Genomic DNA, 57,671 nt, shown 5'->3' with positions numbered 1-57,671 from the left:
ACCAGGCCAAGCTCGACGAGATGGCCAAAGTCACCAACGGCCTGGCCATGCTGGAAGGATCGATCGGCGTGATGCCGCTGGCCAACGACGCCCGCCCGGCGGCGCAGACCTACAACAGCAAATACAAGAAACTGCACGACGGCCGCGACGCCACTACCGAGATGTCGCTCAACTACACCATGGTGTACGCGCTGGCGGGCGCCATGAAGCTGGCGGGCACCACCTCCGACGCAGCCGCGATCCGGGCCAGGATGCCGGAGGCGGTGAAGACGCTGGCCAAGGATGCCAACCCCAACGAGATCGAAAGCCTCGACGCCAAGGGCGGCACCGTCGCCGACACCGTGGTGGGCTGGGTGCAGGGCGGCAAGATTGCCCCGGTGCGCCTGTCGGAACTGGCGAAGTAAGCGCGCGAAGCAAAGGAGAGAACCGGCGCTCGGGCCAGGCGCCGGCAGCGAGCCCGCCGCGGCGTACCGTGGCGGGCTTGTCTTTTTGCGCTACCGGATGCGGGCCTCAGGCCCGGTACTGCGGCAGGTTGCCGGCTCCCCCTTGTGCATCAGGCTGCTGCATCGCCACTTGCCGCACTGGCTGCGGCTGCGCCGCCGCATGCTGCTGCTGACGCTGTAGCTCCTGCTGCCGCCGCTGCTGTTCCTGCTGCTGGCGCTGATGCTCCTGCTGCTGGCGCTGCATCTCCTGCTGCTGGCGCTGCTGGTCTTGCTGCTGCCGCTGCATGACTTGCTGTTGTTGCTGCTGTTGTTGCTGTTGTATTGCCTGCTGCTGGCGTTGTTGTTCCTGTTGCTGCCGCTGCTGCTCCTGCATCTGCCGCTCCTGCTGCTGGCGCTGCATGGCCTGCTGCTGCATTGCCTGCTGCTGGCGCTGCTGTTCCTGCACCTGCCGTTGCTGCTGCTGTTGCATCGCCTGCTGGGCACGCTGCTGGTCGGCCAATTGCCGTTCCTGCTGCTGGCGCTGCATTTCCTGCTGCTGCATCGCTTGCTGGGCGCGCTGCTGCTCGCCGACCTGCCGTTGCTGCTGCTGGCGCTGCATCTCCTGCTGCTGTTGCATTGCCTGCTGGGCGCGCTGCTGCTCACCGATCTGCCGTTGCTGCTGCTGGCGCTGCATCTCCTGCTGCTGTTGCATCGCCTGCTGGGCACGCTGCTGCTCACCCATCTGCCGCTCTTGCTGCTGGCGCTGCATCTCCTGCTGCTGTTGCATCGCCTGCTGCGCCCGCTGCTGGTCTCCCATCTGCCGTTCCTGCTGCTGGCGCTGCCTCTCCTGTTGCTGTTGCACCGCTTGCTGCCCTCGCTGCTGGTCCCCTATCTGCCGTTGCTGCTGCTGGCGCTGCATCTCCTGCTGCTGTTGCATCGCCTGCTGCGCCCGCTGCTGGTCTCCCATCTGCCGCTCTTGCTGCTGGCGCTGCATTTCCTGTTGCTGTTGCACCGCTTGCTGCCCTCGCTGCTGGTCCCCTATCTGCCGTTGCTGCTGCTGGCGCTGCATCTCCTGCTGCTGTTGCATCGCCTGCTGCGCCCGTTGCTGGTCTCCCATCTGCCGCTCTTGCTGCTGGCGGCCCAGCCCCTGCGGATCGGTCTGCAGGGTACGGCCATTCTGCTGCGCGGCGGCCCGTTGCTCGGCCTGGCGTTGCTGGAACTGCTGGGCCTGCTGAAGTTGCGAACCTGGCTGGCCCCCTTGCGGCGGCAAGCCGCGCGCCTGGTCCGGACGCGTGGTCCAGCCGCGCACGCGCGGATCGCCGCCCTGCACGGGTGGCTGGCCGCCATGCTCGGTCCCGATCAGGCCCTGCGGCGCGGGCGGGCGGGCGCCACCGTCGGCGCGTTGTGGGCCGAAGGCCGGCATGCCAGGATTCCCGCCGCCGGGAGCGCCCGGCGTTCCGGGCATCTGGCCTGCCCCGTTGCGGCCATGGTAGCCAGGCGCAGCCTGGCTCAACCTGACGGGCGCGGAAGCCGCCGGGTTCCCGCCTGGCGCATTGCCGGCGCCACGCCATGCCGGCCCGGCGCCGGGCACGGTGCCGCCGGCGCGGGCAAAGCGCTGGGCCAGCTCATCGCTGGCCGGGCGGCCCGGCACGCGGGCCGCGATGGCCGGGCGCCCGAAGCTTTGCGCGGCTTCCGGCGGCGCCGGGCGCGCGGGGGCCGCGCCATGCAGGCTGCCCTTGACGGGCGCCAGCGGCGGCGTGCCGTTGGCCTCGCCCTGGGGCAGGTTGCGCCATGCCACGCCGCGCGCGCCGGGCGGCACGCGCTGGCCCTGTACAAAAGCGCGCGACGGCATGTCTGTAATCGCCCCCGGCACATTCCGGTTGATGAAGGCATTCCCGCCATGGCGATTGAACGCCTCGTTGTTGCCAGCGAAGCGGTTGATGCGGCTGAGATACGCCGGGCTGGCGCCATAGACCGGGCGATAAGCCTCGTGCGGTCCCAGCGGGTACCACGCTACGCCCGGGCCACGTCCGTGCCCGTGGCCCTCGCCGATAAAGCCCACCACCGCTGGGGCGTAGACCGGCCGTACCGACCGCGGGCCCGGCATCCAGCCCCAACGGTTGCCGATGCGGGCCCAGCGGCCGTAGTGGGACGGGGCGAAGCCCCAAGGCGCATCGTCGCACCAGCTCCACCCCCACGGTGCCACCCAGGCCCAGTAGCCCGTGCTGTAAGGTGCCCAGCCCGCCGCCACCACGCGGGGGAACCAGACCGCGCCATAGCCGGGGTCTTCCTGCCAGTCGCCATAGTCGTCCAGCGCGGCATAGCCAGTCATTTCAGGCGCGACGTAACGAGCCGACGGCGAACTGTCCTCGCGCGCATCGCGCGCCATGGTCCAGCGGTCGAAGCCGTCCAGGGGAGGATTGGTGGCGCTGCCAGCCTCGGCCAGGTCGGTGCCGGCAAAGCGGATCTGCTCGCCGCGCCGCATTTGCCGCGAGCGGTTGTCGCCGTACACCACGGCGGAGCCGTGGTGCATGGTGACCACCGTGTTGCTGCCGTCAGGCGCCACGTCGAGGCGGTAATCGCCGGGCTCGGCCGGCACGAAAGCCACGTTGGGCGTGTCGATCTCGACCGGCTGGTCGGGCGGCAGCGCGCGTACGCGCAATTGCAGCGTGCCCTGGGTCAGCTTGACCTGCGTGGCGCTGTCGTCGAGGTTGAGCACGGTCACGGCGGTGCCGCTGCCCAGCCGGATCGCCGTGGAACCGGCGTGCAATTCGGCCTGGCCGCCGTTATCGACCCAAAGGCGGTCGCCGGTGGTAATGGGCCGGTTCAGGCCTGCCTGCGCCCAGTCGTCGGAACCCGCCGGGGCAAAGCTCAGGTTGCCAGCGGCATCAGTGATGGTGGCGATGCGCTCGGAAGGATCGGCGGACTGCGCCAGCGCCGGCAGTTGCCAAGTGATGAAAACGAGACTGGCGGCCAGGAGCAGGGCGCGCGTGCGGGCGCCAGGCCTGCGGTCGGAAAACATGGGATACCTCTTGGTAAGAATGGGCGCGCGGGCCAACACCTGCCACCCTGCTATCACCATACTTCGCTTAACGCCAGGCTGCCGGACTAGCCGACTTGACTTTGTAAGCACATATTTCCCTGTCCTGGACAGGCGGGAGAGGCATAGCTTGCCTGCGCGCCGCCCGCCACGGGCCCCGCCACGTCGGGCTGCCAGGGCTGGCGGGACGAAACGGGACGAAACGGGACAAAGCCGGAAACAAATTTCCAGGCGGGAAGCGCGGCCGTGCAGGGCAGCCGGCACATGGTATCAACGGGGAAAAGGCGGAGCAGCGATGCTGGCGCGGGCCCGGCCCGCCCGGCTCAGCGAGCCGACTGCCGCAGGAATTCGGTAAATTTGTCGGGGGACATAGGCCGGCCGTACAGGTAGCCCTGCACCTCATGGCAACCGTTCGCGGCAAGGAAATCCCGCTGCTCGACGGTTTCCACGCCTTCGGCCACCACCCCGATGCCCAGGCTGCCGCCCACGTTCACCATGGCGCGCACGATGGCGGCGTCGACTGGGCTCTCGGTGACATTGCGGATAAACGACTGGTCGATCTTGATGCGGTCGACCGGAAATGACTTGAGGAAACTGAGCGAGGCGTAGCCGGTGCCGAAATCGTCGCAGGTCAGGGTCACGCCATCCCGGCGCAAGGTCTGCAACTGCCCGGAGAACTCGTCGCCCTGCTGCAGGGCGATGGTCTCGGTGATTTCCAGCTCGAGCCGCTCGGGCGCCAGGGCCAGCTCGCGCAGCACGTGGCGGACTTCGGTCAGCAGGCGGCTCTCGCTGAGTTGCGCCGCAAACAGGTTGATGGCGACGCGCGGCGCATCGGGAAACCCCAGCGACCACATGCGCGCCTGGGCGCAGGCGGTGTGCAGCAGCCAGACGCCAACGTCCGCCGCCACGCTGCTGGCCGCCAGCGCATCGATGAAGCTGGCCGGCGTCAGCAGGCCCTGGGTGGGATGGCGCCAGCGCATCAGCGCCTCGGCGCCCACCACGCGGCCATCGCGCAGGTCGATCTGCGGCTGGTACAGGAGTTCGAACTGGCGTTGCGCGTAGGCATCGCGCAAGGCTTGCACCAGCGACAGGCGGGTGGTCACGTCGGTGCGCATCTGCGGCTTGAAGAAGCGGATGGTGCGGCCGCCGTCGCGCTTGGCCCGGCCCAGCGCCAGGCTGGCCGATGCCAGCGCATCCGAGGCGTTGTCCCCGCCGGCCGGCATCACGCACGCGCCCAGGCTGGCCAGCACATGGTGGCGCCGGTTGCCGTATTCGTGGGGCTCCGACTGGAGCGAAAGGATGGCCGCGCTGACATGGCGCACCAGGGTGGGATCCGCGATGGAGGGGAGCAATACGGCGAACTCGTCGCCGCCGATCCGCCCCAGGATGGCGTCGCGCGGCGAGGCGTCGCGCAGGCGGCGTGCCACGCGGCGCAGGATTTCATCGCCCTCGGCATGGCCGTGCATATCGTTGAAAGCACGGAAATCGTCGATGCCGAGCAGCAATAGCGAACAGCGCGGGGTGGCCTCCGAGCGCAGGCGGCCTTCCAGCGTGTTCAAGAATGCCTGGCGCGACGCTACGCCGGTCAACGGATCGAGGTCCGCGTTCGACGGCGCGCCGGCCCTCGCCTCTGACCTGGCCACCATGCCTGCCCTGTTTGTGATTATCGACATCGGTCCGATCTGACTATTTGGCAAGTGTGACGAAAACCAGGAAAAAATCAAGCCGCGTCAAACCATAATATGGCGATATGTTGCGACCGGACAAATACCATTACCCTTGACGTTCCCTTCCGCGGGCGCCATTGAAATGGCAGAAGCCTTACAGTACCCTACCCCGCTATAACGCACCCCTGGTGCTCCGCCCAGCCTTCTAACCCGCGTCCGCGCGCCATTTTCACCGCGCCCGGCCGCCCGCTCCCCCTACTACAAGAAAAGCAATGGGAAAACGCATCGTGACCCTCTGGACCATCCGCACGCGCATCCTGGTAAGTTTCGCCTTTATCCTGGCGGTCATTTTACTCACGGCGGTGATCGCCTACGACCGCCAGTCGGCCATCGAAACCAATGCCACCGCGCTGCGCGACGATGCCCTGCCGGGACTCTACTACAGCACCGCCATGCGTGGTGCCTGGGGCGAAGCCTATGTCCTGGCCTGGCAGAGCATCACAGCGGCCAATGACACGGAGCGGCGCCAGTACGCCGAGAGCAACGTGGCATTGCGCAAGCGGCTGGACGCCCTGGAAGAGAAATACGCCGACTCGATCCGGCGCCCCGAAGACCGCCAGCGCTTCGAGAAGTACAAGGAGATCCGCCGCGGCTATGACGAAGCCAGTTCGGTGATCTTCGCGGCAGGCGGCGCCGAGGCCGGCGCCATGGAAAGCCGGCTGCGCGGCCCGATCCATGCCATCTGGGACGAAGGCCGGACTACCCTGCAAACACTGTTGGACGACAACAACAAGGTAGCCAGCGAAGGCGCCACCAGCATCAACCACGCGGTCGAGACCGCCAAGATCAGCATAGAGGTCTCGCTGATTGCCGCCTTGCTGGAGTCGCTGGTAGCCGGCTACCTGTTGTTCCGTTCCATCACCGTGCCGATGCGCTCGATCGTCGATCTGCTCACCAATATGCGGGGCGGCGACTTGCGCCAGCGCCTGTCGCTCAATCGCAAGGACGAATTCCTCGAGGTGGAGCAGGGCTTCAACCAGATGACCGGCGATCTTACCGGGCTGGTCGGACAGGCCCAGCGCTCGGCCATCCAGGTGACCACTTCCGTCAACGAGATCGCCGCCACCGCACGCCAGCAGCAGGCCACCGCCACGGAGACCGCCGCCACCACCACCGAGATCGGCGCCACCTCGCGGGAGATCTCCGCCACCTCGCGCGACCTGGTACGCACCATGACCGAGGTCTCCGGCGCCGCCGAGCAGACCGCCGGCCTGGCCGGCACGGGCCAGGTCAGCCTGTCGCGCATGGAGGCCACCATGCACCATGTCATGGAAGCCGCCGGCTCCGTCAACGCCAAGCTGGCCACCCTGAACGAGAAGGCGGGCAATATCAACCAGGTGGTCACCACCATCGCCAAGGTGGCGGACCAGACCAACCTGCTGTCGCTCAATGCCGCCATCGAAGCCGAGAAGGCCGGCGACTACGGCCGCGGCTTCTCCGTGGTCGCCACCGAAATCCGCCGCCTGGCCGACCAGACCGCGGTAGCCACCTACGATATCGAGCAGATGGTGCGCGAGATCCAGTCCGCCGTGGCTGCCGGTGTCATGGGCATGGACAAGTTCTCCGAAGAAGTGCGGCGCGGCATGTCCGAGGTGACGCAGGTCGGCGACCAGCTCTCCCAGATCATCGGCCAGGTGCAGTCGCTGGCACCGCGGGTGCAGATGGTCAACGAAGGCATGCAGGCCCAGGCCGGCGGCGCCGAGCAGATCAACCAGGCCCTGATGCAGTTGTCCGAAGCGGCCCAGCAGACCGTGGAATCGCTGCGCCAGTCCAGCCAGGCGATCGACGAGCTGACGCTGGTTGCCAACGACCTGCGTACCGGCGTGTCGCGCTTCAAGGTATGAGCGCGCCGGGCGCCGGCAACACGCCATGAAACTCTTCCTGCTCTTTCGCATCGGGCCGGACCACTACGCACTGGACGCGAACGAGATCGCCGAAGTGCTGCCGCTGACCACCCTCAAGCAGCTGCCCGAGGCGCCGCCCTGGGTCAGCGGGCTGCTGGCGCGCGGTGGCGAGGTGGTGCCGGTGATCGACGTCAACGCGCTGGCCACCGGCACGCCGGTCGCCAGGCGGACCAGCACGCGCACCGTACTGGTGCACTACCGCCGGCAAGCCGATGCGCCGGCGCGCCTGCTCGGGCTGCGTCTGGAGTACGCCACCGAGACGCTGCGCTGCGATCCCGCCGAATTTGTCGACAGCGGCGTGGACCCCGCTCCGGCGCGCTACCTGGGGCCCGTGCGCAACGGCAGCCAGGGGATGGTGCAGTGGATCAAGGTCGATGCCCTGCTGTCCGACCCGGTGCGCGCGCGCCTGTTTCCCGACTTGCCGGCAGCTGAGCCTGCCGCGCCAGGGCCATGACCACCGCCGCCCATATCGAGGCCTTGCTCAAGGAGCGCATCGGCCTGGACGCCGCCACCGTGGGGCCGGGCATGATCGAGCGCGCGGTGCGCGAGCGCCTGGCCGCGGCCGCGGCGCCGGATCACCACGCCTACTGGAACCTGCTGCACGTGCAGCCGGACGAACTGCAGGCGCTGATCGAAGCCGTGGTGGTGCCCGAGACCTGGTTCTTCCGCCATCGGGAGGCGCTGCTGGCGCTCGCCCGCTTTGCCGCCATGCGCGTATTCGGAAGCGCTGGCGAACACGAGGATGCCGGGCCGTTGCGCATTCTCAGCGTGCCCTGTTCGACCGGCGAAGAGCCGTATTCGATCGTCATGGCGCTGCTCGATGCCGGCGTGCCGGAGCAGCGCTTCCAGGTCGATGCCGTGGACATCAGCGCGCGCTCGCTGGAGCGCGCCCGCATCGGGCAATACGGCAGCAACTCCTTCCGGGGCGGCCCGCTGGATTTCCGCGACCGGCATTTCACCGCCAGCGCGGGCGGCTACACCCTCAAGGCCAGCGTGCGCGCCAAGGTGCGCCTGCTGCGCGGCAACCTGCTCGATCCGGTCCTGATGGCCAATGAGGCCCCCTATCACTTTGTGTTCTGCCGCAACCTGCTGATCTATTTCGACCAACCCACGCAGCGGCGTTCGCTCAAGGTGCTGGAACGGCTAAGCCGGCCGGACGCCATGATTTTCGTCGGCCCGGCCGAAGCCAGCCTGCTGACGCGGCACGGCTTTGTCTCGGCGGGCGTGCCGCTCGCCTTTGCCTTTACCCGGCGCAGCGCACATGCACAGGCCCCGGGCAACCTTGCCGTGCCGGATTACCTGGCCCAGCTGTCCGATCCGGTCCGGGCCGCCCCGCCGCCGTTGTCGTGGCCGGCGCGTACGGCCGTGCCCGCCAGGCCTCTGGCCCCGCGCGGGCAGGCACGGCCCACGGCGATACCGCCCCCCTCCGCCGCACCGGCGCCGGCCCCGGCCGCCGGCAAAGCGGCCGCCCCGGCCAATGCCGGCGCCGATGCGCTGGCCAGGATCTCCCGGCTTGCCGATCGCGGCGACCTCGCCGCCGCGGTGGCGGCCTGCCTGGCGCACCTGGAAGCGCAGGGCCCGTCGGCCGCCGCCTATTGCCTGCTGGGCGTGCTCCACGATGCCACCGGCCGGCCGGCCGACGCGCGCGAGGCCTATCGCCGCGCGCTTTACCTCGACCCGGCTCACCAGGAGGCGCTCTACCATATGGCTGCCATCCTGGAAGCGGAAGGCGACGGCGCGGCAGCGGCTCGCCTGCGACATCGCGCACAACGCAAGACCCCGACCCATCATGCCTGAGCCCGCATCGCTTCCCCCGGCCGAGCATGGCCTCCCGCCCGGCGTGACGACTGTCGCCGTGGATGACTGCTGGCGCCGCATCGGCGTGCTCGGAAACGGCAGTTGCCCGCTGCTGGCCACGCACATCCATTGCCGCAATTGCCCGACCTACTCGCGCGCGGCGCTCACGCTGCTCGACAACCTGCCTACCGGCGAAGTGAGCCTGCCCGCCGACAGCGCCGTCCAGGCCGAGACCGCTGCGCGCGGCCCCACCCTGTCCTGCCTGGTGTTCCGCATCGGCGACGAGTGGCTGGCGCTGCCGGCGGCCGCGCTGGCAATGGTCACCGCACCCTGCCCCGTGCATTCGCTGCCGCACCGCCACCACGCCGCGGTGCTGGGACTGGCCAGCGTGCGCGGCAACCTGCTGGCGTGCATCTCGCTGGCGAAACTGCTCGGCCAGGACCCGGCCGCCGGCGCCGCGTCCAACGCCGCCGCCGATGCCAAGGGTGGCGCCGGGCACGGCGCCCGGCTGCTGGTCCTGGGCCAGGGCCGCACCGCCATCGCGCTGCCGGTGGACGAAGTCACCGGCATCGAGCGGATCGCGGAGGCAGCCCTGCAGCCACTGCCAACTACCTTGTCGCGCGCCTCGGCGCATTACACCCGGGCCTTGCTCAAGAGCGGCGGGCGCAGCGTCGGCCTGCTCGACCCGGCCCTGCTGCAACAAGCCCTGAAGCGGAGCCTGGCATGAACCCCGACCAGTTGCGCGACGCCTCCCTGCTGGAGCTGTTCGCGCTGGAGGCGCAATCGCAGGCCGAGGTCCTCAATGCCGGCCTGCTGTCGCTGGAGCGCGACCCCACCGCGGCCGACCAGCTCGAGGCCTGCATGCGCGCGGCCCATTCGCTCAAGGGCGCCGCGCGCATCGTCGGCCTGGATGGCGGCGTGCGCGTGGCCCACGTGATGGAAGACTGCCTGGTGGCGGCCCAGCACGGCGAACTGCGGCTGCGGCCGGTGCATATCGACGCCCTGCTCCACGGTACCGACCTGCTGCTGCGGCTGGGCTGCCCGCCGGGCGGCGATCCCCTATGGGCCGACCAGGCCGGCAAGGCCGAGATCGATGCCCTGGTGCTGCGGATGGGCGCGCTGCTCGCCGGCGAGGAAGTCGACGCCGACGCCTGGGCGGCAGGTCATGCCGCGCAGCGCCTCGCGCCGGGGAGCGAGGCGCTGGCCGAACCACTAGCCGAGTCGCAAGCCGCAAGCACTACGCCCGTGAGCGCGGCGCGGCCCGAGGGCCCGGCGCCCGACGCGGTCGCGGGCACCAAGGCCGCAGGGCCAGCCACGCAGCCCTCCGGCCTGCCGGATGCCCAGGAGCGCATGCTGCGCGTCAGCGCCGATACGCTCGACCAGTTGCTCGCGCTGTCGGGCGCGGCGATGGTGGAAACGCACTGGCTCAAGCCCTTCGGCAACGCGCTGCAGCAGACCCGGCGGCTGCAGATGCGCGCGCTGCAGGCGCTCGATGCGCTGCAGGTGGCGCTCGCGGCCAGTCCGGCGGACGCCCTCGCCCGGGCCTCGCTGGCCGAAGCGCAGCGCTTGCTCGGCGAGGGCCACCAGCAGTTGTCGCAACGGATCACGGAACTGGAGCAGTACGACCACCGCACCGGCCGGCTCGCGCACCAGATCTACGACCGGGCGCTGGCCAGCCGCATGCGGCCCCTGGCCGACGGCCTTACCGGTTACTCGCGCATGGTGCGCGACCTGGGGCGCTCGCTGGGCAAGGCGGTTCACCTCGAACTGGTCGGCGAGAGCACCAAGGTCGACCGCGACATCCTGGAGCAGCTCGAGGCGCCGCTGGCCCACCTGCTGCGCAATGCGGTAGACCACGGCATCGAAACGCCGGAAGCGCGCCTGGCCGCCGGCAAGCCGGCCGAAGGCCGCATCACGCTGAACGCGCGCCACAACGCCGGCCGGCTGGCGATCGTGATCGCCGACGACGGCGCCGGCGTGGACCTCGATGCCCTGCGCCGCGCCATCGTCCGGCGCAACCTGGTGCCCGAGGACACCGTGGCCAGGCTGTCGCAGGCGGAACTGCTCGACTTCCTGCTGCTGCCCGGCTTCAGCATGCGCGAGACCGTCAGCGAAGTGTCGGGGCGCGGCGTCGGGCTCGATGCCGTGCAGGACATGCTCCGCCAGGTGCGCGGCAGCATCCGCCTGACGCAGCAGAGCGGACACGGCATGCAGTTCCACCTGGAGTTGCCGCTCACCTTGTCGGTGGTGCGCGCGTTGCTGGTCGAGGTATCCGGCGAGGCCTACGCCTTCCCGCTGGCTTACGTCATGCAGGCCATCCACCTGGAGCGCGGCGACATCGAGCAACTGGAGAACCGCCAGCACTTCCGCTTCGGCGGCCGCCAGGTGGGGCTGGTAAGCGCGGCCCAGGTCCTGCAGCAAGCGGAAGCCCGCCGCGACGAGGAGACGGTGCCGGTGGTGGTCCTGGGCGACCAGGAGCGCACCTACGGGGTGGCGGTGGACCGGCTGCTGGGCGAGCGCATCCTGGTGGTGCAACCCCTGGTGGCGACCTTGGGCAAGATCAAGGACATCGCCGCCGGCAGCCTCACCGAGGATGGCACGCCGGTGCTGATCTTCGATGTGGAGGACATGGTCCGCTCAGTGGAAAAGCTGCTGTCGGAAGGCAAGATCGACCGCATCCGCCGTGGCAGTACCGAGGCGGCGCCGGTCCGGCGCAAGCGCGTGCTGGTGGTGGACGATTCGCTTACGGTGCGCGAGCTTGAGCGTAAACTGCTCTCCAACCGCGGCTACGAAGTCGCGGTCGCGGTGGACGGCATGGATGCCTGGAACGTGCTGCGCGCCGAATCCTTTGACCTGGTCATTACCGACATCGATATGCCACGCATGGACGGCATCGAACTGGTCAGCCGCATCAAGCGCGACGCCCGCCTGCAGCAAGTGCCGGTGATGGTGGTGTCATACAAGGACCGGGAGCAGGATCGCCAGCGCGGCCTGGAGGCCGGAGCCGACTACTATCTGGCCAAGGGCAGCTTCCAGGACGCCGCGCTGCTCGATGCCGTCCAAGACCTGATTGGAGACGCACGCGCATGAAGATCGGCATCGTCAACGACTCCCGGCTGGCCGTGGCCGCCCTGCTGCGCGTCATCGCGCTCGACCCTTCGCTGGAGGTGGCATGGGTGGCCGAGGATGGCGAAAGCGCCGTGCGCATGGCCGCCGCGCGCACGCCCGACCTGATCCTGATGGACCTGCTGATGCCGGTCATGGACGGCGTCGAGGCAACCCGCCGCATCATGGCCGCCACGCCGTGCGCCATCGTGGTGGTGACCATGGACCTCGGCCGCAACGCCAGCCAGGTGTTCGACGCCATGGGCCACGGTGCGGTCGACGCGGTCGATACGCCCACGCTGGCCGAGCCGGATTCGAAGCTGGCCAGCGGCCCGCTGCTGCGCAAGATCCGCAATATCGGCCGGCTGCTCGATGGCCGCACCGGGCCCTCGCGCGCGGCCGCGCCGCTGATGCGCAAAGCCAGCACCGAGCGACTCGTGGCAGTGGGGGCATCGGCCGGCGGCCCTTCCGCGCTGGCCACTGTGCTGGGCAGCCTGCCGGCCGGATTCAACGCCGCCGTGGTCGCGGTCCAGCATGTGGACGAGGCCTTCGCGGCCGGCATGGCCGACTGGCTGGACGCGCAGTGCCACTTGCCGGTGCGGCTGGCCCGCGAGGGCGAGGGTCCGCAGCCGGGCACCGTGCTGCTCGCCGGCACCAACGACCACCTGCGCCTCATCGGCGCCACTCGCATGATCTACACGGAAGAGCCGCGCGACTACCTGTACCGGCCGTCGATCGATGTATTTTTTGAGTCCGTGGCCCAGCACTGGCGCGGCGACGCGGTGGGCGTGCTGCTCACCGGCATGGGCCGCGACGGTGCGCTGGGGCTCAAGGCCATGCGCGAGCGCGGCTGCCTGACCATTGCCCAGGACCAGGCCACCAGCGCCGTCTATGGAATGCCCAAGGCCGCCGCCGCGCTTGGGGCCGCGAGTGAAATCCTGCCTTTGCCGCAGATCGCCGCCCGCATCGTACGGGCGTGCAACACCAATAACAATCAGTAACCACGGGCTGGACAGAGGTGCCGGACATGCAGCGAAACAATCCAGGCGGTACAGGCAGTAGCACAGCCGCGCCACGATCAGCTTTTCGGCGCCTCCCAGCCAGAGAGCACGAGGAACATAATGTCTAAAGAAACAGCCCCTAGCACCAGGCAGCACCAGGATGAATACAAGGCCATGGTGCTGCTGGTGGACGACCAGGCCATGGTGGGCGAAGCGGTAAGGCGCGAACTCGAACCCGAGCGGGACATCGATTTCCACTATTGCGCCAAGCCCGACGAAGCCGTCGCCGTGGCGGAGCGCACCCGCCCCACGGTGATCCTGCAGGATCTGGTAATGCCCGGCATCGACGGCCTGACGCTGGTGCAGCAATACCGCGCCAACCCGGCGACGCGCGACATTCCCATCATCGTGCTGTCCACCAAGGAAGAGCCGATCATGAAAGGCGCGGCCTTTGCCGCCGGCGCCAACGATTACCTCGTCAAGCTGCCCGACACCATCGAACTGGTGGCGCGCATCCGCTATCACTCGCGCTCCTACCTCAACCTGCAACAACGCGACGAAGCCTACCGCGCGCTGCGCCAGAGCCAGCAGCAACTGCTCGAGACCAACCTGGAACTGCAGCGGCTGACCAACTCGGACGGCCTGACCGGGCTGTCCAACCGGCGCTATTTCGACGAGTACCTCGGGGCGGAATGGAAACGCGCCAACCGCGAGCAAAGCCAGCTGGCGCTGCTGATGATCGACGTGGATTCGTTCAAGGCCTACAACGACACCTACGGTCACGTGGCTGGCGACGAAGTGCTGCGCCGCGTGGCGGGCGTGATCCGCGAGAACTGCGCGCGCCCTGCCGACCTGCCGGCGCGTTTTGGCGGCGAGGAGTTCGCCATGATCCTGCCCTCCACCTCGCCCGGCGGCGCGCGGCTGCTTGCCGAGAAGGTCAGGCGCGCAATCGAATCCCTGCAGGTACCGCACAGCGGCTCCCCGGTAGGTGCGTATGTGACGGTCAGCATCGGCGGCACGGCGATGGTGCCCGGTGCCGATATGCCATTCAGCCGCATCGTCGAAATCGCCGACGCGGGTCTCTACCAAGCCAAGCGCAATGGCCGCAACCAGGTCGTGATGACATCCTGACCGGGCGGGGCGGCACGCATCGCCGCCCCTGCCGCCCGCCGCTTTTCGCCCTCCGCGCCGGTTTGACCACGACCGGCGCCAGCGCTACGATAGCCCGCCAGGCGCCATCCCATGAATATGGAGTAGCGCGCCCTGCCCGCTCCGCGGCATAGTCGAGACCAGCCTCCGCCCACACCATGCGCTCACAGAACCAGTCTCCGGCCCCGGAAGCCGATATCCGTGTCCTGCTAGTGGAAGACGACCCCGCCACCAGCGCGCGCCTGCAAAGTGCCCTCAGCAGCTTGCCCGGCATCCAGGTAGTGGCGGCCTGCGCGCAGCGCGCCAGCGCCTGCGAATGGCTGGACACGCAGGAGCCCGACGTGCTGCTCTGCGATCTCGGGCTGCCGGACGGCTCCGGCATCGATGTCATCCGCCATGCGCGCCGGCTGCACCCGCGCTGCGACTGCATGGTGATCACCATGTTCGGCGACGAGGCCAATGTGCTGGCCAGCATCGCAGCGGGGGCCACCGGCTACCTGCTCAAGGACGAATCGGACGACAACCTGCGCGCCTCTGTGCTGGAGCTGCGCGCGGGCGGCTCGCCAATGAGCCCGGTCATCGCGCGCAAGGTCATCACCCGGCTGCGCAGCGCCAGCGCGCCGGGCCTGCCGGCGCCGGACGCGCCAGGCGCCCAGGGGGCGGAGGTGACGCTTTCGGCCCGCGAAACCGAGGTGCTCGACCTGATTTCCCGCGGCTACACCTATGCGGAAACCGCCGGTCACCTGTCGATCAGCGTGCATACGGTACAGGCGCATATCAAGAACATCTACGGCAAGCTTGCTGTCAACTCCCGCACGGAAGCCGTCTTCGAAGCCCACAAACTCGGCTTGCTGAAAACCTTGTGAGACCGCTGCCCGGAGCGCATCCGGCCGGCATCCTGCTCGCCGCCAAATGGATCGTCTCGTTCGCCCTGCTGCTGGCCGCCTGCGCGGCGGGCGTGGGAGGCGCAAGCCATGCGCAAACCGAACAGCCCGCGCAGGTGCAGGCACTGGAACAGGCGGAAGCGATTGTCCGCCTGACCGGCGGCGGTCCTGGCGCTGTAACGGGGCCGGTCCCGCTGCAGTTGAAGCTGCCGCACTACTGGGACCGCGAATTCCCCGGCAGGGACGGCACGGCCACCTACCGGCTCGCCTTTCAGTACGTTCCCACCGGCCACGACACGCCCGCGTTCTACCTGGCACGAGCCGCCAACAGCTTCGAGATGCGCCTGAACGGCAAGCTGCTGGCAGCCTCCGGCGACTTGTCGGCACCCGCCATCCACGCGGGGCAGCGTCCCCTCTACGTGCCGGTGCCCGAGGTCATGCTGCGGGCCGACAACGAACTGGTCGTCACCATCGCCGCGCTGTCCAATGGACGCGGCGGCCTGTCCAGGATCGAGTTCGGCCCCGGCAACGTGGTGCGTTCCCACTACGATGGCGCCTTGTGGTTCCGCGTGATCGGTCCGCTGGTGATCGCCGCCGTCAGCCTGCTGCTGGCCGCCATCTCGCTGCTGATCTGGTGGCGCCAGCGCGATCCCCTGTTCGGCTTGTACGCGCTCGCGGAGATCGCCTGGGCCATCAGCCTCGCCGAGTTCTTCCTCGCCGATACGCCGTTGCCGCGCGGCGTCTGGCAGGTCATCGTGCTTTCCAGCCGGGCGATCTTCATGGTAGCGACGGCCAAGTTCGCCTTTATCATCATCGACGTGCGCGCGCGCTGGCCGGGGTGGGCGGTCAACGCCTACCTGTGGATCAAGTTTCCGCTGATCGTGCTGATGGCCAGCGTGCTGAGCTTGCCTTACCTGAAAGTGGCGGACTGGGGCATCAATGTGGCGATCGCCTGCTACGTGGCGGGCGCGCTGGTATGGTCGGCGCTCCGGCGTCCCAATCACGAACGGGTGGTGCTCGCCGTCGCGCTGGGCCTTGCCACCGCGCTCACCGCCGCCGACTTCGTGCGCATCTGGCTCACCGGCGACTTCTACTGGGATACGGCACTCACCAAATATGTCTCGCTGCTGTTCAGCCTGACCATGGCATGGCTGCTGGTCGACCGGTACACGCGCACCACCCGCATGCTGGCCGATCTCAACCGTGACCTTGACCACAAGGTTGCGCAAAAGGAGCAGGAGCTTCACAGGCTCTACGCCCACTCGCGCGAGGTAGAGCGCGAGCAGGCCACGCTTAGGGAACGCGGGCGCATCATGCGTGACATGCACGACGGACTGGGCAGCACGCTGGTCGGTGCGCTCAGCGTGCTGCGCTCCGGGCAGGGCTCGCCCGCGGTGTTGCAGGAGCACCTTCAGCATGCATTGGATGCGCTGAAATTCTCGGTGGATGCCATGCAGGACACTGGCGGCGATCTCGCCGCCGTGCTTGGCAACCTGCGCTATCGGTTGCACGCGAGGCTGGAAGCGGCCAGGTTGCGAGTGGACTGGCAGGTGGAGCGATTGCCGGCTGCGGCCGGCCTGACGCCGCAGATAGTGCGGGAACTACAGTACCTGTTGCTGGAAGCCTTTAGCAATGTCATGCAGCATGCAGACAGCGGCGTGGTGCAGGTGGTGGCGCGCAGCGTCGGGGGAGAGGCCCGCGGTGGCGGGGCCATCCTGATCGAGATACGGGATGACGGGTGTGGATTCGATGTCGCGGCTGCCGTGCAGGGGCATGGCCTGGCCAATATGCGCAGCCGCGCGGCTGCCATCGGCGGCGAGCTGTCGATTGACTCTTCCGGGCGGGGTACTGTGGTTTGTCTCTTGCTGTTCCCGGCCAGGTGGAAGGCGGGGGAGACTGGCTGAGGGTTGGGCGCACCTCAACTCCCCTGCCCGATATCACTCTGCAGCACGTCCAGGTGCGAGAGATAGTTATCCAGTTCCTCGCGCCCGCTATCCGTAATGCAATAGACCCGGCCACTGCCTTCCACCAACTCCGCCGTGATGGCCCGTGCGATGAGCAAGCTACGCAGGATGGGCCTGAGCGAACGAATATTCTTCTCGACCCCATGCTCGCGCAAACGGTCGACCAGTGTCATTACTGTCGACGGACTCGACTGGACAAGTTTCAGGATGTACAGCTTCGAAACGAAGCCATCTAGTGCTGGAGTTCTCATGCGGCGCCTGTGACGCACCAGACAGCGGTGCGATAGAGCAGATCATCATGCGCAGCCCTGGCACTGCGAGCGCAGCCGGGCGTGTTCAGTGCGAGCGGCCCGGCTTGCACCGGGAGCGCTATCCAAAAAAATCGGGGTGCCCGAGGCACCCCAAATCTTGCGTTGCGTGCGCCGGCACGACGCCGGCGCGGGTGGGGCTCTATGACTACTCTTCCTGGAACGCCTCTTCGCGCTTCGCCTTGATCGACGGCAGTGCGACAACAGCGACCAGTGCGGCAGCGGCGATCAGCAGGCCCATCGACAGCGGACGGGTCACGAACACGGTGAACTCGCCACGCGACAGCAGCAGGGAGCGGCGGAAGTTCTCTTCCATCATCGGTCCCAGCACGAAGCCCAGCAGCAACGGAGCCGGCTCGCACTTGAGCTTCAGGAACAGGTAGCCGAGGATGCCGAAGCCTGCCGCCATGAACACGTCGAAGGTCTGGTTGTTGACCGAGTACACACCGATACCGCAGAACACCAGGATGGCCGGATACAGGAAGCGGTAAGGCACGGTCAGCAGCTTCACCCAAATTCCGATCATCGGCAGGTTCAGGATGATCAGCATCAGGTTGCCGATCCACATCGAGGCGATCAGGCCCCAGAACAGCGCGGGGTTGCTGGTCATGACCTGCGGGCCCGGCTGGATGTTGTGGATGGTCATCGCACCCACCATCAGCGCCATCACCGCGTTGGGCGGAATGCCCAGCGTCAGCAGCGGGATGAAGGAGGTCTGCGCGGCGGCGTTATTGGCCGATTCCGGACCTGCCACGCCTTCGATGGCGCCCTTGCCGAATTCATGCGCGTACTTCGAGGTCTTCTTTTCCAGCGAGTAGGCCGCGAACGAAGCCAGTGCAGCACCGCCGCCCGGCAGGATGCCCAGCGCCGAACCCAGCATCGTGCCGCGCAGAACCGCGGGCGCCATGCGCTTGAAGTCTTCCTTGGTCGGCCACAGGTTGGTCACGCGGTCGGTGAAGGTCTCGCGGTCTTCCTTCTGCTCCAGGTTGGCGACGATTTCAGCGAAGCCGAACATACCCATGGCAAGCGCGACGAAGTCGATACCGTCAGTCAGTTCCGGAATGTCGAAGGAGAAACGCGCGGCACCCGAGTTCACGTCGGTACCGATCAGACCCAGCAGCAGGCCCAGCACGATCATCGCAACCGCCTTGGGCAGCGAACCCGAAGCCAGCACCACGGCACCGATCAGGCCCAGCACCATCAGCGAGAAGTACTCGGCGGGACCGAACTTGAACGCCAGTTCCGACAGCGGCGTAGCGAACGCAGCCAGGATCAGGGTTGCCACGCAGCCGGCAAAGAACGAGCCCAGGCCCGAGGTTGCCAGCGCTACCCCTGCCCGTCCCCGCCGTGCCATCTGGTAGCCATCGATGGTGGTCACCACCGACGACGATTCACCCGGCAGGTTGACCAGGATGGCGGTGGTGGAGCCACCGTACTGCGCGCCGTAGTAAATACCGGCCAGCATGATCAGCGCGGCCACCGGCGGCAGTGTGTAGGTCACCGGCAGCAGCATGGCGATGGTGGCCAGAGGCCCCAGGCCCGGCAGCACGCCGATCAGGGTACCCAGCACGCAGCCCAGGAAGGCGTATGCCAGGTTTTGCAGCGACAGCGCCGTGGAGAATCCCAAGGCAAGATGGTCAATCAATTCCATATGGCCGACTCCTTAACCAGTAATGAAAGCAGGCCACACCGGCATCTGCAGGTTGATGCCGTACACGAAGGCGCCCATGCTGATCAGCACCAGCACGATGGCGTTCAGGATCGCGCCCTTCCAGCTGAACTCATGGCTGGCCATCGACGACACCAGCACCAGCACGAACACCGACAGCACCATGCCGAGCGGCTTGAGCAGCAGGCCGAACAGCACCACCGAACCCAGGATCCACAACAGGGTCTTCAGGTCCCAGCGGGCGAGCTGATCCTTCTCCCCCTTGCTCGATAGCGAACCGATCAGAACAAAGGCACCGAGTATGGCGAGTACCAGACCGAGCAGAAACGGAAAATATCCGGGGCCCATCTTGGCGGCTGATCCCATGGAATAGCCGCGAGCGACGAAGGAAAAGCCCAGTCCGACCAGAATGAACATCAGGCCGGAGGCAAAGTCCTTTTGGCTGCGTATGCGCAAAACGATTCTCCTCAAAGTACATAGAAGCAGTGCCCTCCACACACAGGCTCTTGCATGCGAAGGCGGTTCGATCGGCAGGGAAGATGCTGTCCCTGCAGGTTGGCTCGAACATTAGAGAGGCGATCTTTCAGCTTGCTTTCATTTGTCTTGGTTTAGGGGTATTCACCGATACGCACTGAAATTCCCTGAAAAAATATGCATCACACCGTGATGTATTAACGAAAGACGCATGAAAGGGAACTGAAGGGAAAGCGAAGGGAAACTGAAGGCGAACTGAAAGGGAAGGAAGCCCGGAGGGCACCAGGAACCGCGAGATCGGATAGGCGCCTGGCACGAACACGCGAGCGCCGGCTGCCGGCAGAGGGCACCGAGCGCGAGGCATTCAACGTGGAACACGCGGCAAGAAAACACGGACGGCATGCATCCGCTTTGACCACGGCAAGCACGGTGCCATAAACAACTTTCGATTGCCTTTCATGCCGCCGCGCGTGGCAGCCGCAGCATCCGGGGCGGACTCTGCGATAATGTCAGAGCACGAACATGACAAAACGTATTGATCCATGAGCCATCCCCCCTCGCGCCGCCCGCCTAGCCCGCCCCCCCTCCCCGCCATGACTGCCGCGGCGCACGGCGTGCCCCGTCCCGGCGAGGGCAAACGCGGCGAAAGCGGCTACCTCGGCTATCTGCTGCGCCAGGCCGGCGCCGCCAACCGGCTGCGCATGGAGCGCGCACTGGGGGACCTCGGCGTCACCTCTCCGCAATTCGTGGTGCTGACCATGCTGGGCGCTTATCCCGGCTTGTCCAATGCCGATCTCGCCAGGCTCGCCTTGCTGACACCGCAGACCGTCAGCGTGATCGTGGCCAACCTGGAAAAGGCCGGATCGATCCGGCGCCAGCCCCATCCGGTGCACGGCCGGATCCAGAACATTGTGCTGACGCCGGCCGGCGCCGCGCTGCTGGCCACGTGCCGCGAGCGCGCCCTGCAGAATGAAGCGCAGTTGCGCGCCGGCCTCACGGAGCAGGAGGAGCAGGTGGTGCGGCGCTGGCTGGCCGGGCTGGCAAGGGGAAATGAAAGTGAAAGCGGCCCCGCTGAACACGGGGCCGTCCTGGAGTGATGCAATGCGGCGTGCCGGACGCCGCCAACCGGTGCGTTCAGTCAGCGCCCTGCTTCGACACCTCGCGCGGTTCGCCTGCCATCGCCGCCTCGCCGGTGCTGCCGGCGCCAGCGGTGGACAGGGCCTCCTCGCACGGCGTGCCCATGCTGGTGTCGGGTGCCTGGGGCGCGAACTCCGGCTCCGGCGCCGGGCTGGGTGCCGCCGGCAGGATATGGCTCGCGCGCCAGTTGCCGAAACGGTAGTACGCGACCGCCAGCGTCACCGAGACGATCGAGCCCAGCGGAAAGCTCCACCAGATCGCATCGGCGCCGATGGTGCGCTCGAGTACCCAGGCAAACGGCAAGCGCACCACCCACATCGACAGGAAGAGAATCACCAGCGGTGCCATCACCGCGCCAGTGGCGCGCACGGTGCCGAACAGCACGATGGTGAAGCCGAACAGGATGAAGGACCAAAGCACGATGGCGTTGATATGTTGCGCAATGCCGATTGCGGTGCCGTCATCGGGCAGGAAGAGGCCGAGCGAATGGCGGTTGAACAGGTAGATCAGGCCAACCAGCGCGCCCGTCATCAACAGGTTGAACAACAGCCCTACCCGCGTGATGCGGGTCACGCGATCCCACAAGCCGGCGCCTACGTTCTGCGCCACCATCGACGACACGCTCGCGCCCACGGCCAGCGCCGGCATCTGCACATAGGTCCATAGCTGCGAGGCCACGCCATACGCTGCAGTGGTCTGCGAGCCGTAGCGATTGACCAGCGACATCATCACGATCGCGGACGACGAGATCACCACCATCTGCAAACCCATCGGCAGGCCCTTGGCCACCAGCGCGCGCAAGATGCCGGTATCGGGCCGCAGGTAGGCCAGCTGATGCCGGCGCAGCGCGAGGAAGTGGCGGCGGCGGTAGAGCACCGCCAGCATTGCGGCCAGGCTCACCAGTTGCGCGATCAGCGTGGACAGCGCCGATCCCGCGATGCCGAGTTCGGGAAACGGGCCGATGCCGAAGATCAGCAGCGGATTGAGCAGCACGTCCAGCCCTACCGACAACACCATGAAATAGAACGGCGTGCGCGAATCTCCCGCGCCGCGCAGCGTCATCATCACGAAGTTGTAGAAGTACATGAAGGGCAGCGCCAGGAAGATGATGCGCAGGTAGCTGATGGCCAGCGCCCTGGCATCGGCCGGCGTATCCATGGCGGCAAGGATGTCTGGCGTGAAGGCATAGCCGAGCACCGCGGCAATTACCGACAGCAGGACAAAGAAGGTGGTGCTGGTGCCCACCACGCGGCGCGCTTCGCCCAGGTCGCGCGCGCCCACGGCTTGCCCGATCATGATGGTGTTGGCCATGCTGATGCCAAACACCACGCCCAGCAGGAAGAACAGGATGATGTTGGCATTGGAGGTGGCGGTCAGCGCCGCCTCGCCGAGAAAATGCCCGACCCACACCGAATTGATCGAGGCATTGAGCGACTGCAGGATATTGCTGCCCAGCACCGGTAGCGAGAACAGCAGCAAAGTGCGACCGATCGGGCCCGTGGTCAGCTGGGCTTTGGATTTTGTTGGCATGTTCGAGTTTGTCTCGTGTTCTTATTGCGCCCGACACGCATTCGTGTCATCAGGTGACAGGAGCAATATCAATCGGAATGCCCCGTGCGCGCCACTATCTCATACCTTCCTGACAGCCTTTGTCGGCAGGTGTCGTCAGACAGAAAGCCAATTGTAAACAGTCGCCGTCACAGCCGTCACGCAATGCGTGACGTGGCCCAGGCGCCTCGTTCATTCGAGAGGAGCAGGCGCCTCCAGCCCCATTGGATCTCCGGGTAGAATCCGGCATTGGCCGCACATTAGGCATTTTTGTTGTTTCTCCCAGAAAATCAAAAAAATTCATGGATATCAATGGCAATGCACTGACAGGTGCTCAGCTGGAACAATTCCTGGACCGTCTCGAAGCTGATCTCGAAGAAGGAAATTCAACGGAAGCGGCTGATTTGCTGGCGAGATTGCGCGCCAGGCCTTTGCGGGCGGATTCACTGGAATCCATTGACCGGCTGCACACGCTGTGGATGCGGGCGGGCGATTCCGCGGCTGCACAGGCCGTGGTCAACGACGACGGCGCCGCCGTACTGGCACTCGCGCAGCGCGAGGCCCGGGCCGGGCTGCGCATGCACCTGGCGCTCTATCGCCTCCAGATTGCCAACTACCTCGACGAGGAAGAGCCCACCCGGCAAGCCCTCGGAGAGATGCGTGCCATCGTTGCCGAGATGCCGGACCTTGATGCGAACCGGTACCGGCAGCTTCGGGTATTCGATAGCCTGGAGCGGCGCAGCCTGGACATCGCGCTGGAAACGGTTGAACTACGCAATGCACTGGACGGCGCCATCGCGCAGCGGGCTGCTTTCCGCGCGTGGGACCATGCCGACTACCAGCGGCGGCGTGCGTGGGCGCTGTCGCGTCATGGCAGCGACGACGAGGCGCGCGCAGCGGCCGGTGCGGCAATCCTGGCGCTGCAGACGGCGGCTGCGGATCAGGACGTCGACGAAGACGACTGGCTGCGCCTGGGCGGCGCCCTGATCGCGATCGCGCCCGAACGCCTGGCTGCCTTCCAGCAGGCGGTAACGGCGCTGACGGCGGACCGCGCCTTGCCGCAGCGCCGTGAGCTGGAAGTCCGGCTGGCCCGGCTCGCCGCGCGCGCCTTGCACGCGCAAGGCGATTTGCCGGGCGCGCTGGACGCTTGCTCCGCCGCGCGCCATGGCCTGTCCTCGGACGGCAGCGATGACTTCATCGAATACGAACTGCCGTGGCTGATCGAAGCCCGGCGCGTTGAAGAGGCCGGCCGCCGGGCCTTCTTTCACATTTACCAGCTGGAAGCCGAGATGTGGGACGGCGCCGCGCGGCTGGTTCACGCGCGTCTGGCCGACGCGGACGACGACTCCGTCTGGTGGCCATTGTGCGCCATGCGGGCCTGCAATACCGCCGAGACGCTGGAGCGTTTCATCTCTGTGGCGCAAGAGGACGGACAGGATCTGCCGACGCTCTCCCCGGTTCATGAGGCGCTCTTTGGCGCCGTTGGGGAAGTAAATGGTGCGCAGGCCATGCAGGTAGTGTTCGCAGCCGCGCGCGCGCTGGCCGAGCAGCGTTCGCCTCGCCATCCGTGGATCACGCGACTGGCGGCCGTGCACGATGCCGGCGCAGGCCGCATCGATGCCACCACGCAAGCGGCGCTGTTGTATGCGGCGGCGCAGGAAGGCGGCATGGACGACAACCGTACCGCATACGCCCTGTTCCATGCGCGAGTGCAATCGCTCGGGCTGCCCCAGACGCTGAAGTTGCCGCATCCTTCCCTGCCGAGCGGGCTGTGGGGCTACAACTTCGGGGTCACGATCGGGAGCTACCTGGAGGAACACCTGGACAGCGTTCCCGCGGAACTGCGCAACGAGACGTACCGCGATTTCATCAAGTTGCAGACTGCCGCCTACGAGCAAGGGCAGGCGTGCATGGAGCGCTATTTCGCGAGCGGCGGCGGGCATCCGTACGACGCCTGCGCGCACCTCTACTCCATGATGTGCAATAACCTGGCCATCATCTATCGCTACGACGAGCGGCGCTATGAGGATGCCGTCGACCTGCATATGCGGGGCATCGCGGCCAGCCCGTTTGCCGAACACTATGCCGGCCTGCTGAGTGTGCGGATCGCGATGAAGGATGCCGAAGGGATCGTGAGCGCGGCCGAGCAGCTCTGGCACTACGCCGCCGAGCATGGCTACAGCCGGCATGACCCCAACGACTATCTGGGCGAGGTGTCCCAGGCTCTGTACAAACTCGATCGCGACCGCGAGATTCCGATCTGGCTGGAGCGCCTGGTGAAATGGCAGCGGGAAGAAGGCCTGGACGATGACAACTTGTCCACCGATGCGTTGGGCGTGCACCTGCAGATGGCATTCAACCTGGCGCATAGCTGCCCGGAAGAAGCGTCGGTATTGTGGAGCCGCATCGCGCGCCAGGTGGAAGCCTGTCCGGTGTCCTGGATGGTATGCCTGGGGGCCGACACGCTCCACGGGCTGCATCGCCGGGCCGAGGCCGCCGCGCTCTACGAGCGCGCCCTCGCACTCAATCCGCGCAGCAACGAATACGAATGCGATGATGCCAGCGCGATTGAGGAAAAGCTGGCGCTCTATCGGACCGAAGCCAAAGCCCCTGCCAAAAGCTGGTGGCAAGTCTGGAAATGAGTGCGGCAAGGCGGACCTCCGGCTACGCGCCGCGCAACGCGCTCAATGCCGGCGCGCTGAAGTCGGGGATCGCCGCGCGCAGCCAGGCGCGAGGCGACGAAGCGACCGTGCGCGCCTGGCTGCTTAACCACTTCTATCGCCATCTCGTCGCCAACTTCGAGCCGGCGACAAACATCGGTTCGCTTGCCGATGCGCGGCAGATACTGAAATCCGAGGCCGTACCGGAATGGATTGTTGCCCGCTTTGCCGCCTCCGCCAAGGCGGGCAGCAGCGAAGCGGCAACGCCGCTAGCACCCGTGGTCTGGGTCGATCCTGCCGATACGCGCCTGCTGGCACTGGAAGCGCGGCTAGTCGAATTCCTGACGTCGCGCCAAGGCACCGCCCTGGAAGGCAAGCTGGACCGCATCAACTGCCCGCAAGCGCTGGCGCTGTGGGACAAGGAACATGCCGAGATGGCAACGCGCATCGAGCGTGGCTGGCGCCAGAGCCAGCCCGAGGCGCTGCGCACCCTGCTGGCGACGCCGAATGGCGTGTTCGTGGAGTTCCTGCCGGACAGTGCGCTGCTGCGCTCGGAAATGGCGTTTGAAAGCTATGTCATGCGGCACTGCCTCGGGCAGTTTGCCGACCGGCGCGCGCTGGCCGGGGGCTACGGCGAGCGGTATGCCGGCGCGGTGGCGCAAAAGCAGCTGCGCCTGGTGAGCTTCCGTGATGCCGGCGGACATCCGCATATCACGATCAGCGTGAGTATCCAGGCCAATGGCGCGCTCCGCGTGGACCAGGTCAAGGGAAAGCAGAACCGGCCGCCGATCGAACGCTACATCGAAGACGTGCTGGCCTGCCTGAACGCGCTGGGCACCGACGAGGAAACACCGGCCGATTGCATCGCAATCGGCGTGGTACGCACGCCAGCCGGCTGGGAGCGCATCGAAGACGTGACCGACGCCGCAACGCAGACCCGACTGGTCGGCAGGTATCCGCAACTCTTCGTCAGGCTCAGCTCGCCAACGCCGATGGTGGAATGGCTGGTCGCCGCGCGCGAGCCGGGCCTGCTGTCGGCGCGTTCGCCGCGTGCGCCATCGGTCGGTTATGCCACCAGGCCTATGCCGGCACGAAACGCAGAAACGGGAAATCCGCATGGCGGCGGGGAAGCTGTCGCCACCGAAGGGGTGCCGTGGCCGGAACTATCGCTATCGCGGGCAGCGGAAATACTGGCCTTGCAATCCAGATCGTAACGGAGCGCCGAACCTGATGATCTTCTACATCCTTCTCGGGGGACTCGTACTTTGGTGGGCTTACCGCCGTCTGCGCCCCGCGCGCTCCGCTGTGTTCACGCAGCGCAAGCAATGGGCCCTGACACTGGCGCAGCCGATGGTCGACGCCACGGGCATGACCGGTTTTTTCGACCCCGCCACGGACCGCCTGACGGAGAATGCGCGCGCATTCTTTCGTGCGCAATTGCTGCACCAGATGGAGTTCCGGGCCAATGCGACCGACGACGAAGCGCGCCAGCACCTCGCCCAGGTACTCGAATCGCGTTGGTTTCGCACCGATCTGCATGCGCTCCTGCCGACAGACGATCCTCGTGCCGCGCTGGCGTTTGCCTGTGTCCGGATGGCGTTTTTTGCGCGCATTGTCATGTTGATGGGCTGGGCGGAGCCCATGGCCGCCTGGCGCGTGCTGTTGCTTAATGCGCAGCGTGCGCAGGACTGCTTTGCAAGCTGGGAGGAATTCGGCATTGCCTTTATCGCCGGCCGCCGGCAATGGGTTGCGGCGTTCCGGGCCGACCCGATGGGCAAAGCCTTCGATGAAGCAAGCTTGCGCCAGCTCCTCGCCCCGCCCAAGGGAGTCTGGGCAACGCTGGCATGGCCGGACCTGCCGGCATTCAGCCCACAGCCGCTCTGAGCCGCGCGAGCGCCGATCACCGCCACCAAATGCGGATTGCGCAGTGCCGCCAGGTTGGCGGCACTGCGTCAGCGCCTGGATGCCTCCCGATAAGCCGCGATGCGCGCCTTTAGCCCCGGACGGGCGGCGGAACGCACAAGTTCGGCTAGCTGCGCGGCGCGCGCCGCATCGGCAGCGCCGGGCCCGCCCAGCGTGGCGGCGTGGATGGCCGCCTGCGTCGGTGCATCGAGCCGGCGCGCACGCGCGGCCAGTGCCGTAAGCGCGGCCGCGCGTGCCTCCGGTTCCACCACGGTGCCGGCCAGGCCGGCGGCCAGCGCTTCTTCTGTCCGGACGGCTCGCCCGCTGCCGATCCATTCCCGCGCCGTGGCCACGCCAACCAGCTCCGCCAGCCGCGCGCTGCCCAGCACCAGGCCAAAGGCCGCCCCCGGGAAGGCGAAGCTGCTGCCCTGCGCGACCCAGCGCTGCTCGCAGGCTGCAAGCAGGTCGGCACCCGCGCCCATGACCCGCCCCTGCACCAGCGCTACGGTGGTGAAGGGCGCGCCATGCAGGCTTTGCAGCAGCAGTTCGACGCGCACGAAACGCGCCAGCAGCGAATCGTCGCTCTCGCTATCCAGGTCGCCCAGGTCGAAACCGGTGCAGAAATGCGTGCCCGCGCCCTCAATGGACAGCAGGCGTGTGCCGTCGTGGTGGCACACCTGCACCGCCGCCGCGAGCTCCTCCACCAGCGCGGCCGACAGTGCATTGCCGCGCCCGGGCCGGTTCAGCGTCAGCCGGGTGACGTCGCCCTGTTTGTCGGCCAGCAGGATGCCTTGTGTCACCGCGGCCCCCTCACGTCGCCGCCTGGGCCCACAAGTTGGGCACCAGCGCGTTGGAGTAGCCGGAGATGAACAGCTTGGTCTCGCCGCTCGCCGCGTCGTAGACATGGCGCCGGATGCGGCCGATATTGCCGCCATACAGATGGATGCTGACCGAGACCTGGTCGTCGTGCGCATTGCGCACGCGGTGCACGTCGCCCAGCGTGGGCGATACGGCGGCCACCTGGCCGGCGGACAACAGGACCTCGCCGCCATCGGCCACCAGTTTGCCCGCCTCGGCACGGTAGTGCTGGTCGAGCTCGGCGCCGCGCAGCACGCCGATCAGGCCCCACACGGTGTGATCGTGCACCGGCGTCTGCTGGCCCGGCCCCCAAACGAAGCTCACCAGCGAGAAGCGGTCAAGCGGATCGCCGTAGAGCAGGTGCTGCTGGTAATAGACGGGATGCGGCCGCGCCATCGCGTCGGGCAGCCAGTCGTCGTGCGCCACCAGTTCGCGCAGCGGACCGGTGGCGCCGGCCAGCAGCGCGGCCTCGTTACCGGTACCGGGTCCGGTTTGTTCCACCAGCCGGCTGATGGTGGCGACGAACTCACGCAGCCGTTCGATCTTGTCATTCATCATGCTTCCCTGGAAGTGTCATGGTCCGCGCCGCCCACCGGGTAGCGCGCGCGAATGGCGTCGTTGTGCTCTCCCAGCGCCGGCGGATCGCGGCGGATCGGCAGCCCCTGTCCATCGAAGCGCAGCGGCGAGGCGAAGGTACGCGTCTGGTGGCCGCCCGGCAACGTCAGCGGCTGCACCCACTCCATATGCGCGACCTGGGGATCGTCCAGCGCGGCGGCGTAGTCGTTGATGCGCGCATGCGGCACGCCGGCGGCATTGAACACCGCGATCCAGTGCGCCACGCCGGCTCCCGCGAAACACTCTTCCAGCAGCGCCTTGAGCGCAACCTGGTTGACGGCACGGTCGCGCGTGGTGGCAAAGCGGGCATCGGCCGCCAGCGCCGGCAACTCCACGACCTTCACCACCGCCAGCCAGAGCTTCTGGTTGCCCGCGGCAATGGCGAAGTAGCCATCGGCGGCGCGGAAGGCCTGGTACGGTGCATTGCGCGGATGGGCCGAGCCGAGCTTGACCGGGCTCTTGCCCGTGCCGAAGTATTCGCTGGTCTGCAGCGCGGCGATGCCAAGCGTGCAGCCGTACATCGGCACGTCGATATGCGAACCCGCACCGCCGGCGCGCACCCGCGCCAGCGCGCTGGCGATGGCGAAGGCGGCGTAGAGCCCCGAAGCGAAATCGGCCAGCGGTACGCCGCACTTGACCGGCGCGCCATCGGGCTCGCCGGTCACGCTCATTACCCCGGCCGCCGCCTGGATGGTCAGGTCGAAACCGCCCTCGCCGGCGCGCGGGCCGCTCTGGCCATAGGCCGACACCGAGCAGTACAGCAACTGCGGCTTGTGCTCGCAAAAGCTCGCATAGCCCAGGCCAAGCCGGTCCATCACGCCGGGACGGTTGTTCTCGATCACCACATCGGCGTCCAGGATCAGTTGCCGCGCCAGGGCGACGTCGGCCGGATCCTTCAGGTTGAGCGCCACCGACTGCTTGTTGCGGTTGAGCGAGGCAAAGTTCTCGGAAAACCCGTTCGACAGCGGCGGCCACTGGCGCAAGGTGTCGCCGTCCGGCGGCTCCACCTTGACCACCTCGGCGCCCATGTCGGCCAGCAGCATGCCGCAGAACGGCCCGGCCGCCACGGTACAGAACTCCACCACCCTGACCCCGTGCAGGGGCAGGTCCTTCTCGCTGACATCGTGCATCTGGATACCCGGAAAACGTTGACGGCCCGGCTGACTCCCGCCTTTGGACCGCGATGCGGATCATTATATTCACGTTCCAAAATAGGCTACAATCGTTCCACATTTGAGAACCAATGCCGGGTGCGCCACACACGGCAAGTCCGACATGAACAACACCTTGATCAAAGGCCTGGGTGTCATCGAGCTGCTGGCCCACAGCGAGCGCCCTCTCGGCCTGACGGAGATCGCCGCCCACCTGGGCCTGGCCAAGAGCAATGTGCACCGCTTGCTGCAAGCGCTCACCGATCTCAACTATGTGATCCGGGACACCTCCGGCACCGGCTACAGCGCCTCCATCAAGCTCTGGGAACTGGGCTCGGCGGTGCTCTCGCGGCTGGACCTGCGCCGCCATGCCGAAGCCTGGATGGACAAGCTGATGCACACCAGCGGCGAAAGCGTCCACCTGTCCGTGCTGGATCGCGGCGAAGTGGTCTATGTGCACAAGATCGACAGCCCCAACCCGGTGCGCGCCTATACCCAGATCGGCGGCCGCGCGCTGGCGCATTGCGTGGCCACCGGCAAGGCCATGCTGGCATTCCAGCCGGACGCCGCGCTGCAGCGCATGTCGGCCGCGCTGGCGCCGTCCACGCCCAACAGCATCGTGGAGCCGGAGCGCTTCCTGCAGGAAATGGAAAAAGTCCGCAAGCAGGGCTATGCGGTCAATCGCGGCGAGTGGCGCGAGACGGTGTATGGCATCGCCGCTCCGATCAGCGACCGCAACGGGCATGTGATTGCCGCGGTCGGGCTGTCCGGACCCGCCGAGCGCTTCAAGCCGCAGAAAATCAAGGGCTTCGCCGACCTGGTGCTGAATGCCGCCACGGAGATCTCCGACAGCCTCGGCGGCGGTGCCCGGCACAATGCGCTGGCCCTCGCCACGCGCAGCATGGTGGCGGTGCGGCACACCTGAGCGGAAGGGAGCGCAAATGGCGATTCCAGCGAATCGGGAACAACTGCTGGAGGCGATTCAGAACTCGTATGCCAGCCACTTGATGGAACTTTGCAATCGGTAAAGAGAAACCTGCAAGGCACAGGACAGCCGGCGCCCGCCGGTGCACAAAATGAGCCGTCAGGTTAAGCTTGTGGTTTCGCCGCTGTGCCCGGCCCGGGCACGGCACCCTCACAGCGGCAGCACCGGCTGCACTTGTCGCACGCAACCTTCATCAGGAGAAAGGCATGTACCAGGATCTCGCCCTCTACATCGACGGGGAATTCGTCAAGGGAGGGGACCGACGCGAGCAAGACGTCATCAACCCTTCCACCCAGGAACTGCTGGGCAAGCTGCCGCACGCCAGCCGCGCGGACCTCGACCGCGCCCTGGCCGCGGCGCAGCGCGCCTTCGAAAGCTGGAAGAAGACCTCGCCACTGGAGCGCTCCAGGATCCTGCGCCGCGTTGCGGAACTGACCCGCGAGCGCGCCAAGGAGATCGGCCGCAACATCACGCTGGACCAGGGCAAGCCGCTGGCTGAAGCCATCGGCGAAGTCATGATCTGCGCCGAGCACGCCGAATGGCACGCCGAGGAATGCCGCCGCATCTACGGCCGCGTGATCCCGCCGCGCCAGCCCAATGTGCGCCAGATCGTGGTGCGCGAGCCGATCGGCGTCTGCGCGGCCTTCACCCCGTGGAACTTCCCCTTCAACCAGGCGATCCGCAAGATGGTTTCGGCCATCGGCGCCGGCTGTACGCTGATCCTCAAGGGCCCGGAAGATTCGCCCAGCGCGGTGGTCGCGCTGGCCCAGTTGTTCCACGATGCAGGCCTGCCCCCGGGCGTGCTGAACATCGTCTGGGGTGTGCCGGGCGAAATATCCACCTACCTGATCGAATCGCCGATCGTGCGCAAGATCTCGTTCACCGGTTCCGTGCCGGTGGGTAAGCAACTTGCCGCACTGGCCGGCGCTCACATGAAGCGCGTGACCATGGAGTTGGGCGGCCACTCGCCAGTGCTGGTGTTCGACGACGCCGACATCGAGCCGGCAGCGGAAATGCTGGCGCGCTTCAAGCTGCGCAACGCCGGCCAGGTGTGCGTGTCGCCCACGCGCTTCTACGTGCAGGAAAAAGCCTACGACAAGTTCCTGGCGCGCTTTACCGAGGTGATCGGTTCGATCAAGGTCGGCGACGGCCTGGAAGACGGTACCCAGATGGGCCCGCTGGCACACGAGCGCCGCATCGCCTCGATGGAACAGTTCCTGGATGACGCCAGCCATCGCGGCGGCAAGGTCGTGGCCGGCGGCAAGCGCATCGGCGACAAGGGCTTCTTCTTCGCCCCCACCGTGGTCACCGACCTGCCCGACGACGCCAAGCTGATGGTCGACGAGCCCTTCGGCCCGGTGGCGCCGGTGACGCGCTTCAAGGATGCGGAGGAAGTGCTGCGCCGCGCCAACAGCCTGCCCTTCGGCCTGGCCTCCTACGTGTTCACCAACTCGCTGAAGACCGCGACGCTGGTGTCCAACGGCCTGGAAGCCGGCATGGTCAATATCAACCACTTCGGCATGGCGCTGGCCGAGACGCCGTTCGGCGGCATCAAGGATTCCGGCATCGGCAGCGAAGGCGGCCAGGAAACCTTCGATGGCTACCTGGTGACCAAGTTCATCACGCAGGTCTGATGCGCAATGCCGCGGCCTCACCGCCGCGGCGGAAGCGCCGGACGAGGGCACGCATGCATCGTCCGGCGCCCTCCCCCGTCACACGGTGCCTTCAACGCGGCGCGGCTGGCTTCGCCCCCAGGCCACGGGCGAGTTCGTAATCCTCGACAAAATCCTTCCACTGCGCCTGCGCCAGCTCGCAACCGTGCCGCGCCAGCCGCAGCACCGGCGCGCGCCAGCGCGTACCGCCGGCAAACTCCTGCAACTGCTCGATGCGATCGGCGGCATTGTGCCCGCATCCGCGCAGGTGCGCCCAGGCCGCGGCGCGCGCCATGGTGAACAGCACTTCGCGCAGGTCCTCGCGATTGGTGTGGGAGCCAAGGTTGACCCGGTCGGCGGTGGGCTGCAGGCTCTTGACGATATAGGAAGCCTTGCCCATCTTCACCGCCGAGAGCAGCGCCGGGGAGGCCGCCTGCATCGCATGCTGGATGTGCACGACGCGTGACGCTTCGCTGTTCCAGGCGGGCTGCGTGCGATACGGCAGCCCCTGCCAGGCGCTGGGCGCGGCGCGCTTGATGTCGACCAGCCGCTGAGCCAGCGGATCGCTCTCCGCGTGAGCCAGCACAACGTAACGTTCAAGTCCAAGGCTGCCAACGCCGGCGATCCTGCGGGCGGCATCGTCGGCCACCAGCCTCCCATGTTGCGACTGCCGCCCGAACTCGCTCAGGATCGCTGCGGTACGCTTGCGCGCGCCCTTGAGGGGTTCCAGCGCATGCTTGCCGTCGACCAGCAGGCGCCGCTTGCCGGCGCGCCGCACCGTGCGCGCGGCCAGGACCTCGCCGCGGCGGCGGCGTTTGACCCGGCGCAGCAGCGTCGCCACCATGCCGGTGGCCGTGGCGCGCTCCACCCAGCGCGGCTTGCCGCTGGCCAGCACCGCCGCGTAGGTATCGAGCATGCTCTGCGCGCCGGCACGCGCGTCGGCAGCGGACAGCCCCAGTTGCGGTGCGGCAACCATCAGGCTCGACAGCAGGCGCACCAGGTCCACCGTGAGCGGCGCGACCAGCGCATCGTCGAAGTCGTTGAGATCGAAATAAACCAGGCCGTTGTCGCCCTTGAAACTGCCGAGATTCTCCAGGTGGAGATCGCCGCAGACATAGGTGGTCGGCGCCTCGATCAGCGCGGCCTCGTTGCCCACCGCGGCCGCATAGAGATGGTTGGTGCCACGCAGGAAAGCAAACGGATCCGCCGCGATGGCGGCGAGCTTGCGGGTCAGCCGCTCGGGATCGCGGCCATGGTTATAGGTCAGGATGGCTTCCGTGGCTGGGTGCATGGCTTCCTCGTGGTGGCGGGCAACCGCTCAAGTGTACCCGGCACGCCGCCTCGGGCAAAACCGGCCCGTGCCCCCGGCGAGCATGCGTTCAGCGGAAAAAGGCACCGCGCAAGAGGAATGTGTAATCGGCTTCCATCGCCATCAGGCCCACCAGCACCAGCAGGCAGAGCGGCGGCAGCAGGATGGCGCAGATCAGCGCCAGCCGCTCCCACGCCATATGCATGAAGACGCCGACGATCAGGCCGGCCTTCATCACCATGAACAGCAGGATCAGGGTCCAGCGCAGATAACCCTCGAAGTGGAAGTAGTCCACCATGTAGGACAGCGTGGACAGCACGAACAACAGCGCCCATATCTTCAGGTACAGGCCAATCGGGTGCTGCTGCCCGTGATGCGATTCACCGTGCGCGCCGGTGGACGCATGCGCTGGCGCCGCCGGTGCCAGGCCGGGCACATCGGGAGACGGAGTCGACGATGCCATGGCGTGCCTCACCAGAGATAGAACAGCGCAAAGATAAAGACCCAGACCAGGTCCACGAAGTGCCAGTAGAGCCCGGCGATCTCCACGATCTGGTAGTTGCCCGTGCGCTCGTAGCGCCCGCGCAGCACCTTGGTCGCCACGATCAGCAGGTAGATCACGCCGCAGCTCACGTGCAGCCCGTGGAAACCGGTGATCATGAAAAACGTGGAGCCGAACTGCGGCGCGCCCATCGGGTTGCTCCAGGGACGCACCCCTTCGGTAAGGATCAGCTTGCTCCACTCGAAGGCTTGCATGCTGACAAAGGCCACGCCGAACAGCGCCGTGGCAAACATCAGGCTGGCGCATTTCACGCGGTCGCGGCGGTAGGCGAAATTCACGGCCATCGCCATCGTGCCGCTGCTGCTGATCAGCACGAAGGTCATGATGGCGATCAGCAGCAAGGGCACCTCGGCGCCGCCGACCTTCAGCCCGAACACGATGCTCGGATTCGGCCACGTATCCGTGCTGGCGATCCGCACCGTCATGTACCCGGTCAGGAAACAACTGAAGATGAAGGTGTCGGACAGCAGGAAGATCCACATCATCGCCTTGCCCCACGACACCTTGAAGGCCTGCTGGTCGGACGACCAGTCGGCCACCAGCCCGCGCAGGCCGGCCACCACGGGCGCAGGCGCGGGCACGCCGGGCAGCGCGGCGCCGCCGGACTCGGCCGGCGCCGATGGAGTGGGTTGCGAAGACATTGGTGCGTCTCCTTCGATGCTTGACGTGGCCGCCTAGCCGCGCCCGCAGATAAAGCGAACCAGTTCAGGCGTGAGCCAGTTCAGCGCGGCCAGCAGCACCAGCCACACGGCAAGCAGGAAATGCCAGTAGCGCGCGCACAGCACGATGCGCAGCGTGGCCCGCGCGCTGCCCCGCGCGGCATGCATGGCGACCACCCAGCCAACAAGGCCTCCCAGCACATGCAGGCCATGCATCGCGGTGAGCAGGTAGAAGAAACTGCCGGCGGGATTGTTGGCCGGCACCACATGGATGGCGAGCAGGGCCTGCCACGCCCATAACTGCGAGGCGACAAATGCAGCTGCGGCCAGCCCGCCAAAGCGTAGCGCGCGATGTGCCATCGTGAAGCGTCCGTCGCGCGCCGCCCGCGCTGCCACCAGCATCACCGCGCTGCCGGCGGCCAGCAAGGCAGTGGACATCCAGACCTGCCATGGCAACGAAACGGCATGCCAGTCCGGCGAGTCCATGCGCATGGCATAGGCGGCGATAAACAGCCCAAACAGCGAGGACACCACGCCCATGAACACCCACAGCCCGATGCTGGCCGGCGCGCGGCGGGCGTGCTGCCGGCCCACGTCGCCGGGACCGGGACCGGAGCGGCGCTCGCTGTCGCCGCTGGCGCGGTAGACCAGGTTTGCGTTCATGCTACGGCTCCACGGCTGGCATGCGGCTCGGGTTCGGCGCCGCCGGCATCGGGCGGCGCGTTCTGCGCGATGAAATCCTCGCTGGCGCCCGGCACGCTATAGGCATAGGCCCAACGATGCACTACCGGTTGCTCCGGGCCCCAGTTGCCATGCACCGGCGGCGTCTGCGGCGTCTGCCACTCCAGCGAAGCCGCGCGCCACGGATTGGAACCCGCCAGCCTGCCGTGCCTGACGCTCCAGGCCAGGTTGAAGATGAACAACAACTGCGCCGCCGCCACGATAAACGCCGCCACCGAGATATAGGCGTTCATCAGGTGCGCCGATTCAGGGATGAAGGCGTAGTTGTCGTAAGCGTAATAGCGCCGCGGCATGCCAAGGATGCCCAGGTAATGCATGGGAAAGAAGATGGCATAGGTGCCGACGAAGGTCACCCAGAAATGGATATGCCCCAGCGTGTCGTTGAGCATGCGGCCGGTGACCTTCGGGTACCAGTGATAGATGCCGCCGAACACCACCAGGATCGGCGACACGCCCATCACCATATGGAAGTGCGCAACCACGAAATACGTATTGGACAGCGGGATGTCCACGCTCACGTTGCCCAGGAAAAGCCCGGTCAGCCCGCCGATCACGAACGTACTGACGAAGGCGATGGCGAACAGCATCGGCACCGAAAAATGGATGTCTCCCCGCCACAGCGTGATCACCCAGTTATAAACCTTGATGGCGGTGGGAATCGCGATGATCAGCGTGGTGGTGGCGAAGAAGAAGCCRAAGTAMGGATTCATCCCGCTSACGAACATATGGTGCGCCCACACCACCACSGACAGCACGCCGATGGCAAGGATCGCCCATACCATGGTGCGGTAGCCAAAGATGCTCTTGCGCGAATGCACGCTGATCAGGTCCGAGACGATGCCGAACGCGGGCAGCGCCACGATATACACCTCCGGGTGGCCGAAGAACCAGAACAGGTGCTGGAACAGCAGCGGGCTGYCGCCCTTGTAGTTGAGCTGCTGGCCCAGCGACACGATCGCCGGCATGAAGAAGCTCGTGCCCAGCGTGCGGTCCAGCAGCATCATCAGGCCCGACACGAACAGCGCGGGAAAAGCCAGCAGCGCCAGGATGGTGGCCATGAAGATGCCCCACACGGCCAGCGGCATGCGCATCAGCGTCATCCCCTCGGTACGCGCCTGCAGCACCGTGGTGACGTAGTTGAGGCCGCCCATGGTGGCCGCCACGATAAAGATCAGCAGCGACACCAGCATCAGGATGATGCCCCACTCGTAGCCGGGCGTGCCCCGCAGGATCGCCTGCGGCGGATAGAGCGTCCAGCCGGCGCCGGTGGGCCCGCCCGGCACGAAGAAGCTCGACAGCAGCACCAGTACCGAGAGGAAGTACACCCAGAAGCTCAGCATGTTGAGGTAGGGGAACACCATGTCGCGCGCGCCCACCATCAACGGGATCAGGTAGTTGCCAAAGCCGCCGAGAAAAAGTGCCGTGAGCAGGTAGATCACCATGATCATGCCGTGCATGGTGACGAACTGGTAGTAGCGGTTGGCGTCGATAAAGGTGAAATGCCCCGGGAAACCCAGTTGCAGGCGCATCAGGTTTGACAGCACCACGCCAATCAGCCCCACGAAGATGGCGACCAGGGTGTACTGCACCGCGATCACCTTGTGATCCTGGCTCCAGATATAGCGGGTAAAGAAACTGGTCGGGCCATGATGGGCGGCGTCGTCGGTGTATGCCATTGCACTCCCTCCTGCAGCCTATTTTGCGGCGGCGCCGGACGCGGCGCCTGCCTGCGTTGCGGCCCCGCCCGCGCCATTGGCGCGGATGTAGGCGACCAGCGCGCCGACTTCCTCTTCGCTCAGGGGCATCTTCGGCATGAGCGGACCGAAGCCCTTGACCAGGCGCGCTTGCGGATCGGTGATCTCGGTCTTCAGGTAAGCGTCGTCGACCTTTGCGCTGCTGCCGTCGGCAAACGTTCCCGTGCTGCCATACAGGCCCTTCCAGCTCGGCCCCACGCCAACGGTGCCATCGATACTGTGGCAGCCAACGCAGCCCTTGCTCTGGGCCAGCGCGCGGCCCTGTTCCGCAAGCGTATCGGCGCCGGCGGGCGCTCCGGGTGCCCCGGCCGTGGCCGGCGGCGCAGGCGTCTTCAGCATGGTCAGCGCGAACGTGGGCTGCCGGCGCAGCCACGCATCGAACGCCGCCGCATCCTCCACTACCACCTTGCCCCGCATGTTGTAGTGGCCGACCCCGCACAACTGCGCGCACAGGATCTCATAGGTACCCGCCTTGGTCGGCGTGAACCAGAACGACGTCACCATCCCCGGCACCATGTTCATGCGGGCGCGAAACGGCGGCACGTAGAAATCGTGCAGCACATCCTTGGAGCGCAGCAGCACCTTGACCGGACGATTCAGCGGCAAGTGCACTTCATTGCCGGCAATGATGATGTCGTCCTGTCCGCGCGGGTCGTCCGGGTTCACGCCGAGCGGGTTGGCCGCCGTCACGAAGCGCGCGTCCGAGGTGCCAAGCTGGCCGCCCTGGCCCGGAAAGCGAAAGCCCCACTGCCACTGCTGGCCCACTACCTCCAGCACCATCGCATCGCCGGGTGGCCGCACATATTCGGCATAGACGAACAGGCCCGGCGCGAGCAGGGCAATCACGCCGAGCGTGGTGCCGCCGATCAGCCAGAGTTCCAGCTTGCTGTTTTCCGGCTGATAGTGCGCGCGAGCGCCGTCGCGATGGCGGTAGCGCCAGACGATATAAGCGACGAACAGGTTGATGATGACGAAGAAGACGCCGGTGATGACCAGGGTAATGGTCAGCGTGTCGTCCATCTGCTTCCAGTTGGAAGCAAGCGGGGTCGCCCACCACGGGCTCACGAAATGGAAGAGCACCGAAGCAACGACGATGATCACGAGTGCAATGGCTATCGCCATACCGACCCTCCCCCCTTGCGTACGGCAGGCCGCGAACTACGCGCAAGGCTGAGATAAGACTAGTGCATGTGGTCCGCCCCGTGCAAGGCGGCCTTGAGAGCGCTTTGCGCGCGATGCCACACAGGGCCGGCGGTTGGCGCAAAGGCGGCGGCAAATAAAGAGCGGCGGATGAAAGCCAGGGCTTTCATCCGCCGCCGTCGGCCCGCGCGGCCCGTGTAGTGGTAAAGCGCGGATCTAAACCAGATGCGCGTAGCGCTATCGCATCATTGATGCACTGCAGTGTGCGTGCTCAGTGAGATACATCCTTGCTTTCGAGCTTCCAATAGGCAATGGCCGCGGCCATGCCGAAGATCATGTGGCCAACCAGCGTATGCCAGCCACGCGCGTCGGCGAACCAGGTAAAGAAGCGCGTCATGCCGTAGAAATTAAGCAGATAGACCGCCAGGCCGAACACAGCGCCGGTCAGCAACACCATGCCCGTACTCGAGTCCAGTTGGAACGGCGCGATGATAGCGGCCAGGATCATCCCCAGCACCGCGCCGAGCACGAAATGGATTGCCAGCGCCGCGGCCACGGTACTCACGCTGAACAGCGAAGTTTGCAACACGTCCTGCCCCATCAGGATCGCCGCGATCAGCCGCGTCGTGCCCCATGGATTGACGCCCGCCACCATCGTCGACCAGAACAGTTCGATCACCATCAACAGCGCCCCGGCCGCCAGACCGGACACCGCTGCTGCGGTCCAGTCTGGCGTGCGGCGCACATAGTGGTGCGATTGCATGTGAAGTTCCATAGCCACCTCCGGATATGCTGTTTCGCCGCGATCCCCGCTGCGATTGCTCTATTACGCGTGCTTGCCACCTGAACGATGATCGGGCCCGCGTATCTGCACAGCATAGGACACGCCGGCCTGATCGTTTGACCGCACACTCGCAAAAAAGTGCATGGGGCAGGCCTGGCGCAACGGTGCCGGCGCGAGGTGTGCGAACAGTGTGGCCAGGCCGGTACATGGAAGGAGAAAGCCCCAGCCCGCCGCCAGGCGGGCCAACCCCAGCGCGATGCGAAGCGAGCCGTCAAGGTGTACCAGGCCGCATGGGGCGCCTTTTTTGCCTACTTTTTTGGCAAGCCGCAAGACAAAAAAGTGGGTCGCCGCCCCGCAGGGGTGGTGAAACTGCCTTTGACTTTAAGGTTTTAAGCTTTGCGGGTGAGAGCAATCCCCCCACAAGAAAGTGCCTTAGGGGACAACCCCGATGTCATCGTCCTTGGTCTACCTGAGACACTTTCTATACTGGAAATACAAGGAAAGAGACAGGAGACAGCCGTGCTGCACCTTAGCTCACATGATCTTGTTTTTCTGATCCCGATGGCGCTGGTCGGCATGATTGCCTTCGGCGGGATTCCGTTCACAGCCCGCGCCCTGCGCATCAGTTGCCGCGCTGCTGGCGCGATATTCGGGGCTCTGCTGGCGGTGGCCTTGCTGGAGGCGTTGCCTTTACTTATCTGAACTGAACGCTTCGAGCGTTCCCGGCTTGCTTGAGGAGAGGAGCCGCTATGACACTGGATCTGCTGGCCGCCCTGATGGCGGCATTCCTGCTGGTCACCGTGGTGACCGCGATCTGGCGTTGTAGCCACCCCTACCGTATACGCTATCGCCGCTGCGCGGAGCAAAGAAGGCGTGCCGGGATATGCCGGCAGATGCAGCGCCACTAAACACGCTGCCAAACGCGATTCCTGCCCGCCGGCATTGGCCTGCGAGCCTCGCCGGCTGGCGGGCTTGCGCTCAGATTTCGATCATGGCGAACTCGCCCTTGCCCACATCACATTCAGGGCAACGCCAGTCTTCCGGGATATCCTCCCAGCGGGTGCCGGGCGCAATGCCGTCATCCGGCCAGCCCTGTTCTTCGTCGTAGACCCATCCGCAAATCACGCAAACCCAAGTCTTGTAGGCAACGGCTTCCTGCTGCAAAACGCACTCCTGTATCGATTCCGGGCGAAATCATACAGGCTTTTGGCCAGCACGCTGCCAATGTGCCATGCAAAAGGGGCGGCAGCGCCGCCCCTTTTGCACAGGCAGGATTGCCTGGGATGACTTACTGCCTGATGGCGAAATCGACCCGGTTGGGCGCGCCCTTATCCTTGATGCCTTCGGCATTCAGCTTCGGCGCCGTCAGGAACAAACGGCTCTCCGGGACCTTGGCGTCGCGCTCCAGTGCCTGTTTCACCGCCAGCGCGCGCTGCTCGGCGAGTTGCTTGAGTTCCACATCGGTTACCGGCGCGTTCTCCAGCAGCAGCGTCTCCATTTCCGCGGTCGGCAAGGATTTGGACAAGCCAATCACGTTGCGCGGCTTCTTGAATGAAGCGCGCTTGTAGACCGCTTCCAGATACTTGGGATACTCCTGCGGCGACACCGTCACCTTGGCGCCCTGCTCGCCCTCTTCCCCTTCCTCGGCCGTGGCGCCCTCGCGAGCGCTGGCTCGCAGTTCACGCGCCTTTTGCTCCTTCACCCGCGCGTCCAGCCAGGCGCGCTTCGCACCGGCCATGTCGGTGGCCGGATCGATGCGGCCGCTGATCTCCAGCCGCAGGGCCGGGCGGTCGGCCAGGGCCTTGCCGAGGGTGGCGATCTTCTGCCTGGCCGCCGGCGTAAGCGCGGACGTGCCCGGCGCGAACTCCACGTAGCCCAGTTCATCGCCGCCGCCAAAGGCCGAGGCAAGCAGCGAGAACGGCGAGGTAATCGCCTTGGCCAGCAAGTTGACGATCACCCTCACGATCACGCCGCCGATGCTGAACTCCGGATCGGACAGCGAGCCCGACACCGGCAGGTTGATGTCGATCACACCGTTGCGGTCCTTCAGCAGCGAGACCGCCAGCAACACCGGCAGCTTGGTCGCTGTCGGGCTGTCGACCTTGTCGCCAAAGGTGAGCTGGTCGAGGTAGAGATGGTTGCGCGCGTCCAGCTTGCCGTTCTCGATCTTGTACGCCACATCGACCGTCAGCTTGCCCTTGGTGATCGGATAGCCGGCGTACTTGGTCGCGTAGGGTGTCAGCCTGGTCAGTTCCACGCCGGAGGCCTTGGCGGCGATATCGAGGTAGAGCTGGTCCGCCAGCGGGTTGAGCTTGCCGTCGATATTGACCGGCGCGTCGTCGTCGATGCGGCCCGCCAGCGTGAGATCGGCCGGCGCGGGCTCCGTCGACGAAACCTTGGAGACCGAACCCTTCATATCGGTCAGGTTGGCGGTGTAGTTAGGCTTGACGAAGAAATCCGAGAAATTGATATTGCCTTTCTCCACCGTCACGCCGCCAATGCGGATCTGCGGTTTCGCCGCGGCCGTGGCCGCCGGTGCCGGCGGGGTAGCTGCCGGCGCCGAGGCCGGGTTGGCCTGCGTCAGGCTGGTGCTGGGCGCGGCTTCGCCTTTGGCGGCCCCGCCAGCCATCACGTCCTGCAGGTTCAGGCGGCCATTGGCATTGAGGATCACCCGCGCGTAGAAGTCCGACAGCGCCACGCTACCCACGCCAACCTTCATCGGCCCCTTGGCCTCGTCCATGGCGAAATCGATGCCGTTCACCGCCAGCGAACGCCAGCGCAGGAAGTCGTCGCCGGTCACGCGGTCCACGCTGCGCACATTGCCAAACTGCGCATTGCCGGCAAAGCGCGCCGCAATCGGCTTGCCGGATGGCGCCTCGACGCCCAGGCGGCCTTTCACGGTGGCGGTGCCGCCACGCAAGGCTGCGTTGAAGCGGTCGGCAAGGTAGGGCTGCAGCGGCGCGAGATCGAGTTCGCGCAGGTCCACCTGCATTTGCACCGCGGGCGCGGTGGGCAGCACGGTGCCGTCGAGCAACATCATGCCGCGCCGTCCCGACTCGGCCTTGAACTTGACCGGGATGGCGCCAGCCGCCATCGGCCAGTTCAACGCGCCGGTACCGAGGTTGACGTTGCGGAATTGATGGATTACCGGACGGTCGCGGTTAGCGGCCGAGGGCGCGTAGTCGGTCACGCGCATGTTGCCGCCATCCAGAGAGAACTTGCCGAGTTGCGCCTTCCAGGGCAATGACTTGGCCGCGGCAGCGCTATCGGGCTGAACGGCCTTGGCCTGCACGCCGGTCGTGCGTTGGGCGGACTTCTGCACCGATTGCGCGGCCCACAGGCGCGCGCTTTCGAGCAATTCACCATGATAGTCACGCGTAAGCGCGACCTGCGGCTTGGCCACCACCAGCTCGCCCGCCTGGAATGAATGCGCGCCAAGGTCGAAGGCGATGCCTTCCAGCGCCACGCGCTCGGCGCGCATCACCGGCAGGTTGGCACCATCGCTATCGTCGCGGCCACGCGCGCGGCGCGCATCGCGCCGGCGGGCGCTATCGGCCGCGCCAGCGTTGCTTGTGCCGGTGGTGGCGGCTGCCACTTGCGCCACCGACACCGGTTCCTTGGTAGTCACATAGAGCGGCGCCAGCTCGACGCGGGACTTGTCCAGCGAGAAGGCAAAGGCGGGCCCGCCCCACGCCATCTTGTAGTGCAGCTCGGCATTGACCGCGGTGTCGCCGAACTGGGCGCGCAGTTCTGCCGGCCACCATGCGGCAAACCCCTGGGCCTTCACGCCGCTGGCCTGCAGCGTGCCATCCATGGTGCCGCCATGCAGCGACAGCTCGCCTTCATGGCTGAGGGTCTGCCCTTCGCCGATCGTCAGTTTGGCCTGGACCTTGGCAGGCTTGTCGCTGTCGCCGGAGAGTCCGGCGACATCGGCGTCGAGGGGCCCCAGCGCGAGCGTACCGGGGCCGGACGGAGCCGACTCGTCGCGCAAGCCCAGGCTGGCCTGCTTGACCGTGATCTGGTCGACCGCGTAGCGCCAAGGCTTCTCCGCCGGCGCCAACGGTGCAATCCCGGCTGCGGCCGGTGCCGATGCAGGCCTGGCCTTGGCAACCGCCGGCGCGGATGCCGGTGCCGCCGCTCCCGATGCTGCAGGTGCCGGCGGCGCGCTGGCGGGCTTCTCCGCCTTGGCCGCTTGCGGCAGGAATGCCTCGGCAAGGTCAAGCGACCCATCCGCGCGGCGCACGGCCTGCACGCCCAGGCCATCCACGGCGAGGCTGCGCAGGTGAACCATCCGGCCCAGCGGTTCGATGCGCTCAATGTCCACGGCAAGCCGTCCGGCCTTCACCAGCGGCGCGCCGTCGTGCTTGCGGATATCGGCGTCGCGCAGCGCTGCGGTACCCGACAGGAAAACATCCTGCTTGCCCTTTTCCTGGATAAAGCCCAGCGTGAGCCGCGTATCGAGCAGCCCGCCTTTGATATCGGCGTCCTTCAGCTTGGGCGCGAACGGCATATAGCGCGCCAGTTCCAGGCCGTCCAGGTTCAGCTTCAGATGGGTCTCGCGCGACGCGGCGAACGGCAGCATGGTGCCGTCGAGCGCCAGTGCGGAGCCATTGATGCTCGCGCTCAGCGTGGGCCGGGTAACGATCTCCACGTCGTGCGGCAGGTTGGACAGGAAGGGCAGCGTGATGGTCAGGTTGTCCACCCGCTGCGTCTGGTTGAGCTGCTTGTCGTCGAACGACACGCTGCCGCTGGTCAACGCGATATTGTTGATCGAGAAGCGCGCCGGTTCGGATTTTGGCGCGGCGGGCCTGGCGGCGAAGCGCTCTTCGATGTCGGCGTAGTTCATGCGGCCGTTGGCGTCGCGCGCCAGGCGCAGCGCGGGGCGGTCGATATGCACCGCATCCACCACCGGCGCCATGTGCCACAGCGAGGCGATGGCGGCATCGATCTCGGCCTCGCCCACGCTCAGCATGGGCGTGGTGCCGTCAGGCTCATAGATCTTGATATCGGAAACAGTGACCGCCAGCGAGAAGGGGCGCACCTCGGCGCCCCCGAAAGTCACTTTGCGGCCAAGCGCTTCGCTGGCCTGCTTGGCCACGAAGGACTTGATCAGCGGTGGTCCGCCAAAATACCCGGCGAGGCCAAACACCGCCAGCGCGGCCACGATGCCGCCTGCCACGCGCACGCCGGCCCTGCGGCGCGGTGTGGCGGTTGCCGCCTGCATGGAGAACTTGATTGCCATGTGATCCCAGAAGATTCAACCCCAATACCCTGCGTCCGCTTAGCGGACCCGCTCGCGGGCTGCATGGAAAATGGCATTCCACGCTGCGCCAGCGGGCGGATCGACCACTTTGTGGTCCGGATTTCACTTTTTAGCAACATTATGGCAACGCTTGGGGGCAAAGCAAAGACATTAGAATGAAATCAAAAGTGAATTCGGGACGGGTTGAAAATGATCTGAAGCGGGATGGCGACGGCCTCTTTCCCGCCGATCTGGTATCTTCTCGCCTTTGCGAAGCGTCTTGTCGCATGCCAGCGGCTTATCCGCCACTTAGTGCCTGCTTCTCCCGCGCTGTACCCTCCGGCCAGAACCCTCCACGTCAACCGTGTTGCGCGCTTCGCATGCGAACTTTTTCCATGCGAGTCTCCTCATGTCCACCACTAGCAGTACTGTCGGTGCAGAGAACGCGCGCAGCGTCCCGCACGCGCGCCCCCTGACCGGACAGGATTACAAGACGCTTGCCCTCGCCGCCCTCGGGGGCGCGCTCGAGTTCTACGACTTCATCATCTTTGTCTTCTTCGCCACCGTCATCGGGCAGTTGTTCTTCCCGCCGTCGGTGCCGGACTGGTTGCGCCAGCTGCAGACCTTCGGCATTTTTGCCGCCGGCTACCTGGCGCGCCCGCTGGGCGGCATCATCATGGCCCACTTCGGCGACCTGCTTGGCCGCAAGAAGATGTTCACGCTGTCGATCCTGCTGATGTCGGTGCCGACACTGCTGATGGGCCTGCTCCCGACCTACCATGCGATTGGCCTGCTGGCGCCGGTGGCGCTGCTGCTGCTGCGCGTGATGCAGGGCGCCGCCGTGGGCGGTGAAGTGCCCGGCGCCTGGGTGTTCGTCTCCGAGCATGTGCCGGCGCGGCGCACCGGCTACGCCTGTGGCACGCTGACCGCTGGCCTGACCGCTGGCATCCTGCTGGGCTCCCTGGTGGCCACCGGCATCAACACCATCTTCACCCCGGCGGAACTGGTCGACTGGGGCTGGCGCCTGCCCTTCCTGCTGGGCGGGGTGTTCGGCATCGGCTCGATGTACCTGCGCCGCTGGCTGCATGAAACCCCGGTGTTCGCCGAACTGCAAAAGCGCAAGGCGCTGGCTGCGGAGATGCCGCTCAAGACGGTCGTGCGTGATCACCGCGGCGCCGTGGCGGTGTCGATGCTGCTGACGTGGATGCTGTCGGCCGGTATCGTGGTGGTGATCCTGATGACGCCCACCTTCCTGCAGAAGATCTACGGCTTCGATGCGCGCACGGCGCTGGTGGCCAACAGCGTCGCCACGCTGTGCCTGACCATCGGCTGTGTGGTCGCCGGCCTGATGGCCGACAAGGTGGGTCCCAGGATCACCCTGATCGGCGGCGGCCTGCTGCTGGCGATCAGCTCCTATGTCTTCTACAGCGCCCTGCACACGCGCCCCGACCTGCTGATCCCGCTGTACGCGCTGGCCGGTTTCTTCGTGGGCACGATCGGCGCGGTGCCCTACGTGCTGGTCAAGGCGTTCCCGGCACAAGTGAGGTTTTCCGGGCTGTCGTTCTCGTACAACCTGTCCTATGCGATTTTTGGCGGGCTGACGCCGATGATCGTGACGCTGATGCTCAAGAACGATCCGCTCGCTCCCGCGTACTACGTGGTAGCGCTGTGCCTGCTGGGCATGGTGACGGCACTGTTCGTCAAGGACCGCTCGCTCGACTGAGGGCACGGCTTCTGGCCGGCACCTGCCACAAGCCAGGCGCCGGCCATAGGAAAAGGGAGGGCCGCCATTGCGCCCTCCCTTTTTTGTGCTCGCCTCATCGGCATGCGCGGCTGCCGGTTGCACCAGCCTACCGCCGGTGCGCCTTGAAGAAAGCCCACATCAACGCACTCGCGTCCGGGCCGATCGGCGCGTGATAGGCATAGTCGCCATCGCCTCCGCTCCAGGCGTGATCCAGCCCGGCCACTTCGCACAGGGCGACCATTTCGCGATTCCAGACGCCAAAGCTGGTCTCGATATAGTTTCCGGCGGGCAGGATGGACGTGGCCGCAAGGCCATGGCTTGTCTCCGCCAGCGGCTCGCGCTCCGCCGCTTCCTGGTCCGCCGTCAGGCTGGCCGCGGTAGCGGAACGCCGCGCCACGACACCGCTCGCCGGGTTGTCCAGGCGATCGGTCAGCCCGTTGTAGGCCAGGAACTGGCGTGCCAGCAGGTGGGCGTTGACCGGATGCACCGCGCCGTCGTCCATGCCGTGCAATACGATTGCCGGCATCTTCGGGCCGCCCGGCGTGACGCCGGCGGCATCGAGCAACGCGGCAGGGTCGACGCTGGAGCCCTGCTGCATCGCGCGCAGGCCATCGCCCGGCGTGCGCGCTGCCCCGATCACTACGCCGGAATGCAGTCCCACCGCGGCAATCTTCTCCGGGTACCGCAAGGCCACCACGGCCGCCATGCTGGCGCCCGCGGACAACCCTGCCAGGTAGACCTGGTCGGCCCGCACGTCCGGACGCGCTGCCAGCGCGTCGATCAACACCGCCAGCGCTTGCGCCTCACGGCCGCCTTCCGCGGCACCCAGGTCGAACCATTGCCAGCAGCGCTGCATCTGGCGCCGCTGCGGTTGTTGCGGATAGGCCACGATAAAGCCTTCGCGCTCGGCCAGGGCATTCATGCGGGTGCCGGCGGCAAGGTCCTCAGGGGTCTGCTTGCAGCCATGGAGCATGACCACCAGCGGCATTGGCCCATTGCGTGCGCGGGATGGCACATACAGCCAATAAGACAAGCGGGGAACCAGTTCACCGGGCAGCGGCGACAGCCGGTAGTGGTGCGATGCCCATTCACCCGGTGCCGAAGGACGCGGCGGCAAGGGCAGAGGCGCGGGGGAGCGCGCCCGGAGGCGCGGTGCCGCAGGATTGAGGTTAGCGATACGGTCGATCCACGATTTGAGTTGGCGYGCGGTCTGGGGCTGCACCCGGCTGATCTGCCGGAGCTGTGCATGCCCATCCGCCCAAAGGCTTTTGGCCATGAAAGACTCCTGCTGTCGACATTGTTGCGATGCAGCATATCACAGGGCGAACGCGTGACAGGCGTCGCTTTTTGGTGACATGTTATCCAAACAAAACATTTACACGCTAGCAGCACTCCTCCATGGGCACCATAATGCACCCATGGAAAATCTAAAAATCTGAACTCGCCGCACGAAAGAATGCAGATCGTCAAGAGTTAGCGGCAAATGTCGCCCGGTTATACTGCATTTGCGTGTATCGCAGGCAAATGGAGAATGTCATGACCACGCCCCAGGCAGATATTCCAAGCTGCTCGCTGTGTTTATTCCAGCCAGTCTGCCGTAACGCGGAAACCACACGCGCTGACGCTGCGCGGGAACGCACCCTGGTTCCGGCTCGCATCTTGTGGCGTGCCGGGGAGAGCGTGCATCGCCAGGGCCGGCCGGTACTGGCCTTGTATCCCATACATCAAGGCAGCACCAAATCCGTATTCGAATCGCCGCTTGGCTGGCGCCAGGTGACTGCCTTCGCCCATCCGGGCGACGTGCTAGGGCTGGAGGATCTCGATGGCCACGCCCACTGCACCAGTGCGGTGGCGATCCAGGATACGCGCTGCTGCGTGGTGCCGGTCGAGGCGGCGCGCGAACACTTGCTCCGCGCCGAACACCGCGAACACATGCTGGCAATGCTGCGCCGCAATACCGAGCGCGAGCGCACCCTTCTGGTCGCAATCGGATCAATGAAGGCTGCCCAGCGGCTGGCCATGCTGCTGCTCGATCTCTCCGTCGAACAGCGCCGCCGCGGCAAGGCGGGCATAGCACTGACCCTGGCGATGTCGCGCAACGATATCGCCAGCTACCTGGGCCTGACCCTGGAGACCGTATCCCGCCTGCTGGCACGTTTTGCCTCCGTCGGGCTGATCACCGTGCGGCAGCGGCAATTGCGCATCGTCGATCCGGACGGGCTTTGCGCGGTCTACGAAGACCCGGAACGCGTGCCGATCCGCCCGCCTGCCACCGCGACGGACAGCGCGGCCGGCTCCCCCAGGCCCCAGCCGTCCCTCGCGAGAGCGATACGCCCATCCGCAGCGTAGGACGGACACGGACAGCACCGCCATGCAAACGCGGCTATGTTCAGGCTACATGCCCGGCGCGTTGGAAATACGCAAGGAAATCGTCCCCGTTATCCTCCCCGCTGGAGATCGACATCGCCTCCGGTATCTGTATCCATATGCGGGATTTTCCTTTCGCAGCGCGTGCGAGCCTGGCGCCGCTCGCCTTCCTGATGGTCGCCGGACTCGCGCCTGCGGCCGCCGCACAAGCCAATACCCCGCCATCGCTGTCGAAGCTGGCCAGATTGCTGCTGGGCACCGTGCAGGGCAAAAGCACCGGCATGAGCGGCGTCACGCGCCTGACCGGCGGCGGCGCCGGACCCGATGCGGAGCTCAGCGCGGCCTGCCAGGAGCTGACGCGCGCAGGACCATTCATGCTGGATGGCGCAACGCGCCTGGAAGGATGCAGCGCCGCTCCCGGCAAACATGTGTCGTTCCGGCTCCGGCTGGTTGGCGTTGACGCGACCCGCGAAGGCACGGTGGCCTTCATGACTAGCGCCGGTCCTGTCCTGGCCCGAGGCATCTGCCGCAACCCGGACGTACMGGTGTTGGGCCGGCTCGGAGTCACACTCAGCTACCGCTATCTGGGAAATGGCAACCAACCCGTGGGCGAAGTCACGATCACGCCGGAGCGCTGCGTAACRAACTAAGGACCAACCGCACTGGCAACTCCCCCTGGCCCGGCACTTGGCGCGTCATCGCTTCTCTTGAGCGCATTCCTGCCGATATGCCTCTTCGAGCTGCTTGCGATCGGCCCCCCGCTCCAGCATGGGATGGGTACTGCCATCGGCGGTGGTCACGGAGGATTTGCTGTTGGACCATTGCGGCCCCGCAGGCAGCGCACTGATCCTGTCGAGCAAGGTCTGGCAATGCGTGCGCTGGGATGGCGTGAGGGTCCCGTCCGCCGCCGGCCCGACATTATCGGTAGCCGGGTCCAGCAGGAGCCGCGGCGGTGGCGGCGCGACCATTGGCGCAGGGACTTCCAGTTCCGCGGCGATGCTGGCCTGCCCGGCGGACAGCCCCAGGCCCAGTGCGGCAGCCATGATGATTGAAGCCCGTTTCATTTTTCAGTTTCTCCACAGCGGGGCGCAATTCGCCTTCCGCGACAATTTTCCAGGGGTCGCCCTGCCGGCAGATACCGAAAAACCGCAAGTTTCCGATGTCCCTCCCTTAAGGCCGGCAGCCGCCGGCAATGCAAGCACGATTCGGATTCGGACTTAGTTTCGTTCCTTGCCGTTGCCGGCACGACCATGACGATTGCGCAGCAACTCGAGCTTGAGCAGTGCATCCGCAAGCATACTCTTGAGGCGCGCGTTTTCATCCTGCAGGTCGCGCATCTTGCGGCTGTCGCGCACTTCGCTGCCGGCGCCCTGGCCGTACTTGATGCGCCAGCCATAGAAAGACGCGTCGCTAAAACCATAGCGCGCACAGAGCTCACGGACCGGCACGCCGGTCGCGGCTTCCGCTAGGTACCCGCGGATCTGTTCCTCCGAGAAACGTCTGTTCACTGCCTGCCTCCGCTAGCAAAGGCCGCTCGCGCCTCTGCGCGGGCGTGACCACTTCCACCCCTGCCCGCAAAGTTACCACCCGCACCGCAAAAGGCAATTCAGTGTGTTCAAGCCGCGAGTTAAGGAAATTGGAGAGGAAGCCCGGTGCGGGGCGCGCGCCGCCCGGAAGGCAACAACAGACCACGAAGAAAAATCTTCTATTATAGCGCCATTGGACATAAAAGCAATTCAATATTTTCAATTCGCGAACCAAATCATTTCGAAATCTAGTTTCGCGGCGTTCGGATCGCCGATATTTCTGCCAAAGAAAGTTAGTCAATTGCCTAAATTTGACATTCCATTTCCCCAATCTCTGATAACGGCTCGAGATTCCGGATTTGCCATCCTCTCGTGATCCCGCACAAAAAATCGCCTAAAAATGTGCAAAAAAAATCATTTTTCATCCTCTGAACCTGACAAACCTCCGAAGTTATGACCTATAAAACACAACCACCCTCGCAATGTCTTTATGTCCTAACAAAGAGTATTTTTTGATTGGAGTTTAGAAAAATGCCTTTAGAAGACCACTGGCAAGTTTCAAAGTTATGTATTAATCTTGTCTGGCATTAACTAAATTTCGATCGCTGGCAACCGGGCCTCGCGCCCCGGGCAAGACGGGCGACGATAACCGCAACGCGAAGCCGGTCGGCTATGCATTTTTTCAGCGTTGCGCCTATATACCGGGCCACAGCATGGAAGAACTGCTTCGTCATTTCCCAACTTTAGTTGGGAAATATTGAAGATTGCCACGCCCCGCTAACGTACGGAAGCCGCGCCGGCCCTGGTTTCTGGCCCGCCGCAGCGTATGAAACATGGCATGGCAAAACCGGAAGGGCCGTCTTATCTGTCACGGTGGAGGGTGCTCTGTCGCCGTGACGGAGGGACAAAACAAGAAGAAGACAAAAACAAGCTTCAAATCGGGAGAAGTTACCATGCGGCATGTCAGCACCAAGCTCTTGCATGTTTTCGTTCTATTGATGGAATATCGTGACCTCAGCGCCGTCGCTGCCTGCACGCAAAGCCGGGTTCCGACCATTGCCTACAGCCTCGCGCGTCTGCGCGAAATCACCGGCGACCCCCTCTTCATCAAGCGCAATGGCACGCTGGAGCCAACCGCCCACGCCCTGAGGCTGGAACAGACCGCGCGCCAGATCCTGTCGAAATGGGCTCACCTGGTGCGCCCGCTCACGCCGGCAGCCGAAGCGAGCAGCCCTCACCGCCGCATCTCGATCGGGTTTTCACCGTCGATCGGAGATCCGGTGATCACCGAGATACTGACTACCTTGTGCGAGCAGTTCCCGGATGACCGCTTCATGACCCGCCCGGTCGTCGCCGACTCCACGCTGGCCGCGCAGCTCGGCAGCGGCGAGCTGGATTGCGCCTTTGTGGTTGACAGCCACTATGTGCCGGATCACGTTGCACTGCACAACATCATGGCAACCCCGCGCCGGCTGGTGAGCGTCGCGCGGCCAGGCGGCCACGACAATGCGCAAGGCAGGCACGAATGGATCCTGCTGCAGGAGGACACCGAACCCGGCAGCCCGCTGCAGGGCTTCCTGAACCGTCTCGCGYACGATCCGGATTATCGGGAAACCGTGGTGCCCTCGTGGCACACGCAAGTTGCGCTGCTGCTTGCCGCGGGCGGCATCTGCCCGCTGCTCGACTTCAACGTGCCGCTGGTCACGCGCCATCACAAGACGCGCCTGCTGGCACCCCCGAGCAGCTTCCCCGAATGGGCCGCCCTGCATTTCTGGGCACCCACCCGCGCCAACGCCGGCAAGACGTTGCTCGGCATCATGGAGATCGGCAGCGCAGTCCTGCACGATCCCGTCAGCGCCATAGACCGCCGCCACCAGGCACACGAGAGCCGCACCACCGCTTACGCCGCCTGATCCACCGGCGAATAGGCGAATAACAAAGCACGCCGCACCGCGGCGCGCTTGCCCGCTGCTGGCCGTTCGCGCCAGCCTTGGCCGCTTTCCGCGCCAAATTGAGAATCGTCTCAGACCGAAGGCCGGCACCGGCGCTTATCCTGCTCAGGCACCTCCCGCTTCCCGTTCGTCCGAGCGAAGCACGCGCCTGGAGGTGCTTTGTTCCTGTGCTGTTCGCGCCGCGCGGCGATAGCCGTGCGGCGCGTTTTTTCAAAGACGCCGTCGGTTGTCCGGGTTGCCCGGGTCGCCCCTAAGGCCCTCCCTCTTCGCGGCATCCGTGCCGCAAGCCATTCCAGCTTGCGTCAGGCATGCGCGGCCACGACACCGCGCATGCCTGCGCCCGCGCAGGAGTATTGCCATGCCATTGAAAATCCTGATTGCCGATGACCATCCCGCCATCACGCTTGCGGTCAGGAGCCAGTTACGGAGCCAGACCGGTTGGGAAATATGCGGCGATGCCCGCAATTCCATGGAGTTGCTCCATGCCACCCGCGCGTTCCGGCCCGATATTGTCGTCACCGATTACCACATGCCCTGCCGCAACGCGAACGATGGCATCCGCCTGCTCGCCAACCTGCGGCGCCACTATCCGGCGCTCGGGGTGGTCGTGCTGACCATGATCACCAATCCCCTGGTCTTGCGCGCCATCCTCAACGCCGGGGCACACGGGTTGTTGCTCAAGGACTCGCACCTGGACGAACTGGTGACCGCCATCATCCGCGTCGAGCGCGGGCTGCAATTCATCGGTGAATCCGCCGCACGCGTGCTGGAACATTCCGGCTCTCATTACGCGCCGGGCCGTGCAGGCGCCCTGCGCTTGTCCGTGAGGGAGTCCGAGGTCATRCGCCTATACCTGAGCGGCAATTCGGTCACAGGGATCGCCGGGCAGTTGTGCCGCAGCGTGAAGACCATCAGCCGCCAGAAGAACAGCGCCATGCGCAAGCTCGGGGCCACCAACGAACGCGAGTTGTTCGACTTCGCGGCCCAGCAGGGGCTGGTCCTTCCGCACCGGGACGATGCGCCGGCATGGGCGCCAGGCGGCCAGTCCGAGTGGCTATAATCGCAACGCCGCAGCAACGGTGCGCACTGTTGCCGTCTGCCGCCCGTCCGCTGCGCCGTTCACGGCCGTACCGCTCAACCGTCCCAGCCACCTTCATCGCCATGTCCGTCCCCGCCAGTCCCGCCACGACCACCGCCCCAGGCACCCGCCTCGATGCAACCGGGCCGCTGCGGGTGCCTGCCTTGCTGGTGGCGGCACCGGCCTCGGGGCAGGGCAAGACCACGGTGACTGCCGCGCTGGCATGGCTGCATCGACGCCAGGGCCGCACCGTGCGCGTCTTCAAGAGCGGCCCCGACTACCTTGACCCGTCCATTCTCGCGGCCGCCAGCGGTGCCCCGGTGCACTCGCTGGACCTGTGGATGACCGGCGCCGACGACGCCGCCGCGCGCCTGGCGCAGGCGGCACGCGAAGCCGACCTGATCCTGGTGGAGGGTGTCATGGGGCTGCACGACGGCACGCCCAGCAGTGCCGACCTGGCACGCCATTTCGGATTGCCCGTACTCAGCGTGATCCAGGCAGGGGCGATGGCGCAAACGTTCGGCGCGCTGGCCTACGGCCTAGCTGGCTATGGCCGGCAGCCCCTGGCATCCATGCAAGTGCTGGCCAACGGCGTGGGATCCCCGCGGCATGCCGACATGCTGCGAGAGAGCCTGCCTGCCCATATCGCCTGGGCCGGCGCGCTCGCGCGCGATCATGCGGCCGCGCTGCCCGAGCGGCACCTGGGCCTGCTCGCGGCCGATGAACTGCCCGACCTCAACGCGCGGCTGGACCGTCTGGCGGATGCGCTGGCCGGGCAGCCGATTGGCGCCCTGCCAACAACCGTGGAAATTGCCGCAGCGCCGCCATTACCCGCGCTGGCACCGTTGCTCGCCGGCCGGACCATCGCCGTGGCGCGCGACGCCGCCTTCCGTTTTCTCTATCCGGCCAACCTCGACACCCTGCAGGCACTCGGCGCGCGGCTCGTCTTCTTCTCCCCGCTGAATGACCCTGCCCTGCCCGCCTGCGACGCGCTCTGGCTGCCCGGCGGCTATCCCGAACTGCACGCCGCGCGCCTGTCGGCCAACACCGGCATGCTGGACAGCCTGCGCCGCGCCCATGCCGGCGGCCTGCCGATCCTGGCCGAGTGCGGCGGCATGATGGCGCTGTTCGAGACGCTGGTGGACAAAGCCGGGCAAAGCCACGCCATGGCGGGCCTGCTGCCTGGCACGGTGACGATGCAAGCCCGCCTGGCCGCGCTGGGTCATCAACAGCTTGCGCTGCCGGAAGGCACCGTGCGCGGCCACACCTTCCACTACTCAAGCGCGCAAACGCCGCTGGCGCCCTACTGCCATTCCACCGTGCCGCGCGATGGCGCGCGCGGTGAAGCTGTGTTCCGGCAGGTTGCCCTGACCGCTTCCTACACGCACTTCTATTTCCCTTCCAATCCGCTCGCCATTGCCGCGCTGTTCGGTGGCGCGAGCAACAGCATCCGCTGATCCGGCAGCCCTCGAAGCAGCGGATGCGGAGAATTCATGGATACGAGGGAAGACGCCCCGCGGAAGAGGACGCGCAGAAAACCGCCCCCCTTGCGCCGGCAAGCAATGGCTCAGGCGGCGTCGGCCTTGTCCTGCTGCGTACGAAGCACGGCCTCGGCGATGCCGGCTTCAAGCTGCTCCAGACCCTTTGAGAGATTGCGCATGGTGGTTTCAGACACCTTGTCCAGCACGTCCTGCAGAAAGGCCGAGCGCAGCGGCAATGCCTGCTCGACAATGCCATGGCCCAGCGCCGACAGCGTGACGTTGGTCACGCGGTTGTCGCGCTCGCTGGTATTGCGCTCCACCCAGCCCAGCTCCTGCAGCGCCTTGAGCTGGCGCGTGAGCGCGCCGGGGTCCATGCCGACACGGTCGGCCAGCGGTTTCTGTGCGATGGGGCCGGCATGGCCGTGCAAGGCATAAAGAATGCGCCAGCGCGGCAACGGGTGGCCGATGCGTTGCTCGAAAGCCGACGCATACGCCCGGTAAGTTCGCCCGAACTGCTGTAGTACAGCCAGGCTTTGTCGCTCCAATTCCACTCCGATCTCCTGCTTGCGGCACCGTGCATGCGACGGGCGGCTTTACAACCAACTCGATTTCCGTGACCTGTCCCCAGCATTCTATTCCGCGGCCATGACCGGCTTGACGGCACGCTCCAGTTTGATCGGCGGCACCCGGCGCGAGCGCCACAGGCCAATCACGGCGATCACCGCCGCCAGCGCCAGCCCGATATGGATGGCACCGACCAGCGAAAGCCTGGCCTGCTCCAGCAACAGGGCGCCATTGTGCCCGGCCGCCTGCAGTTGCGACAGCAGGCTGGCCTGCGCCGCGTGGTCGATCAGGATCTGCGGATCGGCCATGCGCTCCTGCCATTCGCCGGCACCGGCCTTCTGCAGCGCATCATGCACCCCGCTCAGGTAGCTACGCGTAACCAGCGTGCCGACGACCGCGGTGCCCACCATGCCGCCCACCATGCGCAGCGATTGCAGCATCGCCGTGGCAATGCCAAGGTGCTCGCGGCCCGCGGTCTGCTGCGCAAAGACCGTCAGGTTCGGCATGATGAAGCCCAGCCCGAAGCCGCACAGCAGCATGATGCCCAGCAACAGGTGATGGGACATCCCGCGCGTCGCTTGCGACAGGCCCAGACAGGCCAGCGCCAGCATGGCGAACCCGGCGTACAGCATATTGTTAGGCTGGCGGATCCTCGTGATGATACGGCCATTGATGATACTGCCCAGCGTGATGCACACCACCAGCGGCGTCACCAGCACGCCCGCCTCCCTGGGCGAATAGCCAAAGCCCCCCTGGAACAGCAGCGGCGCATACAGCAGCAGCGAAAACATCGCGAAGCCCACGAACACCGCCAGCAGGAACAGCGGCGCCAGCCCGGGATTGCGGAACATCTCCAGCGGCAGGATCGGATTCGGCGCCCGCCGCTCCCATTGCCACAGCGCCACCAGCGCACACACCGACATGACCAGCAAGCCGCCGGTAAGCAACCCAAAACCACGATCGGGCATCAGTTCCACGCACAACTGCAAGCCGCCCAGCCCTGCACCGATCAGGGCCGCGCCGAGCCAGTCCACCTTGATCGCACCGGCGTGCGCCTGCTGGCGCAAGTGCGGCAGGTAACGCCAGGCAAACCACAATCCCAGCAAGCCCACCGGCAGGTTCACGTAGAAGACCGCCCGCCAGCCGTAGGCCTCGGTCAGCACACCGCCCAGCGACGGCCCGACCGCATTGGCGATACCGAAGGCAGCGCTCATCATCACCTGCCAGCGCAAGCGCACATGGGAATCGGGAAACAGATCCGGGATACAGGCAAAGGCGGTGCCCACGAGCATGCCGCCCCCGATGCCCTGCAGGCCGCGGGCCAGCACCAGGAACGGCATGCTGGTTGCCATGCCGCACAGCGCCGAGGCCAGCGTAAACACGACGATGGATGCCATCACGAACGGCTTGCGCCCGTAATAATCGCCCAACCGGCCGAAGATCGGCACCGTGATCACGGACATCAGCAGATAGGCCGTTGCCACCCAGGCGTAGTACTCGAACCCCTGCAACTCCGCCACCACCGTGGGCAACGCGGTGCCGACCACAGTCTGGTCAAGTGCTACCAGCATCACCACGAATGCGATGCCCAGCATCGCCATCAGGGACTCGCGGAATGGCAGCACCTGCCCGCTACTGTGCGCCTGGTGAGGCTGCGAAATCATTTTGTTGCCTGATCAATGATTGTACGATCAATTATTATAGGACAGGATTTGGGGGTGGGAGCAGGATCATCGCGTATTCTGGTTAACGGTTCCCTATCTACGCTGATTCCAGCCCGTCGCCAGCGCTCTCTGCTCTCGCGGAGACGTCAGCGCTGTCCCGACGACTGCAGGTGGAAAATCATGGGCAAGCGGCCTTTTGACAGATCGGCACAGAATCGGCCTTCGGCCCCCGGCTTCAGGGAGGGCGAGCCGCACTTCAGGTTGCTCGCCGACGGCATACCTCACATGGTAATGACCTGCGACCCGGATGGCCGGATCGATTACTGCAACCAGCGGTGGGTAACCTATACCGGCCTCAGCCTTGAGCAAACCCAGGCCGGCGACTGGCAATCTGCCGTACATCCCGAAGATTTCACGAACAACATTGACCGCTGGACAGACGCGGTTGCGAACGGCCGTGAGTATGAGATCGAATACCGCCTGAAAAGGGCATCCGATGGTGCCTATCGATGGCACCTTGAGCGCGGGGCGCCACTCAAGGACGCCGATGGGCATATCGTCAAGTGGTTGGCATCCAGCACCGACATCGAGGAGCAGAAACAGGCCCAGGCCGCGGCTGAAAGTGCAAACCGCGCAAAGTCAGAATTTCTGTCCAGCATGAGCCATGAATTGCGGAATCCGTTGAACGCCATCCTTGGCTTCGCGCAGTTGCTGGCACTGGACACGCCGCCGCCGCCTTCCTCGCAGCAAGCCAGCATCGACCAGATCCTGAAGGCGGGCTGGCATTTGCTGGAACTGATCAACGAGGTGCTTGACCTCGCCAGGATAGAGGCCGGACAGGCGTCACTGTCCCCCGAGCCGGTATCGGTCGTCGAAGCCTTGCACGAATGTCACGCGATGCTTGAGCAACAAGCGCTGAGGCGTGAGGTTCGCATGCGGTTTCCCTCACCCGACTTATCGTGTTTCGTCCGGGCCGACAGGACCCGCCTGAAACAGATCCTGCTTACTAACCTTTTAGAAAGTATTGTCATGTGAGACAATGCTTTCATGAAATGCAAACGAAACTCGGATGCTCGGTCGATCGAGCATCAAGCCTTGCAGGTAATGCGGCAGCAGGCAGTGAAGGCTATTCGCGAAGGTCAGACGGTAGAA

The 57,671-nt window shown here is 66.0% G+C and carries 48 protein-coding genes and 1 pseudogene (1 of these 49 running past the window's edge); 26 read left to right on the top strand and 23 right to left on the bottom strand.

Annotated features, from left to right (window positions below):
- A protein-coding gene (locus AC1DT6_RS15060; protein WP_441637548.1) for an ABC transporter substrate-binding protein crosses the window boundary here: on the top strand, positions 1-404 show its 3' portion. The gene continues 769 nt to the left of window position 1, outside the view; only the last 404 of its 1,173 coding nucleotides appear in the window; its start codon lies off the left edge, out of view; its stop codon occupies positions 402-404.
- Between the two features lie 106 nt (positions 405-510).
- Here AC1DT6_RS15060 and AC1DT6_RS15055 read toward each other — a convergent pair whose 3' ends face one another.
- Both AC1DT6_RS15055 and AC1DT6_RS15050 read right to left on the bottom strand, forming a co-directional pair.
- Positions 511-3,444, bottom strand: coding sequence for a DUF6600 domain-containing protein (locus AC1DT6_RS15055; RefSeq protein WP_477111304.1), 2,934 nt, complete (start codon positions 3,442-3,444; stop codon positions 511-513).
- Between the two features lie 341 nt (positions 3,445-3,785).
- Positions 3,786-5,108 (bottom strand): putative bifunctional diguanylate cyclase/phosphodiesterase, encoded by a 1,323-nt coding sequence (locus AC1DT6_RS15050; protein ID WP_045236297.1) that lies wholly within the window; start codon positions 5,106-5,108, stop codon positions 3,786-3,788.
- 293 nt (positions 5,109-5,401) lie between these two features.
- Between AC1DT6_RS15050 and AC1DT6_RS15045 the strand changes: the two genes are divergently transcribed.
- The 9 genes from AC1DT6_RS15045 (at position 5,402) to AC1DT6_RS15005 (ending at position 16,933) form a co-directional block, all read left to right on the top strand.
- Positions 5,402-7,033, top strand: a complete 1,632-nt coding sequence (locus tag AC1DT6_RS15045; RefSeq protein WP_441637393.1) for a methyl-accepting chemotaxis protein — start codon at positions 5,402-5,404, stop codon at positions 7,031-7,033.
- A gap of 25 nt (positions 7,034-7,058) precedes the next feature.
- Positions 7,059-7,547: a chemotaxis protein CheW gene (locus AC1DT6_RS15040; protein WP_441637395.1), complete on the top strand. Its 489-nt coding sequence runs from the start codon at positions 7,059-7,061 to the stop codon at positions 7,545-7,547.
- Positions 7,544-8,890, top strand: a complete 1,347-nt coding sequence (locus AC1DT6_RS15035) for a CheR family methyltransferase (protein WP_477111303.1) — start codon at positions 7,544-7,546, stop codon at positions 8,888-8,890. The genes AC1DT6_RS15040 and AC1DT6_RS15035 overlap by 4 nt, the downstream gene beginning before the upstream one ends.
- Positions 8,883-9,617, top strand: a complete 735-nt coding sequence (locus tag AC1DT6_RS15030) for a chemotaxis protein CheW (protein ID WP_441637146.1) — start codon at positions 8,883-8,885, stop codon at positions 9,615-9,617. Before AC1DT6_RS15035 ends, AC1DT6_RS15030 begins: the two co-directional genes overlap by 8 nt.
- Positions 9,614-11,980 carry a hybrid sensor histidine kinase/response regulator gene (locus AC1DT6_RS15025; protein WP_441637144.1) on the top strand — a complete coding sequence of 789 codons (2,367 nt, stop codon included), beginning with the start codon at positions 9,614-9,616 and terminating at the stop codon, positions 11,978-11,980. The genes AC1DT6_RS15030 and AC1DT6_RS15025 overlap by 4 nt, the downstream gene beginning before the upstream one ends.
- Positions 11,977-12,996 (top strand): chemotaxis response regulator protein-glutamate methylesterase, encoded by a 1,020-nt coding sequence (cheB, locus tag AC1DT6_RS15020; RefSeq protein ID WP_441637142.1) that lies wholly within the window; start codon positions 11,977-11,979, stop codon positions 12,994-12,996. Before AC1DT6_RS15025 ends, cheB begins: the two co-directional genes overlap by 4 nt.
- A 120-nt stretch (positions 12,997-13,116) precedes the next feature.
- The gene (locus AC1DT6_RS15015) at positions 13,117-14,127 is read left to right on the top strand and encodes a diguanylate cyclase (RefSeq protein ID WP_441637140.1); all 1,011 of its coding nucleotides are present in this window, start codon (positions 13,117-13,119) and stop codon (positions 14,125-14,127) included.
- 176 nt (positions 14,128-14,303) lie between these two features.
- Positions 14,304-15,011 carry a response regulator transcription factor gene (locus AC1DT6_RS15010; RefSeq protein WP_441637138.1) on the top strand — a complete coding sequence of 236 codons (708 nt, stop codon included), beginning with the start codon at positions 14,304-14,306 and terminating at the stop codon, positions 15,009-15,011.
- Positions 15,008-16,933: a sensor histidine kinase gene (locus tag AC1DT6_RS15005; RefSeq protein WP_441637136.1), complete on the top strand. Its 1,926-nt coding sequence runs from the start codon at positions 15,008-15,010 to the stop codon at positions 16,931-16,933. Before AC1DT6_RS15010 ends, AC1DT6_RS15005 begins: the two co-directional genes overlap by 4 nt.
- A gap of 14 nt (positions 16,934-16,947) precedes the next feature.
- Here the strand turns inward: AC1DT6_RS15005 and AC1DT6_RS15000 are convergent, their stop codons facing one another.
- From AC1DT6_RS15000 to AC1DT6_RS14990, 3 genes are all read right to left on the bottom strand, one after another.
- Positions 16,948-17,244 carry a helix-turn-helix transcriptional regulator gene (locus tag AC1DT6_RS15000; protein WP_045236288.1) on the bottom strand — a complete coding sequence of 99 codons (297 nt, stop codon included), beginning with the start codon at positions 17,242-17,244 and terminating at the stop codon, positions 16,948-16,950.
- A 205-nt stretch (positions 17,245-17,449) separates the two neighbouring features.
- Positions 17,450-18,952: a tripartite tricarboxylate transporter permease gene (locus AC1DT6_RS14995; protein WP_045236287.1), complete on the bottom strand. Its 1,503-nt coding sequence runs from the start codon at positions 18,950-18,952 to the stop codon at positions 17,450-17,452.
- A gap of 12 nt (positions 18,953-18,964) precedes the next feature.
- A complete protein-coding gene (locus tag AC1DT6_RS14990) occupies positions 18,965-19,426 on the bottom strand; it encodes a tripartite tricarboxylate transporter TctB family protein (protein WP_045236286.1) in 462 nt (153 codons plus the stop codon).
- 611 nt (positions 19,427-20,037) lie between these two features.
- On the opposite strand from AC1DT6_RS14990, the gene AC1DT6_RS14985 reads away from it, so the two are divergent.
- Positions 20,038-20,541 (top strand): MarR family winged helix-turn-helix transcriptional regulator, encoded by a 504-nt coding sequence (locus AC1DT6_RS14985; protein ID WP_441629463.1) that lies wholly within the window; start codon positions 20,038-20,040, stop codon positions 20,539-20,541.
- A 37-nt stretch (positions 20,542-20,578) separates the two neighbouring features.
- Here the strand turns inward: AC1DT6_RS14985 and AC1DT6_RS14980 are convergent, their stop codons facing one another.
- Positions 20,579-22,111: an MATE family efflux transporter gene (locus tag AC1DT6_RS14980; RefSeq protein ID WP_441629458.1), complete on the bottom strand. Its 1,533-nt coding sequence runs from the start codon at positions 22,109-22,111 to the stop codon at positions 20,579-20,581.
- 320 nt (positions 22,112-22,431) lie between these two features.
- Here AC1DT6_RS14980 and AC1DT6_RS14975 point away from each other — a divergent pair, with 320 nt between their 5' ends.
- Genes AC1DT6_RS14975 through AC1DT6_RS14965 form a run of 3 tightly spaced genes read left to right on the top strand, consistent with a single transcriptional unit; the run spans position 22,432 to position 26,673 of the window.
- Complete coding sequence (locus AC1DT6_RS14975) at positions 22,432-24,771, top strand: hypothetical protein (RefSeq protein ID WP_441629457.1); 2,340 nt, start codon at positions 22,432-22,434, stop codon at positions 24,769-24,771.
- On the top strand, positions 24,768-26,003 hold the full coding sequence (locus AC1DT6_RS14970) for a hypothetical protein (protein ID WP_477111780.1): 1,236 nt from the start codon (positions 24,768-24,770) through the stop codon (positions 26,001-26,003). The genes AC1DT6_RS14975 and AC1DT6_RS14970 overlap by 4 nt, the downstream gene beginning before the upstream one ends.
- Positions 25,906-26,673: a DUF1266 domain-containing protein gene (locus tag AC1DT6_RS14965; RefSeq protein ID WP_441629455.1), complete on the top strand. Its 768-nt coding sequence runs from the start codon at positions 25,906-25,908 to the stop codon at positions 26,671-26,673. The genes AC1DT6_RS14970 and AC1DT6_RS14965 overlap by 98 nt, the downstream gene beginning before the upstream one ends.
- Before the next feature lie 68 nt (positions 26,674-26,741).
- Here the strand turns inward: AC1DT6_RS14965 and AC1DT6_RS14960 are convergent, their stop codons facing one another.
- The 3 genes from AC1DT6_RS14960 to AC1DT6_RS14950 are packed head-to-tail and all read right to left on the bottom strand — an operon-like array spanning position 26,742 to position 29,294.
- Positions 26,742-27,491: an enoyl-CoA hydratase/isomerase family protein gene (locus AC1DT6_RS14960; protein ID WP_441629454.1), complete on the bottom strand. Its 750-nt coding sequence runs from the start codon at positions 27,489-27,491 to the stop codon at positions 26,742-26,744.
- Positions 27,492-27,501: 10 nt separating this feature from the next.
- Positions 27,502-28,104 carry a cysteine dioxygenase family protein gene (locus tag AC1DT6_RS14955; protein ID WP_441629462.1) on the bottom strand — a complete coding sequence of 201 codons (603 nt, stop codon included), beginning with the start codon at positions 28,102-28,104 and terminating at the stop codon, positions 27,502-27,504.
- Positions 28,104-29,294, bottom strand: a complete 1,191-nt coding sequence (locus tag AC1DT6_RS14950; RefSeq protein ID WP_441629453.1) for a CaiB/BaiF CoA transferase family protein — start codon at positions 29,292-29,294, stop codon at positions 28,104-28,106. Before AC1DT6_RS14950 ends, AC1DT6_RS14955 begins: the two co-directional genes overlap by 1 nt.
- Positions 29,295-29,439: 145 nt before the next feature.
- Here AC1DT6_RS14950 and AC1DT6_RS14945 point away from each other — a divergent pair, with 145 nt between their 5' ends.
- A complete protein-coding gene (locus tag AC1DT6_RS14945) occupies positions 29,440-30,240 on the top strand; it encodes an IclR family transcriptional regulator (RefSeq protein WP_441629452.1) in 801 nt (266 codons plus the stop codon).
- Between the two features lie 266 nt (positions 30,241-30,506).
- On the top strand, positions 30,507-31,934 hold the full coding sequence (locus AC1DT6_RS14940; protein WP_441629451.1) for an NAD-dependent succinate-semialdehyde dehydrogenase: 1,428 nt from the start codon (positions 30,507-30,509) through the stop codon (positions 31,932-31,934).
- A 91-nt stretch (positions 31,935-32,025) separates the two neighbouring features.
- Here AC1DT6_RS14940 and AC1DT6_RS14935 read toward each other — a convergent pair whose 3' ends face one another.
- The 7 genes from AC1DT6_RS14935 to AC1DT6_RS14905 all read right to left on the bottom strand — a co-directional run bounded on the left by AC1DT6_RS14935 (position 32,026) and on the right by AC1DT6_RS14905 (position 38,892).
- Positions 32,026-33,243: a DUF2252 domain-containing protein gene (locus tag AC1DT6_RS14935; RefSeq protein WP_441629450.1), complete on the bottom strand. Its 1,218-nt coding sequence runs from the start codon at positions 33,241-33,243 to the stop codon at positions 32,026-32,028.
- An 88-nt stretch (positions 33,244-33,331) separates the two neighbouring features.
- Positions 33,332-33,724, bottom strand: a complete 393-nt coding sequence (locus AC1DT6_RS14930; RefSeq protein ID WP_441629449.1) for a cytochrome C oxidase subunit IV family protein — start codon at positions 33,722-33,724, stop codon at positions 33,332-33,334.
- An 8-nt stretch (positions 33,725-33,732) separates the two neighbouring features.
- Positions 33,733-34,464 carry a heme-copper oxidase subunit III family protein gene (locus AC1DT6_RS14925; RefSeq protein WP_441629448.1) on the bottom strand — a complete coding sequence of 244 codons (732 nt, stop codon included), beginning with the start codon at positions 34,462-34,464 and terminating at the stop codon, positions 33,733-33,735.
- Between the two features lie 33 nt (positions 34,465-34,497).
- Positions 34,498-35,145 carry a cytochrome c oxidase subunit 3 family protein gene (locus tag AC1DT6_RS14920; RefSeq protein WP_441629447.1) on the bottom strand — a complete coding sequence of 216 codons (648 nt, stop codon included), beginning with the start codon at positions 35,143-35,145 and terminating at the stop codon, positions 34,498-34,500.
- Positions 35,142-36,899: a cytochrome c oxidase subunit I gene (gene ctaD / locus AC1DT6_RS14915; RefSeq protein ID WP_477114756.1), complete on the bottom strand. Its 1,758-nt coding sequence runs from the start codon at positions 36,897-36,899 to the stop codon at positions 35,142-35,144. Before ctaD ends, AC1DT6_RS14920 begins: the two co-directional genes overlap by 4 nt.
- An 18-nt stretch (positions 36,900-36,917) precedes the next feature.
- Entirely contained in the window at positions 36,918-38,099 is a 1,182-nt protein-coding gene (locus AC1DT6_RS14910; RefSeq protein WP_441629445.1) for a c-type cytochrome, read from the bottom strand.
- A 289-nt stretch (positions 38,100-38,388) separates the two neighbouring features.
- The gene (locus AC1DT6_RS14905) at positions 38,389-38,892 is read right to left on the bottom strand and encodes a hypothetical protein (protein WP_035862132.1); all 504 of its coding nucleotides are present in this window, start codon (positions 38,890-38,892) and stop codon (positions 38,389-38,391) included.
- Between the two features lie 528 nt (positions 38,893-39,420).
- Here AC1DT6_RS14905 and AC1DT6_RS14900 point away from each other — a divergent pair.
- Positions 39,421-39,603: a hypothetical protein gene (locus AC1DT6_RS14900; protein ID WP_035871072.1), complete on the top strand. Its 183-nt coding sequence runs from the start codon at positions 39,421-39,423 to the stop codon at positions 39,601-39,603.
- A 47-nt stretch (positions 39,604-39,650) separates the two neighbouring features.
- Positions 39,651-39,809, top strand: a complete 159-nt coding sequence (locus AC1DT6_RS14895; protein WP_441629444.1) for a hypothetical protein — start codon at positions 39,651-39,653, stop codon at positions 39,807-39,809.
- 70 nt (positions 39,810-39,879) lie between these two features.
- Here the strand turns inward: AC1DT6_RS14895 and AC1DT6_RS14890 are convergent, their stop codons facing one another.
- Both AC1DT6_RS14890 and AC1DT6_RS14885 read right to left on the bottom strand, forming a co-directional pair.
- Positions 39,880-40,065 (bottom strand): rubredoxin, encoded by a 186-nt coding sequence (locus AC1DT6_RS14890; RefSeq protein WP_035871075.1) that lies wholly within the window; start codon positions 40,063-40,065, stop codon positions 39,880-39,882.
- 124 nt (positions 40,066-40,189) lie between these two features.
- Positions 40,190-44,143, bottom strand: coding sequence for a DUF748 domain-containing protein (locus AC1DT6_RS14885; protein WP_441629443.1), 3,954 nt, complete (start codon positions 44,141-44,143; stop codon positions 40,190-40,192).
- A 409-nt stretch (positions 44,144-44,552) separates the two neighbouring features.
- Between AC1DT6_RS14885 and AC1DT6_RS14880 the strand changes: the two genes are divergently transcribed.
- Positions 44,553-45,866, top strand: a complete 1,314-nt coding sequence (locus AC1DT6_RS14880) for an MFS transporter (RefSeq protein WP_441629442.1) — start codon at positions 44,553-44,555, stop codon at positions 45,864-45,866.
- Between the two features lie 127 nt (positions 45,867-45,993).
- Here AC1DT6_RS14880 and AC1DT6_RS14875 read toward each other — a convergent pair whose 3' ends face one another.
- A complete protein-coding gene (locus tag AC1DT6_RS14875; RefSeq protein WP_441629441.1) occupies positions 45,994-47,163 on the bottom strand; it encodes an extracellular catalytic domain type 1 short-chain-length polyhydroxyalkanoate depolymerase in 1,170 nt (389 codons plus the stop codon).
- 260 nt (positions 47,164-47,423) lie between these two features.
- On the opposite strand from AC1DT6_RS14875, the gene AC1DT6_RS14870 reads away from it, so the two are divergent.
- Together AC1DT6_RS14870 and AC1DT6_RS14865 are read left to right on the top strand one after the other, a co-directional pair.
- A complete protein-coding gene (locus AC1DT6_RS14870; RefSeq protein WP_441629440.1) occupies positions 47,424-48,236 on the top strand; it encodes a Crp/Fnr family transcriptional regulator in 813 nt (270 codons plus the stop codon).
- 137 nt (positions 48,237-48,373) lie between these two features.
- The gene (locus AC1DT6_RS14865) at positions 48,374-48,904 is read left to right on the top strand and encodes a hypothetical protein (protein ID WP_477114755.1); all 531 of its coding nucleotides are present in this window, start codon (positions 48,374-48,376) and stop codon (positions 48,902-48,904) included.
- Positions 48,905-48,949: 45 nt separating this feature from the next.
- On the opposite strand, the gene AC1DT6_RS14860 is transcribed toward AC1DT6_RS14865, so the two are convergent.
- Together AC1DT6_RS14860 and AC1DT6_RS14855 are read right to left on the bottom strand one after the other, a co-directional pair.
- Positions 48,950-49,318: a hypothetical protein gene (locus AC1DT6_RS14860; protein WP_441629438.1), complete on the bottom strand. Its 369-nt coding sequence runs from the start codon at positions 49,316-49,318 to the stop codon at positions 48,950-48,952.
- Positions 49,319-49,471: 153 nt separating this feature from the next.
- Positions 49,472-49,762: a transposase gene (locus AC1DT6_RS14855; protein ID WP_035871092.1), complete on the bottom strand. Its 291-nt coding sequence runs from the start codon at positions 49,760-49,762 to the stop codon at positions 49,472-49,474.
- A gap of 971 nt (positions 49,763-50,733) precedes the next feature.
- Here AC1DT6_RS14855 and AC1DT6_RS14850 point away from each other — a divergent pair.
- From AC1DT6_RS14850 to AC1DT6_RS14840, 3 genes are all read left to right on the top strand, one after another.
- On the top strand, positions 50,734-51,693 hold the full coding sequence (locus tag AC1DT6_RS14850) for a LysR substrate-binding domain-containing protein (protein ID WP_477114754.1): 960 nt from the start codon (positions 50,734-50,736) through the stop codon (positions 51,691-51,693).
- Positions 51,694-52,090: 397 nt separating this feature from the next.
- Positions 52,091-52,792 (top strand): response regulator, encoded by a 702-nt coding sequence (locus AC1DT6_RS14845; RefSeq protein WP_477114753.1) that lies wholly within the window; start codon positions 52,091-52,093, stop codon positions 52,790-52,792.
- Between the two features lie 101 nt (positions 52,793-52,893).
- Positions 52,894-54,267, top strand: coding sequence for a cobyrinic acid a,c-diamide synthase CobB (locus AC1DT6_RS14840; RefSeq protein ID WP_441629435.1), 1,374 nt, complete (start codon positions 52,894-52,896; stop codon positions 54,265-54,267).
- Positions 54,268-54,377: 110 nt separating this feature from the next.
- Here AC1DT6_RS14840 and AC1DT6_RS14835 read toward each other — a convergent pair whose 3' ends face one another.
- Together AC1DT6_RS14835 and AC1DT6_RS14830 are read right to left on the bottom strand one after the other, a co-directional pair.
- A complete protein-coding gene (locus AC1DT6_RS14835) occupies positions 54,378-54,842 on the bottom strand; it encodes a MarR family winged helix-turn-helix transcriptional regulator (protein ID WP_441629434.1) in 465 nt (154 codons plus the stop codon).
- Positions 54,843-54,923: 81 nt separating this feature from the next.
- Positions 54,924-56,519 (bottom strand): MFS transporter, encoded by a 1,596-nt coding sequence (locus tag AC1DT6_RS14830; protein ID WP_441629433.1) that lies wholly within the window; start codon positions 56,517-56,519, stop codon positions 54,924-54,926.
- Positions 56,520-56,699: 180 nt separating this feature from the next.
- On the opposite strand from AC1DT6_RS14830, the gene AC1DT6_RS14825 reads away from it, so the two are divergent.
- Positions 56,700-57,554, top strand: coding sequence for a PAS domain-containing sensor histidine kinase (locus AC1DT6_RS14825; protein WP_477114752.1), 855 nt, complete (start codon positions 56,700-56,702; stop codon positions 57,552-57,554).
- A gap of 12 nt (positions 57,555-57,566) precedes the next feature.
- Positions 57,567-57,671 (top strand): annotated as a pseudogene (locus AC1DT6_RS14820) (IS630 family transposase); the annotation flags it as partial.

This window comes from Cupriavidus sp. 01L45 (genome assembly GCF_056399885.1).
This window is presented reverse-complemented; position numbering and strand designations above follow the sequence as displayed.

Excerpts from the sequence above, each read along its gene's own strand:
- AC1DT6_RS15055 (WP_477111304.1), bottom strand. The coding sequence starts at position 3,444 with ATGTTTTCCGACCGCAGGCCTGGCGCCCGCACGCGCGCCCTGCTCCTG.
- AC1DT6_RS15050 (WP_045236297.1), bottom strand. The coding sequence starts at position 5,108 with ATGGTGGCCAGGTCAGAGGCGAGGGCCGGCGCGCCGTCGAACGCGGAC.
- AC1DT6_RS15045 (WP_441637393.1), top strand. The coding sequence starts at position 5,402 with ATGGGAAAACGCATCGTGACCCTCTGGACCATCCGCACGCGCATCCTG.
- AC1DT6_RS15040 (WP_441637395.1), top strand. The coding sequence starts at position 7,059 with ATGAAACTCTTCCTGCTCTTTCGCATCGGGCCGGACCACTACGCACTG.
- AC1DT6_RS15035 (WP_477111303.1), top strand. The coding sequence starts at position 7,544 with ATGACCACCGCCGCCCATATCGAGGCCTTGCTCAAGGAGCGCATCGGC.
- AC1DT6_RS15030 (WP_441637146.1), top strand. The coding sequence starts at position 8,883 with ATGCCTGAGCCCGCATCGCTTCCCCCGGCCGAGCATGGCCTCCCGCCC.
- AC1DT6_RS15025 (WP_441637144.1), top strand. The coding sequence starts at position 9,614 with ATGAACCCCGACCAGTTGCGCGACGCCTCCCTGCTGGAGCTGTTCGCG.
- cheB (WP_441637142.1), top strand. The coding sequence starts at position 11,977 with ATGAAGATCGGCATCGTCAACGACTCCCGGCTGGCCGTGGCCGCCCTG.
- AC1DT6_RS15015 (WP_441637140.1), top strand. The coding sequence starts at position 13,117 with ATGTCTAAAGAAACAGCCCCTAGCACCAGGCAGCACCAGGATGAATAC.
- AC1DT6_RS15010 (WP_441637138.1), top strand. The coding sequence starts at position 14,304 with ATGCGCTCACAGAACCAGTCTCCGGCCCCGGAAGCCGATATCCGTGTC.
- AC1DT6_RS15000 (WP_045236288.1), bottom strand. The coding sequence starts at position 17,244 with ATGAGAACTCCAGCACTAGATGGCTTCGTTTCGAAGCTGTACATCCTG.
- AC1DT6_RS14995 (WP_045236287.1), bottom strand. The coding sequence starts at position 18,952 with ATGGAATTGATTGACCATCTTGCCTTGGGATTCTCCACGGCGCTGTCG.
- AC1DT6_RS14985 (WP_441629463.1), top strand. The coding sequence starts at position 20,038 with ATGACTGCCGCGGCGCACGGCGTGCCCCGTCCCGGCGAGGGCAAACGC.
- AC1DT6_RS14980 (WP_441629458.1), bottom strand. The coding sequence starts at position 22,111 with ATGCCAACAAAATCCAAAGCCCAGCTGACCACGGGCCCGATCGGTCGC.
- AC1DT6_RS14975 (WP_441629457.1), top strand. The coding sequence starts at position 22,432 with ATGGATATCAATGGCAATGCACTGACAGGTGCTCAGCTGGAACAATTC.
- AC1DT6_RS14970 (WP_477111780.1), top strand. The coding sequence starts at position 24,768 with ATGAGTGCGGCAAGGCGGACCTCCGGCTACGCGCCGCGCAACGCGCTC.
- AC1DT6_RS14965 (WP_441629455.1), top strand. The coding sequence starts at position 25,906 with ATGGCGGCGGGGAAGCTGTCGCCACCGAAGGGGTGCCGTGGCCGGAAC.
- AC1DT6_RS14955 (WP_441629462.1), bottom strand. The coding sequence starts at position 28,104 with ATGAATGACAAGATCGAACGGCTGCGTGAGTTCGTCGCCACCATCAGC.
- AC1DT6_RS14950 (WP_441629453.1), bottom strand. The coding sequence starts at position 29,294 with ATGCACGATGTCAGCGAGAAGGACCTGCCCCTGCACGGGGTCAGGGTG.
- AC1DT6_RS14945 (WP_441629452.1), top strand. The coding sequence starts at position 29,440 with ATGAACAACACCTTGATCAAAGGCCTGGGTGTCATCGAGCTGCTGGCC.
- AC1DT6_RS14940 (WP_441629451.1), top strand. The coding sequence starts at position 30,507 with ATGTACCAGGATCTCGCCCTCTACATCGACGGGGAATTCGTCAAGGGA.
- AC1DT6_RS14935 (WP_441629450.1), bottom strand. The coding sequence starts at position 33,243 with ATGCACCCAGCCACGGAAGCCATCCTGACCTATAACCATGGCCGCGAT.
- AC1DT6_RS14930 (WP_441629449.1), bottom strand. The coding sequence starts at position 33,724 with ATGGCATCGTCGACTCCGTCTCCCGATGTGCCCGGCCTGGCACCGGCG.
- AC1DT6_RS14925 (WP_441629448.1), bottom strand. The coding sequence starts at position 34,464 with ATGTCTTCGCAACCCACTCCATCGGCGCCGGCCGAGTCCGGCGGCGCC.
- AC1DT6_RS14920 (WP_441629447.1), bottom strand. The coding sequence starts at position 35,145 with ATGAACGCAAACCTGGTCTACCGCGCCAGCGGCGACAGCGAGCGCCGC.
- AC1DT6_RS14910 (WP_441629445.1), bottom strand. The coding sequence starts at position 38,099 with ATGGCGATAGCCATTGCACTCGTGATCATCGTCGTTGCTTCGGTGCTC.
- AC1DT6_RS14905 (WP_035862132.1), bottom strand. The coding sequence starts at position 38,892 with ATGGAACTTCACATGCAATCGCACCACTATGTGCGCCGCACGCCAGAC.
- AC1DT6_RS14895 (WP_441629444.1), top strand. The coding sequence starts at position 39,651 with ATGACACTGGATCTGCTGGCCGCCCTGATGGCGGCATTCCTGCTGGTC.
- AC1DT6_RS14885 (WP_441629443.1), bottom strand. The coding sequence starts at position 44,143 with ATGGCAATCAAGTTCTCCATGCAGGCGGCAACCGCCACACCGCGCCGC.
- AC1DT6_RS14880 (WP_441629442.1), top strand. The coding sequence starts at position 44,553 with ATGTCCACCACTAGCAGTACTGTCGGTGCAGAGAACGCGCGCAGCGTC.
- AC1DT6_RS14870 (WP_441629440.1), top strand. The coding sequence starts at position 47,424 with ATGACCACGCCCCAGGCAGATATTCCAAGCTGCTCGCTGTGTTTATTC.
- AC1DT6_RS14860 (WP_441629438.1), bottom strand. The coding sequence starts at position 49,318 with ATGAAACGGGCTTCAATCATCATGGCTGCCGCACTGGGCCTGGGGCTG.
- AC1DT6_RS14840 (WP_441629435.1), top strand. The coding sequence starts at position 52,894 with ATGTCCGTCCCCGCCAGTCCCGCCACGACCACCGCCCCAGGCACCCGC.
- AC1DT6_RS14830 (WP_441629433.1), bottom strand. The coding sequence starts at position 56,519 with ATGATTTCGCAGCCTCACCAGGCGCACAGTAGCGGGCAGGTGCTGCCA.
- AC1DT6_RS14825 (WP_477114752.1), top strand. The coding sequence starts at position 56,700 with ATGGGCAAGCGGCCTTTTGACAGATCGGCACAGAATCGGCCTTCGGCC.